The 57,671-nt window shown below is 71.8% G+C and carries 42 protein-coding genes and 2 pseudogenes (1 of these 44 cut by a window edge); 26 read left to right on the top strand and 18 right to left on the bottom strand.

Annotated elements, in window-relative coordinates; all coding sequences use genetic code 11:
* Both OG440_RS02955 and OG440_RS02950 read right to left on the bottom strand, forming a co-directional pair.
* On the bottom strand, positions 1 to 1,371 hold the 5' portion of the coding sequence (locus OG440_RS02955; RefSeq protein ID WP_406005237.1) for a SpoIIE family protein phosphatase. The gene continues 1,326 nt to the left of window position 1, outside the view; the window shows 1,371 of its 2,697 coding nt (coding positions 1-1,371); its start codon is at positions 1,369 to 1,371; its stop codon lies beyond the left edge, outside the window.
* Between the two features lie 51 nt (positions 1,372 to 1,422).
* On the bottom strand, positions 1,423 to 4,029 hold the full coding sequence (locus OG440_RS02950; RefSeq protein WP_406005236.1) for a SpoIIE family protein phosphatase: 2,607 nt from the start codon (positions 4,027 to 4,029) through the stop codon (positions 1,423 to 1,425).
* Positions 4,030 to 4,152: 123 nt separating this feature from the next.
* On the opposite strand from OG440_RS02950, the gene OG440_RS02945 reads away from it, so the two are divergent.
* On the top strand, positions 4,153 to 4,998 hold the full coding sequence (locus OG440_RS02945) for a DUF72 domain-containing protein (RefSeq protein WP_406005235.1): 846 nt from the start codon (positions 4,153 to 4,155) through the stop codon (positions 4,996 to 4,998).
* A gap of 14 nt (positions 4,999 to 5,012) precedes the next feature.
* On the opposite strand, the gene OG440_RS02940 is transcribed toward OG440_RS02945, so the two are convergent.
* Positions 5,013 to 5,672, bottom strand: a complete 660-nt coding sequence (locus OG440_RS02940; protein WP_406005234.1) for a lipoprotein — start codon at positions 5,670 to 5,672, stop codon at positions 5,013 to 5,015.
* A 245-nt stretch (positions 5,673 to 5,917) separates the two neighbouring features.
* Between OG440_RS02940 and rpmG the strand changes: the two genes are divergently transcribed.
* The 3 genes from rpmG to OG440_RS02925 all read left to right on the top strand — a co-directional run bounded on the left by rpmG (position 5,918) and on the right by OG440_RS02925 (position 8,333).
* On the top strand, positions 5,918 to 6,082 hold the full coding sequence (rpmG, locus tag OG440_RS02935; RefSeq protein WP_406005233.1) for a 50S ribosomal protein L33: 165 nt from the start codon (positions 5,918 to 5,920) through the stop codon (positions 6,080 to 6,082).
* A 155-nt stretch (positions 6,083 to 6,237) separates the two neighbouring features.
* The gene (locus OG440_RS02930) at positions 6,238 to 6,774 is read left to right on the top strand and encodes an isochorismatase family cysteine hydrolase (RefSeq protein ID WP_406005232.1); all 537 of its coding nucleotides are present in this window, start codon (positions 6,238 to 6,240) and stop codon (positions 6,772 to 6,774) included.
* Positions 6,775 to 6,905: 131 nt separating this feature from the next.
* Positions 6,906 to 8,333, top strand: a complete 1,428-nt coding sequence (locus OG440_RS02925; RefSeq protein ID WP_406005231.1) for an alkaline phosphatase family protein — start codon at positions 6,906 to 6,908, stop codon at positions 8,331 to 8,333.
* A 58-nt stretch (positions 8,334 to 8,391) separates the two neighbouring features.
* Here the strand turns inward: OG440_RS02925 and OG440_RS02920 are convergent, their stop codons facing one another.
* Positions 8,392 to 8,790 carry a cupin domain-containing protein gene (locus OG440_RS02920; RefSeq protein ID WP_406005230.1) on the bottom strand — a complete coding sequence of 133 codons (399 nt, stop codon included), beginning with the start codon at positions 8,788 to 8,790 and terminating at the stop codon, positions 8,392 to 8,394.
* Between the two features lie 447 nt (positions 8,791 to 9,237).
* Here OG440_RS02920 and OG440_RS02915 point away from each other — a divergent pair, with 447 nt between their 5' ends.
* The 5 genes from OG440_RS02915 to OG440_RS02895 all read left to right on the top strand — a co-directional run bounded on the left by OG440_RS02915 (position 9,238) and on the right by OG440_RS02895 (position 16,219).
* Positions 9,238 to 9,945, top strand: coding sequence for a hypothetical protein (locus OG440_RS02915; protein ID WP_406011238.1), 708 nt, complete (start codon positions 9,238 to 9,240; stop codon positions 9,943 to 9,945).
* 196 nt (positions 9,946 to 10,141) lie between these two features.
* The gene (locus OG440_RS02910; RefSeq protein ID WP_406011237.1) at positions 10,142 to 12,172 is read left to right on the top strand and encodes a DUF1996 domain-containing protein; all 2,031 of its coding nucleotides are present in this window, start codon (positions 10,142 to 10,144) and stop codon (positions 12,170 to 12,172) included.
* Positions 12,173 to 12,406: 234 nt separating this feature from the next.
* Positions 12,407 to 14,203 (top strand): hypothetical protein, encoded by a 1,797-nt coding sequence (locus OG440_RS02905; protein WP_406005229.1) that lies wholly within the window; start codon positions 12,407 to 12,409, stop codon positions 14,201 to 14,203.
* A 59-nt stretch (positions 14,204 to 14,262) separates the two neighbouring features.
* Positions 14,263 to 15,654 carry a diacylglycerol/lipid kinase family protein gene (locus OG440_RS02900; RefSeq protein ID WP_406005228.1) on the top strand — a complete coding sequence of 464 codons (1,392 nt, stop codon included), beginning with the start codon at positions 14,263 to 14,265 and terminating at the stop codon, positions 15,652 to 15,654.
* Entirely contained in the window at positions 15,647 to 16,219 is a 573-nt protein-coding gene (locus tag OG440_RS02895) for a phosphatase PAP2 family protein (RefSeq protein WP_406005227.1), read from the top strand. Before OG440_RS02900 ends, OG440_RS02895 begins: the two co-directional genes overlap by 8 nt.
* Positions 16,220 to 16,294: 75 nt before the next feature.
* Here the strand turns inward: OG440_RS02895 and OG440_RS02890 are convergent, their stop codons facing one another.
* Positions 16,295 to 16,972: a class I SAM-dependent methyltransferase gene (locus tag OG440_RS02890; protein WP_406005226.1), complete on the bottom strand. Its 678-nt coding sequence runs from the start codon at positions 16,970 to 16,972 to the stop codon at positions 16,295 to 16,297.
* Between the two features lie 150 nt (positions 16,973 to 17,122).
* On the opposite strand from OG440_RS02890, the gene OG440_RS02885 reads away from it, so the two are divergent.
* The gene (locus tag OG440_RS02885; protein ID WP_406005225.1) at positions 17,123 to 17,296 is read left to right on the top strand and encodes a hypothetical protein; all 174 of its coding nucleotides are present in this window, start codon (positions 17,123 to 17,125) and stop codon (positions 17,294 to 17,296) included.
* A gap of 12 nt (positions 17,297 to 17,308) precedes the next feature.
* Here the strand turns inward: OG440_RS02885 and OG440_RS02880 are convergent, their stop codons facing one another.
* The 3 genes from OG440_RS02880 to OG440_RS02870 form a co-directional block, all read right to left on the bottom strand.
* Complete coding sequence (locus tag OG440_RS02880; protein ID WP_406005224.1) at positions 17,309 to 18,511, bottom strand: cytochrome P450; 1,203 nt, start codon at positions 18,509 to 18,511, stop codon at positions 17,309 to 17,311.
* A gap of 131 nt (positions 18,512 to 18,642) precedes the next feature.
* Positions 18,643 to 20,412: an NlpC/P60 family protein gene (locus OG440_RS02875; RefSeq protein WP_406005223.1), complete on the bottom strand. Its 1,770-nt coding sequence runs from the start codon at positions 20,410 to 20,412 to the stop codon at positions 18,643 to 18,645.
* Positions 20,413 to 20,651: 239 nt separating this feature from the next.
* Positions 20,652 to 20,999: a helix-turn-helix transcriptional regulator gene (locus OG440_RS02870; protein WP_406005222.1), complete on the bottom strand. Its 348-nt coding sequence runs from the start codon at positions 20,997 to 20,999 to the stop codon at positions 20,652 to 20,654.
* A 125-nt stretch (positions 21,000 to 21,124) separates the two neighbouring features.
* Here OG440_RS02870 and OG440_RS02865 point away from each other — a divergent pair, with 125 nt between their 5' ends.
* The 3 genes from OG440_RS02865 to OG440_RS02855 all read left to right on the top strand — a co-directional run bounded on the left by OG440_RS02865 (position 21,125) and on the right by OG440_RS02855 (position 23,103).
* Positions 21,125 to 21,898 (top strand): ANTAR domain-containing protein, encoded by a 774-nt coding sequence (locus OG440_RS02865; protein ID WP_406005221.1) that lies wholly within the window; start codon positions 21,125 to 21,127, stop codon positions 21,896 to 21,898.
* Between the two features lie 170 nt (positions 21,899 to 22,068).
* Positions 22,069 to 22,677 (top strand): flavin reductase family protein, encoded by a 609-nt coding sequence (locus tag OG440_RS02860; RefSeq protein ID WP_406005220.1) that lies wholly within the window; start codon positions 22,069 to 22,071, stop codon positions 22,675 to 22,677.
* Between the two features lie 24 nt (positions 22,678 to 22,701).
* A complete protein-coding gene (locus OG440_RS02855) occupies positions 22,702 to 23,103 on the top strand; it encodes a hypothetical protein (RefSeq protein WP_406005219.1) in 402 nt (133 codons plus the stop codon).
* A gap of 38 nt (positions 23,104 to 23,141) precedes the next feature.
* On the opposite strand, the gene OG440_RS02850 is transcribed toward OG440_RS02855, so the two are convergent.
* Together OG440_RS02850 and OG440_RS02845 are read right to left on the bottom strand one after the other, a co-directional pair.
* Positions 23,142 to 24,116, bottom strand: coding sequence for a helix-turn-helix domain-containing protein (locus OG440_RS02850; protein ID WP_406005218.1), 975 nt, complete (start codon positions 24,114 to 24,116; stop codon positions 23,142 to 23,144).
* 311 nt (positions 24,117 to 24,427) lie between these two features.
* Positions 24,428 to 26,683 carry an ATP-binding protein gene (locus OG440_RS02845; protein ID WP_406005217.1) on the bottom strand — a complete coding sequence of 752 codons (2,256 nt, stop codon included), beginning with the start codon at positions 26,681 to 26,683 and terminating at the stop codon, positions 24,428 to 24,430.
* Positions 26,684 to 26,947: 264 nt separating this feature from the next.
* On the opposite strand from OG440_RS02845, the pseudogene OG440_RS02840 reads away from it, so the two are divergent.
* The 5 genes and pseudogenes from OG440_RS02840 to OG440_RS02820 form a co-directional block, all read left to right on the top strand.
* Positions 26,948 to 27,442 (top strand): annotated as a pseudogene (locus tag OG440_RS02840) (hypothetical protein); the annotation flags it as partial.
* Complete coding sequence (locus tag OG440_RS02835) at positions 27,443 to 28,861, top strand: hypothetical protein (RefSeq protein ID WP_406011236.1); 1,419 nt, start codon at positions 27,443 to 27,445, stop codon at positions 28,859 to 28,861.
* Positions 28,862 to 28,869: 8 nt separating this feature from the next.
* The gene (locus tag OG440_RS02830) at positions 28,870 to 30,306 is read left to right on the top strand and encodes a VWA domain-containing protein (protein ID WP_406005216.1); all 1,437 of its coding nucleotides are present in this window, start codon (positions 28,870 to 28,872) and stop codon (positions 30,304 to 30,306) included.
* A 41-nt stretch (positions 30,307 to 30,347) separates the two neighbouring features.
* Positions 30,348 to 31,472: an AAA family ATPase gene (locus OG440_RS02825; RefSeq protein ID WP_406005215.1), complete on the top strand. Its 1,125-nt coding sequence runs from the start codon at positions 30,348 to 30,350 to the stop codon at positions 31,470 to 31,472.
* Entirely contained in the window at positions 31,469 to 34,291 is a 2,823-nt protein-coding gene (locus OG440_RS02820; protein WP_406005214.1) for a hypothetical protein, read from the top strand. The genes OG440_RS02825 and OG440_RS02820 overlap by 4 nt, the downstream gene beginning before the upstream one ends.
* A 59-nt stretch (positions 34,292 to 34,350) precedes the next feature.
* Here the strand turns inward: OG440_RS02820 and OG440_RS02815 are convergent, their stop codons facing one another.
* The 4 genes from OG440_RS02815 to OG440_RS02800 form a co-directional block, all read right to left on the bottom strand.
* A complete protein-coding gene (locus OG440_RS02815; protein WP_406005213.1) occupies positions 34,351 to 39,540 on the bottom strand; it encodes a family 43 glycosylhydrolase in 5,190 nt (1,729 codons plus the stop codon).
* Between the two features lie 131 nt (positions 39,541 to 39,671).
* Positions 39,672 to 39,869 (bottom strand): helix-turn-helix domain-containing protein, encoded by a 198-nt coding sequence (locus OG440_RS02810; RefSeq protein ID WP_406011235.1) that lies wholly within the window; start codon positions 39,867 to 39,869, stop codon positions 39,672 to 39,674.
* Between the two features lie 277 nt (positions 39,870 to 40,146).
* Complete coding sequence (locus OG440_RS02805) at positions 40,147 to 42,534, bottom strand: Helicase associated domain protein (RefSeq protein WP_406005212.1); 2,388 nt, start codon at positions 42,532 to 42,534, stop codon at positions 40,147 to 40,149.
* Between the two features lie 748 nt (positions 42,535 to 43,282).
* Positions 43,283 to 43,924 (bottom strand): BlaI/MecI/CopY family transcriptional regulator, encoded by a 642-nt coding sequence (locus tag OG440_RS02800; RefSeq protein ID WP_406005211.1) that lies wholly within the window; start codon positions 43,922 to 43,924, stop codon positions 43,283 to 43,285.
* Positions 43,925 to 44,775: 851 nt separating this feature from the next.
* Between OG440_RS02800 and OG440_RS02795 the strand changes: the two genes are divergently transcribed.
* The 6 genes from OG440_RS02795 to OG440_RS02770 all read left to right on the top strand — a co-directional run bounded on the left by OG440_RS02795 (position 44,776) and on the right by OG440_RS02770 (position 52,343).
* On the top strand, positions 44,776 to 47,526 hold the full coding sequence (locus OG440_RS02795) for an AAA family ATPase (protein ID WP_406005210.1): 2,751 nt from the start codon (positions 44,776 to 44,778) through the stop codon (positions 47,524 to 47,526).
* Positions 47,527 to 47,655: 129 nt separating this feature from the next.
* Entirely contained in the window at positions 47,656 to 48,489 is an 834-nt protein-coding gene (locus tag OG440_RS02790; protein ID WP_406005209.1) for an alpha/beta fold hydrolase, read from the top strand.
* Positions 48,490 to 48,523: 34 nt separating this feature from the next.
* Complete coding sequence (locus OG440_RS02785) at positions 48,524 to 48,997, top strand: Dps family protein (protein WP_406005208.1); 474 nt, start codon at positions 48,524 to 48,526, stop codon at positions 48,995 to 48,997.
* Between the two features lie 46 nt (positions 48,998 to 49,043).
* Positions 49,044 to 50,189 carry a serine hydrolase domain-containing protein gene (locus OG440_RS02780; RefSeq protein ID WP_406005207.1) on the top strand — a complete coding sequence of 382 codons (1,146 nt, stop codon included), beginning with the start codon at positions 49,044 to 49,046 and terminating at the stop codon, positions 50,187 to 50,189.
* A 378-nt stretch (positions 50,190 to 50,567) separates the two neighbouring features.
* Positions 50,568 to 51,407: an alpha/beta fold hydrolase gene (locus OG440_RS02775; RefSeq protein WP_406005206.1), complete on the top strand. Its 840-nt coding sequence runs from the start codon at positions 50,568 to 50,570 to the stop codon at positions 51,405 to 51,407.
* 102 nt (positions 51,408 to 51,509) lie between these two features.
* On the top strand, positions 51,510 to 52,343 hold the full coding sequence (locus OG440_RS02770) for an alpha/beta fold hydrolase (protein ID WP_406005205.1): 834 nt from the start codon (positions 51,510 to 51,512) through the stop codon (positions 52,341 to 52,343).
* A gap of 141 nt (positions 52,344 to 52,484) precedes the next feature.
* Here the strand turns inward: OG440_RS02770 and OG440_RS02765 are convergent, their stop codons facing one another.
* The 3 genes and pseudogenes from OG440_RS02765 to OG440_RS02755 form a co-directional block, all read right to left on the bottom strand.
* Entirely contained in the window at positions 52,485 to 53,039 is a 555-nt protein-coding gene (locus tag OG440_RS02765) for a hypothetical protein (protein ID WP_406005204.1), read from the bottom strand.
* Positions 53,040 to 53,289: 250 nt separating this feature from the next.
* Positions 53,290 to 54,810, bottom strand: a complete 1,521-nt coding sequence (locus OG440_RS02760; protein ID WP_406005203.1) for an AAA family ATPase — start codon at positions 54,808 to 54,810, stop codon at positions 53,290 to 53,292.
* Positions 54,803 to 54,943 (bottom strand): annotated as a pseudogene (locus OG440_RS02755) (universal stress protein); the annotation flags it as partial. The pseudogene OG440_RS02755 and the gene OG440_RS02760, both read right to left, overlap by 8 nt.
* Positions 54,944 to 55,366: 423 nt before the next feature.
* Between OG440_RS02755 and OG440_RS02750 the strand changes: the two are divergent.
* Together OG440_RS02750 and OG440_RS02745 are read left to right on the top strand one after the other, a co-directional pair.
* The gene (locus tag OG440_RS02750) at positions 55,367 to 55,843 is read left to right on the top strand and encodes a hypothetical protein (RefSeq protein WP_406005202.1); all 477 of its coding nucleotides are present in this window, start codon (positions 55,367 to 55,369) and stop codon (positions 55,841 to 55,843) included.
* A 106-nt stretch (positions 55,844 to 55,949) separates the two neighbouring features.
* Positions 55,950 to 56,855, top strand: a complete 906-nt coding sequence (locus tag OG440_RS02745) for a DUF1918 domain-containing protein (protein ID WP_406005201.1) — start codon at positions 55,950 to 55,952, stop codon at positions 56,853 to 56,855.
* A 66-nt stretch (positions 56,856 to 56,921) separates the two neighbouring features.
* On the opposite strand, the gene OG440_RS02740 is transcribed toward OG440_RS02745, so the two are convergent.
* On the bottom strand, positions 56,922 to 57,623 hold the full coding sequence (locus OG440_RS02740) for a response regulator (RefSeq protein ID WP_406005200.1): 702 nt from the start codon (positions 57,621 to 57,623) through the stop codon (positions 56,922 to 56,924).
* Between the last annotated feature and the right edge of the window lie 48 nt (positions 57,624 to 57,671).

The raw sequence follows: 57,671 nt of genomic DNA, 5'->3' as shown, positions 1-57,671 counted from the left end.
GCCCGGCGCCTGGGCGAGGCGGGCCTCCAGCAGCGCCCGCCCCTCGCCGAGACTGCGGGCCTGCGGGGCCGAGTCCACGAACCGGATCCGCTCGCCCACCGCGTACAGCGGCGCGCCCTTGCGGATCGCGCTCACCGCCGTGCGCCGCAGCGTGCCCCGGGCCCCCGGCTCCTCGCCCTGCAGGACGGCGTCGAACAGGTCCACGGTCGCGTAGTCGGCGAACCTCGGCACGGCCAGCTCCGTCAGCTCCTCGGCGGTCCGGGCGACGTCCAGGCTGGTGCCGATGCCCACCCCGGCCGCGTACAGCATGTCGAGGCGCTCGCGGGTCGCCTCGGCCCGGCCCGACAGGGCGCGCAGCTCCGTGGAGTCGCGCAGGGTGGCGACGCTGCCGGCCGGTCCGCCCGCCAGGTCGGTGGGCCGCTGGTTGATCGCCAGCAGCCGCTCCCCGACCAGGTGCACCTCGTCGGTGACCATCCGTCCGGAGGCCAGCAGTTCGGCGGTGTCCCGGTCCAGTCCCAGATCGAGCACCTGGCGCCGCTCGGCGTCCGGGGGCAGGTCGAGCAGGCGCTTCGCCTCGTCGTTGGCGAGCAGCAGATCGCGCTCGCCGCCGACGATGATCACCCCTTCCCGTACGGAGTGCAGGACCGCGTCGTGGTGCTCGTACATCCGGGTCATCTCGCGCGGCCCCAGGCCGTGGGTCTGGCGCAGCAGGCGGCGGCTGACCAGCGCCGTGCTCGCGGTGGCCAGGGCGAGGGCGACCGCGGCGCTGCCGAGGACGAGCGGCAGCTGCCGGTCGGCGTTGCCGCCGACGTGCGCGGTGGTGATGCCGGACGACACCAGGCCCACCACCGTCCCGTCGGCCGTCTTCACCGGTACCACGGCCTGGACCAGGCGGCCGATGGTCCCGTCGACCTCCTCGACCACGATCCCGCCGTCCAGCGCCGGCTGGATGTTCCCGACGAACTTCTTGCCGATGCGGTCCGGTTTGGGATGCGTGTAGCGGATGCCGTCGGTGTTCATGACGACGAGGAAGTCCATGTCGGAGGCCTGGCGGGCGGCCTCGGCCTTGGGCTGGAGCACGGCCGTCGGGTCGGGGGTGTTCAGCGCCGCGACGATGCCCGGGGAGTTGGCGAAGGTCTGCGCGACCGCGACGGACCGGTTACGGGCCTCCTGGGTGGTGTCGTGACGCACCTGGAGCAGCAGCGCCACCACGGCGGCCACGACCAGCAGCAGCACGATGACCACCTGGAGGACGAACACCTGCGCGGCGAGACTGCGCCCGCCCAGTGCGGACTCGGGTGTACGCCGGACCCGCAGGCCCCGGGGACGTCGGGCCGGCCGGGCGTCCGAGCGCCCCAGGAGTCGGACCATAGGCCATGTCTACACTGCCGGGCCGCGTGAGGCGAGAGGCGTCACGCACCGTCACGTGCCGTGTCCCGCACGCTTGCCGTGGGTGACTTCCGCCGCCCGCCGGGTGGCCAGCAGCAGCGCGATGTCGTCCGCCCGGTCCGCGGCCTGCCGGGCCGAAGCGGTGAGCCGGTCGGCGACGTCCGCGAGCGAACGGCCGGGAGGAGCCTCGGCCGTGGGCCCGGCGGCGTCGGTCCCGGTCGGCACGCGACGGCCCCCGGCCCCGGCGAGGGCCCGGCGCAGCGAGGTGATGCCGTCGTCGATGTCGTGCCCGGGCCGCTCGACCAGCCCGTCCGTGTAGAGGGCGAGGATCGCGCCCGGCTCCAGGCGCAACTCCGTCACCGGGTAGTGGGCACGCGGGTCCACCCCGAGCACCACCCCGCCGGGCAGTTCCACGACGTCGGTGCGGCCGTCGGGGTGCCGCAGCAGCGGCGGCAGGTGCCCGGCACGGACCGCCCTGGCCACACCGGTGGCCGGGTCGAGCCGCACGTAGCAGCAGCTGGCGAACTGCCCGGGGTCCAGGTCGATGAGCAGGTGGTTCGTGCCGCCCATGACCTCCTCGGGCGGCCGGTCGCCCAGCGCGAACGCCCGCACCGCCGTGCGCAGCTGCCCCATGGTGGCCGCCGCCTGCACGCCGTGCCCCTGCACGTCCCCGATGACCAGGGCCAGCCCGTCCCCGGCCTCCACGACGTCGTACCAGTCGCCGCCCACGTCCATGCCCTCGGTGCCCGGCAGATAGCGCCCCGCCGTCTCCACCCGCGCGTGCTGCGACAGCCGCCGGGGAAGCAGGGCCTGCTGGAGGCCTCGGGCGAGGGCGGCCTCGGTGTCGTAGCGCTGCGCCTTCTCCATCGCGTGGGCGATCAGCCCGGCGAGCGCGGTCAGCAGCGTGCGCTCCTCGGAGCCGAAGCTGCGAGGGCGGTCGAAGCCGAGGATGCACGAGCCGACCGGGCGGCCCGAGGCGATCAGCGGGAGGAAGGCGCGGGCGCCCACCGACGCGTCGAGGTCGATGCCCGGGTAGGCGTCCGCCAGTTGCTGCATCGAGTCGAAGAAGAGGGGCCGGCCCGTGGTGAGGGTCTCCACGCCGGGCAACCGGGCGTCCAGCGCCACCCCTTCGAAGGGAGCCAGGAAGCCCTCGGGGAAACCGGACTCCCACGCCAGATACAGATGCCGCTCCTGGAGCAGGTAGATGGCGAGCCGACGGCCGCCGAACGCGGGCAGCAGCTCCTGCATCACCACCGCCGACACCTGGCGTGCGGTCACCGCCTCCGTCAGCGCTATGGCCAGGACGATGGGCCGGTAGAACAGGGTGGTCGGCGCGGCGGTGTCGGGGGCGGGCGTGTCGGTGTCCGAGGGCTCGGGCGCCGTGCCGTCCGGCACGCGGTTGGCCGGGACCGCCTTGCAGGTGACGAGATCCGCGCCCGGATACAGGGACACGCGCAGCCAGTCGCCCTCGTACGGCCGGGGGACGGCGGAGGGGTCGGTGGTGACGGGAAGCCTGACGTGGAAGTGGGCGGGCTCCGGCGACAGCAGGGCGCCGCGCATGTGCTCCTCCACCGTGGGCTGGTTCAGCCACGGCACGGCCTCCCACAGCGACCGTCCCACCAGCTGGTTGCGGGGCACGCCCAGGAGGTGCGCGGCCCGCGGATTGGCGTAGACGACGAGCCCCAGCCGGTCGAGACAGAACACCCCCTCGGGGAGCAGATCGGCGGCTCCGTCGGCGAGGGCACCCGGGCCGGGATCGAGGAGGACGCCGGCGATGGGGCGGGGCACGGCGCAGGACGCGGCGGGGGCGTCGTCCGCTCCGTTCGCCACGACCGTCGCGTCCCACAGCTCGAGCAGCCGAAGCCCGCCCTCGGTGGTGCGCACCTGGAGCGGCAGCGGCGGCGGCCGCCCCCGGGCCGTCCGGTGCAGCAGGCCCGGCAGCCGGTGGGCGTCGGTCGGGTCCACGGCCCGGGCCAGGGCGTCCAGCGTGCCCGGGGACTCGCCCGGGGGCAGTCCGAGCAGGGCGCGTGCCTGCTCGTCGAGCGTGACGACGTCGGTCGCCGGATCCCAGGAGAACCGCCCGACGCGCCCCGGGGCGGGCCCGGCGGCCGGCGGCCTCACGCACAGCGGCTCCGCGTCCCAGGTGACGTCCGCGCCGTCCGCCCCCAGCCGCAGCAGGGCGGCCGCCAGGTCGTCGGCCACCGCCGTCAGCCGCTCCCGCTCCGCCTGCACCTCCGCCGCGTCCGGCGCCGACGGGCGCAGCACGGCCAGCACCCCGAAGGACCGCTTCTCCGCCACGACCGGCACATAGAGCGAACCGAACGGGAAGGGCAGGCCCGCCGCGAGCTGCGCGTAGTGGCGCATCATCTCGGTGGCGTTGGCCAGCACCACCGGCACACCCGTCCGGTACACGTCGGCCACCGGGAACGGCCGGTCCATGTGCACCCGCCACCAGGGGCGGAACAGCGGACCGGGCAGCCCCGCGAGGACCGCGAGACGCAGCAGCCGGGACGTGGCCGAGCACAGGTAGACGCCACCGGTGTGGCCGCCCGTCACCCGCAGGGCGTCCGCCACGGCCCCGGTGAGCAGCGCGGGCGGTGGCCCGGACGGCTTCCGCTCGTTTCCGGCGCTCCCAGTCATTCGGCCCTACCTCGTCCGTGCGCCGCCAGTGGGGCGACACAGTAAGAATGCGCCACACCTGGTCGGATGTGCATCCGCGCGACCCCCGGGGAGAACGGGTCCGGGCGGGGTAACCGGCACGCCATGAGCGAGATTCTGGTGGGCGCCTGCTCCTGGACGGACCGCGCGCTGGTCGCGAGCGGCTGGTACCCGACGGGGCGGCGTGACGCGGAGGGACGGTTGCGCCACTATGCCGAACGCTTCCCGGTCGTCGAGGTCGACGCGACGTACTACGCCCTGCCCGGCGAACGCAACGCCCGGCTGTGGGCGGAGCGCACCCCCGAGGGCTTCGTGTTCGACGTCAAGGCCTTCTCCCTGCTGACCGGCCATCCCACCCGGCCGGCCGTGCTGCCGCCGGGGCTGCCCGCCGATGTCCGTGGCCCGAAGGCCCTGGACGAGGTGTGGCGGAGGTTCACGGACGGGATCCGGCCGTTACGGGACGCGCGACGGCTGGGCGCCGTCCTCTTCCAGTTCCCGCCCTGGTTCCGTCCCGGCGCGCGGGCCGACGCGTTCCTCGCCCAGTGCGCCGAACGCACCGCCGGGTGGCCGGTCTGCGTCGAGTTCCGGCACCCGGACTGGTGGCGGGGCGAGCGGGAGCACACCACGGCCGATCTGCTGCGGTCGTACGGCTTCGCCACCGTCGCCGTCGACATGACGCAGGCCCTGCCGACCGCCGTGCCACCCGTCACGCCTGTCACCTGCGGGCGGCTGGCGGTCGTCCGCCTGCACGGCCGCAGCCCGGCCTGGGGCAGCGGCAGCAAGGAGGACCGCTTCCGGCACGACTACACCGACGGCGAGCTCCGCGAGTGGCTGCCCAGGATTCACGCGCTCGCCCGGCGGGCCGAGCGGGTGCACGTCCTGTTCAACACCTGCTGCGGCGACTCCGCCGTACGCGCCGCCGAGCGCATGCGCGCCCTGCTCGACCCCTGACCGGCCCGGGCCGGTCAGCCGTCGGTGGTGCGCAGGGTGCTCTTGGCCAGTTCGTAGGCCGGGAGCATGGCCTCGTGTTCCGCGGTGTCCATGCCGCCGAGATGCAGGACGACGGGGCCCTCGGAGGTGGTGACGGCGAGCGCGTGTTCCTTCTTCGTCTCCTCGAGGAGCTCGCTCGTGGTGACGTACTCGACCTCGGTACCGGTGCCGTCCCCCAGCTTCACGGTGCTGTACCGCGCCCCGCTCGCCCCCTGCTCGGCGGCCACGAAGGCCTCCAGGACGGCACGCGCGTCGGTGGCGCCCGGCTCGCCGGTCCACACCCGCAGGAAGCCGATCTTCCCCGCGGGCTTGGCGTCGATCTCGCAGGCCATGGTGACCGGGCCCTGACGCAGGAGGGCGTCTGCGAGGTCGGCCAGGTCGCCGGTGCCGGCGGACTCCTCCTCGGCGTCGACGGCCTTGGCCTTCCAGAACTCGGCGATGTCGAAGGTGACGGGAAGTTCGCAGGCGGACCCGGAGGCCCCGAGGGACCCTCCCCGCTGCGCGACCTTCGCGGTCGCCGTCGACGACCCCGGCGCCTTCGAGGCGGCGTCCGCCTCGTCCTTGTCGGCCGCGCATCCTGTCATCAGCCCCGTCAACAGGGCCGCCAGCGTCAGCCCCTGCCCCACGTTCCCCACGGTCCCCGCCCCAAAGCGCACTGCTGTGTCTCCTCTCGGCGCCGGCGCGACACCGGCGGAGCACTGTAACCGAGGGGGGTACGGCCCCCGCCACCGAGATTCGTCGCCGGGGCGGGGGCGGGGGGCGAGGTTGGCGGGGGCGGAGAAGGGTGGAGCCGGGGAATGTCCCGGCCCCATCCCCTGTTGTACGGCGTGACTGACATGCACCGATCAGTAGGTGCGAGTCGGTGTGAGAGGAGGTCCCCATGGCCCGCAGCACGGCGCGCCCCGTCATCACCCTCAGGTCCACCGCCGGTACCGGTGTCACCTACGCGACGCGCAAGAACCGTCGCAACGACGCCGACCGGCTGGTCCTGCGCAAGTACGACCCCGTCGCCGGACGGCACGTCGCCTTCCGCGAGGCGCGATGAGGTCGGCGCCGGCCCGCCAGGGCTGAGCGGCGCCGACCCGAGAGGGCAGAGCGGCCGGAGTCCCGGAAGGGAACTCCGGTCGCTCTTACGTGCGGCCGTCGCGCGGACGAGTGACGTGCCGTCATATTCACGCCGCGCTGGGAATCCATAGCGGCATGAGCAAGACCGCGCTGATCGTCATCGACATGATCAACACCTACGACCATCCGGACGCCGACCTCCTTCTGCCGTCGGCCCGCAAGGTGGTCCCGGTGGCCGCCGGTCTCCTCGGCCGGGCCCGCCGCGCAGGCGAACCCGTCGTCTACGTCAACGACAACTTCGGCCAGTGGCGTTCCCACCACGGCGAACTCCTCGACAGGGCCCTCTCGGGGCCGTACGCCGGCCTCGTCGAACCGCTGGTGCCCGACGAGGAGTCGCTCTTCGTCGTCAAGGCACGGCACTCGATCTTCTTCGAGACCCCGCTGTCCTACCTGCTCCGCCAGGAGGGCATCGACCACCTCGTGCTGTGCGGCCAGGTCACCGAGCAGTGCGTCCTGTACTCCGCCCTCGACGCCCACATCCGCCACTACGACGTGACCGTCGCGCGGGACGCCGTCGCCCACATCCACGCCGATCTGGCGGACGCGGCGCTGGTGATGATGGAGCGCAACATGGGGGCGCGGGTGTGCGACAGCGGAGATCTGTGGACCTGAAAGCCCCGCTGCCGTACGCCGCCTGACGGGCCGTCGCACCCTCGGACCGCCGGCTCGCCGGGCCGTCCTCGTGACCGTCGTCTCCGAGTCCGCTTCCCCGCATCCTCCGCTCAGCAAGGGGCACATCGCACATGGCCGAGTTGACACGTCGCAGACTCCTGGGTTCGGCCGCGGGCGCCTTGGGCGCCGCCGCGGCTCTCTCCCTCCTCCCGCCGAGCGTGCAGAAGGCCGTGGCGGCCGGACCGTCCCCGAGCGGCTCGCTCGCCGACGTCGAACACGTCGTCCTGTTGATGCAGGAGAACCGCTCCTTCGACCACTACTTCGGCACCCTGTCCGGTGTGCGCGGTTTCGCCGATCCCGACGCGCTCACCCTCGACACCGGACGCTCCGTCTTCTACCAGCCGGACGCCGAGAACCCCGCGGGCTACCTGCTGCCCTTCCACCTCGACACCCGTACCTCCAGCGCCCAGGCCATCCCGTCCACGAGCCACGCCTGGTCGGTGCAGCACGAGGCGTGGAACGGCGGCCGGATGGACCGCTGGCTGTCGGCCCACCGCGCGGCCGACGGCGCCGACGCCCCCTACGTCATGGGCTACTACACCCGCGAGGACATCCCGTTCCAGTTCGCCCTCGCCGAGACCTTCACCGTCTGCGACCACTACTTCTGTTCGGTCCTCGGCCCGACCTGGCCCAACCGCCTGATGTGGATGACCGGCACCATCGATCCGGACGGCACCCGGGGCGGGCCCGTCGTCCGCAACTCCGCCCCGGCGCCGTTCAGCTGGACGACGTACGCCGAACGCCTCCAGGCGGCCGGGGTCGACTGGAAGGTGTACCAGCAGGAGGACGACTACGGCTGCAACCTGCTGGAGCAGTTCGACACGTTCCGCACCGCGCGACCGGGCTCCGAGCTGTACGAGCGGGGCGTCCGGCCGCAGCCCGAGGGCACCTTCGAGGAGGACGCCCGGGCCGACCGGCTGCCGACCGTGTCCTGGCTGGTGCCACCCGGGTACCAGTCGGAGCACCCGGACTATCTGCCGGCGGCCGGCGCGGACTTCGTCGCCTCGAAGCTCGAGGCCGTCGCGGCCAACCCCGAGGTCTGGCGCAAGACCGCGTTCATCCTCAACTACGACGAGAACGACGGTCTGTTCGACCACGTGCCGCCGCCGACCCCGCCCGCGGGCACGCCCGGGGAGTTCGTCGCAGGGCTGCCGATCGGCGGCGGTTTCCGGGTGCCCGCCATCGTCGTGTCGCCGTGGACCGTGGGCGGCTGGGTGGCCACGGAACCCTTCGACCACACGTCGACCCTGCGGTTCCTGGAAAGGCTCACGGGCGTCATGGAGCCCAACATCAGCGACTGGCGGCGCAGCGCGTTCGGCGACCTCACCTCCGCCTTCCGCTTCGCGTCCAGCGGTTCGCCGGCGCCGCCGCTGCCCGACGACACGGCGGAGCGGCTGCTGAGGGCGAAGGAGGAGGTCGCCACCCTGCCCAGGCCCACCCTGCCGGGTGCCGAACAGTCGTTTCCGGTCCAGGAGACGGGCCCCCGGCCGCAGCTCTGATCCGGACGGCACGCCGCGTCAGCGGTGTACGGCCGGGGTCGGCGGCATACGGCCCGGGTCAGCGGTACACGACAGGGGCGGGTGGTTCTGCGCGCGTAGACAACGGGCTGCCCTGCGGCAGGAAGAAGAGGGCGCAGATGCGCAGGGGTTCCGGCTCCCGATTCTCCGCCATGTGCACGCCCTGCGGTCCGACCGGTTCGACGATGGCGCCGCCGGTGGGCGTGACGCACTCGGATCCGTCCGCCAGGGTCCGGGTCAGGACGCCCGCCGTCACCACGGCGACGACCCGGCCCTCGTGGTAGTGCCAGGGCAACGAGTGGCCCGGCGGGATCTCGTAGTCGGCGACCACGACCCTGGAGTCCTCCGGCACGGCCAGGGCGAGCCGTTCGGTGAGCAGACCGTCGGCGAGCAGGGCCGGTACGGGCTCCGCGGTGGGGCGGGCCCCGACGGGCGACATCCGGTTCACCCGGCGGTCGTCCGGGGCGGGCGGGGGCCGGGGACGCGGGGGCCGGTGGGGCCCGCCGTGCCACGTAAGGCGGCCGGTGTCATGTTCCGCTGGTCCATGCGTTCCACGGCAGTGACATTAACCCACTTGAGTCACCCGCAGGTGACCGGGTGTCATCGGGCGTACCGGTGACCTGCCGCCTCACGGGCCACCCGCGGATCCCCGGCCCGGGCCCGTCCCGACGGGGTCGGGTCGGCATGTGAGGTGCGCGGCTTCCGCGGGAGTGATCCTGGCGGCCCTTCTTTGCGTCCTTCAGGGCGTGAATCGTATGAGACATCGTGCGACGAGGGCCGGGGGGAGACCTTGAGCATTCTGCGTCCGGACGTAGAGCGGCCTCGTCGGAGCCGTGCGGAGGCCGAGCCGCCCGCCGGCCGTACCGGGGACGGCCGGCGCGGTGGCGTGCCCGCCCGCACCGCCCGCTTCGTCGGCCGGACGCTGCGGGACGAGTGGTACGGCATCGTCGTCGATCCCGTGCGGCAGTTGCGCCGGCGCGGGCCCGCCGCCCTGTCGCTGGCGTTGGTGGCCTGCGCGGGCGTGATCTTCTTCCACGCCATCGCCCAGCACCGCACCGGTGCGGCGGTGGTGCGCCTCCTCGGCGGTGTCCAGGGGGACCTGCCGCTGTGGCTCGCCCTGCTGCGCACTCCGGTCTCCCTGTACGTCCCCGCCCTCGATCTGCCGGTCTGGGCCGGCATCACGCAGCTGTTCCTCGCCTTCGCCCTGGCCGAACTCGCCCTGGGCCGCCGCAGAACCCTGCTCATCGCCTACGCGTCGACCCTGGCCGGCACCCTCACCGTGCGGGTGATGATGGCGATGGGACCGGGGTGGTGGGGCCTCGGACTGCCGCCCGAGATCGGACAGGTGCTCGACACGGGCCCGTCGGCGGCCGTCGTCGGACTGTTCACCTATCTCTCGGTCGTCCGCCGGGCGCCCGTCGTCTTCACGCTCACCGGCGGTTCGATGGTGTTCGAGTCGATCGCCAAACCCAACCTCGCGGGCCGCGAACACCTCATAGCCGTGGCCGCCGCCATCGTCCTCGGCCTGCTGCACGAGCGGGCCCGCCGTCGACGCCAGGCCGCCACGAACGCGCAGGACACGACGTCCGCCTGAGATCTTGCTATGAATTCGTGGTGCGGTTGAACACTCCTGTGTCCGTCTGCGTATAGGGCCGGGGGATCTCATGCCCATGGCCGCCGACGACGAAGCGTAGGAGCACTCCTTGGTACAGAACAGGCGCAGACGCCAGACGGGCGGGCGACGCGCGACTTTCGCGGCGCTGGCGCTCATCATCGGCGGCGGTGGGCTGATGGGGGTGAACGTCTACGCATCGGCCACCGAAGACGGCTCGGACGGCAACTCCCAGGGCGGCAACAGCGCCGTCACCATCGACTGCCCGGACGTCGGCGACAAGCTGACCGCCGTGCCGGAGCAGGCCTCGGCCGAGGTCGACCGCGAACTCGCCCAGCTGGACGAGCAGATCGCGGCCGCCTACCGCCAACTCCAGGAGTCGGCGGAGTCGGTGCGGCAGGACGCGGACTTCGCCGACGGCGCGGTCATGGACCCGCTGAAGGAGAAGCGCGGCGCGACGATCCAGCGCATCGCGGAGGCCATCGACCGGGCCGGTGACCGCCCCGAGGGTCTGGAAGACCTCGCCGAGTGCACCCTGCGCGCCAACGACGACCAGGCCGACGAGGGCGCCGACGGCAACGGCGACGAGAACCAGAACGGCGATCAGCAGGGCGACGACCAGAACGGCGACGGCGACCAGCAGGGCGACGAGGGTCAGCAGGGCAACGGCGGTCAGGCCGGGAACGGCCCCGTCGCGGCGGACTACGCCGACATCAACGCCGTCCAGCCGACGCGGCAGACCCCGGATCCCAGCTCCGGCCCGTCCCGCGGCACCTTCACCACCAGCTGCGGAGTGAACGCGAACGGCGTGTTCAACTCGGACAACGTGATCGTCGCCCCGGGTGTCACCAACGGCGCCCACCACTTCCACGACTATGTCGGCAACCAGTCCAACGACGCCTTCGCGTCCGACGACGACCTGGCGAACGCCGACACGAGCTGCGCTGACCAGGGCGACAAGTCCACCTACTACTGGCCCGTGCTGCGCCTGCAGAACGGCAACCAGGAGCAGGACGCGCAGAAGCCGGGCGGTGGCATCGAGGGCAACGCCGGTGAGATCGTCACGCCCAAGGAGGTCACCCTGACCTTCGTCGGCAACCCGCGTGCCAAGGTCACCGCGATGCCCCGCCTGCTGCGTGTCATCACCGGCGACGCCAAGGCCTTCGTCAACGGCACGGCCAACGCCAACGCGTCCTGGAGCTGCACCGGCTTCGAGGACCGCCAGCTGAAGGACAAGTACCCGCTCTGCCCGTCCGGCAGCGACGTGGTGCGCACCTTCCGATTCCAGAGCTGCTGGGACGGCAACAACATCGACAGCGCCAACCACCGCACCCACGTGGCCTTCGCCGCCGCCGACGGCACCTGCCCGAACGGCTTCGAAGCCGTTCCGCAGCTGGTGCAGCGCATCGTGTACGACGTCGACGCGCCGAGCCTCCAGGACGGCGGCAAGACCACCCCGCTGTTCGCGGTGGACTCCTTCCCGGAGCAGCTGCACAAGCCGGTGACCGACCACGGCGACTTCATCAACGTCTTCGACGAGGACCTGATGGGCGAGATGGTCGACTGCATCAACGCCGGCCGCACCTGCGGCGCCGGCACCGACCCGGGCTCCGACGACGGCGCCGACAACGGAAACGGTGACGGCAACGGCGGCGACAACGGTTCCGGCAACGGCGGCGACAACGGTTCCGGCAACGGCGGCGACAACGGTTCCGGCGACGGCGGAAACGCCGGAAACGGCAACGGCGACGACGGGAACGCCGGAAACGGCAACGGTGACGACAACGGTTCCGGCGCGGGCACGCAGGAGCCGTCGCAGGCCCCCGAGGCGCCCGCGGCCACCGAACCCGCCGACACCGAGCCCGACACGGGCGACAACGGTTCCGGTGGCGCCTCCGCCACCGCCGACCCCCGCGTCTACACGAAGCCGTCGGCCAAGGCGGCCACCTCGGCGCCCGCCGCCGGATCGGGTGGCGAGATCGGCTCCCCGGCGACCGCGGCCCCCGCTGCCCCCGCGGCCACCCCCGAGCAGTCCCAGTCCCCGGCCGGCACGGGCGCCGACACGACCAACCCGGGCGGGACCGAACCCCAGGCGGTCCAGGGCGGTCTCGCCGAGACCGGCGCCAACCTCTGGCCCGCGGCCGCCGGAGGGCTGCTGGTGCTCGCCGGCTTCGCCGTCCTGTTCCGCAACGCACGCCGTAAGTACTGAGACCCGGTACCGAGACCCGGCACTGAAGTGCGGCACTGAAGTGCGGCACTGAGACGCGGCACTGAGGCACAGGACTCCACCGAGGGCCCGTCGGAACACCGGCGGGCCCTCGGTGCGCGGCCCCGGCGCCGGCCCCCGGGGCCCCCGTACGGGTGCTCCCGCCGACGAGTCACCGCCCCCGCACCACACCGCGCGGTATACGTCGTCCGGAGCGCGCGCGACGACGGGAGACCCATGGAGCACACGGCGTCCACAGAGCACGACCGGTCCACGCAGTACACGGCGTCGGGCGACTACTACGACCTCGGCACCCACGGCCGGTCCGTGACGACCTCGTCCGCCGAGGCCCAACGGTGGTTCGACCGCGGACTGGTCTGGTCGTACGCCTTTCACCACGAGGAGGCCGTCGCCTGTTTCGAGGCCGCGGTCCGCGCCGACCCCGACTGCGCCATGGCCCACTGGGGCATCGCCTACGCGCTCGGCCCCAACTACAACAAACCGTGGGAGTTCTTCGACGAGCGGGACCTGGCACGGACCGTCGCCCGCACGCACGACGCCGTCGAACTGGCCCATCGGAAGGCCGAGGCCGCCACCCCCGTCGAACGGGCCCTGATCGGCGCGCTGCGGGCCCGCTATCCGCAGACCCGCCCCGCCGAGGACTGCTCGGTGTGGAACGAGCCCTACGCCGACGCCATGCGGGCCGTCCACGAACTGGCCCCCGACGACCTCGACGTCGCCGCCCTGTACGCCGACGCCCTGATGAACCTCACGCCCTGGCAGCTGTGGGACCTGCGCACGGGCCGGCCCGCCGAGGGCGCCCGCACCACGGAGGCGAAGGCGGTGCTCGACCGGGCCCTGGCCGACGAGGCCGCGGCCGCGCATCCGGGCGTCCTGCACCTCTACATCCACCTCATGGAGATGTCGCCCACCCCCGAGGCCGCCCTCCGGGTCGCCGACCGGCTGCGCGGCCTGGTGCCCGACGCCGGGCACCTCCAGCACATGCCCTCGCACCTCGACGTGCTGTGCGGCGACTACCGGCGCGTCGTCACGGACAACACCGCCGCGATCACGGCCGACGAGAAGTACCGGACACGCTCCGGCGCGATGAACTTCTACACGCTCTACCGCTCGCACGACTATCACTTCAAGATCTACGGCGCGATGTTCCTGGGCAGGTACCGGACCGCGCTGGAGACCGCGGAACGCCTGGAGGCCTCCATCCCGGAGGAGCTGCTGCGCGTGCAGAGCCCGCCCATGGCCGACTGGCTGGAGGCGTTCCGTGCCATGCGGTTCCACGTGCTGATCCGCTTCGGCCGCTGGCAGGACGTCCTCGACGTGCCCCCGCCGCCCGACCCGGACCTGCACAGCGTGACCACGGCGATGCGCCACTACGCCCGGGGCGTCGCGCTCTCCGCCACCGGCCGGGTCGTCGAGGCCGAGGCCGAGCGCGTCCTGTTCCGCTCGGCGGCCGACCGGGTGCCCGGCACCCGGATGCTGTTCAACAACACCTGCCGGGACATCCTCGCCATCGCGTCCGCGATGCTCGACGGCGAACTGGAGTACCGCAAGGGCGACCACGCCCTCGCCTTCGCCGCCCTGGAACGGGCCGTCGAACTGGACGACGGCCTCCCCTACGACGAACCCTGGGGCTGGATGCAGCCCACCCGGCACGCGTACGGCGCCCTGCTGCTGGAGCAGGGGCGGATCGAGGAGGCCGAGGCGGTCTACCGCGCCGACCTCGGACTGGACGACACGCTGCCCCGCCCTTCCCAGCACCCCGGCAACGTGTGGTCCCTGCACGGCTACCACGAGTGTCTGGTCCGGCTGGGCAAGGAGGCCGAGGCACGGATCGTGGCCCAGCAGTTGAAGTTCGCCACCGCCCTGGCCGACGTGCCGGTCCGGGCGTCCTGCTACTGCCGTCTCGAGACCGCCACCGGCAAGGACACCCGCGCGGCCACCGGCAAGGACACCGACACGGGCACGGAGAACGGGACCTCGGTCACATCCGGGTGCTGCGCCGTGGACAATTGATCGAGATCGTCGACGCTGTCGGCGTACAAGAGGGGGCCTCGGAGCATGGCGGGCGCACGGTGAACGAGACACGCGGGAAGAAGTGGTCGCTGCCGCACATCGGCCCGGCGCAGCGGGACGCCGTCGCCCGCGCGCGGGGCCGGGCCCGGCTCGCCCTGGTGCTGGTCGCCGCCTGTGTCGCGGTGGTGATGGCGGGCGCGGGATCGGGCGGCTGGCTGGTGCTGTTCATCGGGTTCGTCCTCCTCGCGCTGGCAGGGGCGGGCGTGTGGTGGATGCTGGCGCACCGTGGCGGAGCCCGGCTGCTGGGCGCGCTGGTGGCCGTCACCGCGCCCGTGGGCGTGGTGGTGCTGTACGCCCTGTCCGGCCTGTGGCCGGTGGCGGTGGGCGCGCTGGGGCTGTGGGCGGGAGCCCTGGCCTCGGCCCGGGCCTCGCTGCGCAGCGTGCGCCGGCCCAAGGGCATGCACGGCCGGAAGACCCCGCCGCCGCGCCGGCCGGTCCTGATCATGAACGTGCGCTCGGGCGGCGGCAAGGTCGTCAAACACGACCTCGTGGCGCGTGCCGAGGCGCTCGGCGCCCGGGTGGTCGTGCTCGGCACGGACAACACCTACACCGACCCGGAGGCGGAGGCCCGCCAGGCCGTCGCCGAGGGCGCGGACCTGCTCGGCGTCGCGGGCGGCGACGGCACCCAGGCGCTGGTCGCGGCCGTCGCCGCCGAACACGACGTGCCCTTCCTGGTGATCGCCGCCGGCACCCGCAACCACTTCGCCATGGACCTCGGCCTCGACCGCACCGACCCCACCCGCAGCCTCGACGCCCTCACCCACGGCGTCGAACTCCGCGTGGACCTCGGGGACGTCGGAGGACGGGCCTTCGTCAACACCGTCTCCTTCGGGGCGTACGCGGAGATAGTGCAGAGCCCCGACTACCGCGACGCCAAGGCCGCCACCGCACTGGACCATCTGCCCGACCTGCTCCAGGGGGAGGCCGGCCCGACCCTGGACGTCCAGACGGACGACACCCGTGTGCACGCGCCGCAGGCCCTGCTGGTCAGCAACAACGCCTACGCCCGCGCCGACCCGCTCGGCGGCGGACGCCGGCCCCGGCTGGACGCCGGGCTGCTCGGGGTGATCGGTATCCGGGTGGAAGGCGCGGCCCAGGCCGCCGAACTCGCCCTGCTCGGCGAGCGCGCGGGCAGCATCACCTCGGTGACGTCCCGGCGCGTCGTCGTCGACGCGGACCGCGAGCGCATCGCCGTGGCCGTCGACGGCGAGGCACTCGAACTGGCCACCCCCGTCATCTGCACGGTACGGCCCGCCGCACTGCGGGTCCGGGTGCCCCGGCACCGCCCGGGCGCGGCCTACGCGCCCCCCACGGTCGACTGGCGGCGCATCGTCCGCCTCGCGCTCGGCCATCCCGACCCTCGCACGATCAAGGAGGCCTACGATGTCTGACCGTCTGCCGAAACTGCCCGCCTCGCCACTGGTCCGTGACCTCGCGACCATGGACCAGGCGCTGTACGAGACGGTCACGGTGACCAGAACGCCCACCCTGGACAGCGCGCTGCGCCGGCTGTCCGCGGCCGCCGACCACTCCAAGCTGTCCTTCGGCGTCGCCGCCGGGCTCGCCCTGTGCGGCCGTCGCCCGCGCCGGGCAGCCGTGCTCGGGGTCGCGGCGATCGGGGTCGCCTCGGCCACCGCCAATCTGCTCGGCAAGAAGCTCGTACGCCGACCGCGACCGCACCGGGCCGAGGACTCGCCGTTCCCCGGGCGGCACGTGCCGATGCCGCACTCGGCGTCCTTCCCGTCCGGGCACACCGCCTCGGCCGTCGCCTTCGCGGCCGCGGTCGGTCCGACGCTGCCGGTCACCGCCGTGCCGCTGGGCCTGCTCGCCTGCGCGGTGGGCTACTCGCGGGTCCATACCGGGGTGCACTACCCGGGCGACGTCGTGGCCGGAGCGCTGCTGGGCACGGGCTCGGCGGCGCTGGTCCTGGCGCTCAACGCCCGCAAGGGCGCCTGAGGGAGCCGAGGCGGCCCGAGCGGGGCGGCGGCCGGGGGGCCGGGCGGCCGGAGCGGCCCCGGCGGCCGGGCGGTCCTACTCCTTGCCGCAGTGGAGGAAGAGGTGGGGTTCCGGCCCTGCCTCGGGGTGGTCGGGGGTGAACAGCACGTTCTCCTCGGCCAGTACGGTCAGTCCGGCGCCGGTGACCACGTCGACGAGAGCGTCGGCGGCGAAGCTGGTCACCCGCACGGGCTGCCCCATGAACACGGCGTCGACACCCGCCACGTCCAGCGGCACGGTGGCGAACACGAGGCTGCCTCCCGGCCGGAGCGCCCGGGCCAGCCGCCCGACCAGCTCGGACTGCTGCTCGCGGTCCAGCTGAAGCAGCGAGAAATACACGCAGACGGCGTCGAACGAGCCTTCCTCCAGAGGAAGTTCACGGACGTCGAGGCACCGGAACTCGGCCTCGGGCACCTGCCGGGCGGCCAGCTCCACCATGACGGGGGAGACGTCGACCCCGAGCACATGGTGGCCCGCCCGGGCCAGGGTCTCGGCCGTCGGCCGCCCCGTCCCGCTGCCGACGTCCAGTACCCGACCGCCCGGGGCGAGCCGCCCCAGCAGCCACTCCAGGGATCTGCGGTGCGCCTCCGAGTGCGCGAACGCCTTCTCGTACACGGGCCCCAGCGCGTCGAACACCCGCGCCGCACGCTGCCCGCCGTCCTCGCCGACCAAGCCGGATCCCTTCGTGGTGGTGTGTGAGTCCCGCGCCGTCATGGTGCACCGGCCGGGACCCCGCCTTCTCGGAAACGGCCGGATTCGTGTTTTCCACTACCGTAAGTAACATGATCCAATCCTCTTGACGCGGGCCCTACTGGCGAGTAGCCGAGGCCCCCGGGTAACCGTCGCTTCGTTCGGAGGACCCCCATGCCCTCGCTTGAGGACGCCCTGCAAGACTCCCGTACCGCCTATGAGGAGCACGTACGCACCTGCCGTCAGTGCCATTTCGACATGTCGCCGTGCGCCGTCTCGAAGCACCTTCTGCGCGCCTACAACAACGCCAGGCGGGCCCAGGCGCGCACGAACCCCGTGATGCGCTGAGGGCCTGGCGGCTCATGTCCCCGATGTGGGCACGGTCACTGTCAGTTCTCTGATCTCGTAGCCGCCGATCTCGTCCTTGAACGACACGCGCGGCGTGCCGGTCATCCGGAGACCGTCCAGCGCGAAGAGCCGGCTGAGCAGGACGTCCGCCTCCAGGACGGCGACAGCGGCGCCCGGACAGCGGTGGGCGCCGTCGCCGAAGGCCAGCCCCGCAGGGCTCGGCGCCAGGTCCCGCGACCGGCCCGGCCGCAACAGGTCCGGGTCGCGCCCCACGGCGTCCGGGTCCGCGTTGGCCTCGTCGACGAAGACGGTGAGCAGCTCACCGGCGCCGATCGACGCCTCGCCGACCCGCATCGGCGCGGTGGCCCGGCGGGACAGGCGTCCTATGACGGGCTCCAGCCGAAGGATCTCCCGGAGCAGGCCGAGCCGCTCCGGCTCCTCGGCCGCGCGGTACCGGTCGAGCAGCTCCGGGTCGTCGAAGAGGTGCCAGGCGGCGACGCAGATGAACTCACGGGTGGTGACCATGCCCGCCGCCGCGTAGGTCAGACACTCGCCGAGGATCTCCGCGCCCGAGCATCCCTCGGCCAGCAGATGGGAGATCAGGTCTTCCCGCTCCCGCTCCCGTTCCTGCTTCAGGTGCGCACGGATCGCCGGGCGGACGTCGGCGAGATGGATGCGCAGCCAGTTCGTGTTCTGGCGCAGCAGCCAGTACAGGCCGTGGAGGCTGGCCAGCCCGGGCCGACCGAACTCCTCGGGGAAGAAGCGTTCCAGCCTCGACCTGAGGCCCGGGCGGCTGTGGGTGAGCCCGAGAATGTCGCTCACCACCTCGATGGCCATGGTGAAGCTCAGGTCGGACAACTGCGCCGTACCGGCGGCCCGGAGCGCCGCCGTCTGTTCCTCGGCCACCCGCGTCATCAGCTCGCGGTAGTGCTCGTCCACATGCCGCGGCGTGAAGAACCGAGCGGTCTGCCGGCGCTGTTCACGGTGCCCGGGACCGTCCTGGTAGAGCACGGGACGCCGGACACGCGAGGGCATCTTCTCCACGGTCTCGACGCCGAGCCCGGCCTGCACCGTCTCCGTGGCCCGCAGCACCTCACGGGCGGCCGCGTACCCACGGATCTCCCACGTGCCGTCCGCGCCACGGTGCACCGGGCAGCCCGGCCGGCCGCCCTGTACCCGCTCGACCTTCCGCACGCTCTCCCGCGCGTCCTCCACCGGCTCCCCCTTCGCCGCACCGGACGCCAGTGTCGCCGCGACGGCCGCTCCCGCGATGCCCCCTTACCGGCCACGCACGGAGCGGCCCCGCGGCTGCGCGGCCACGCATCCGCGGGCGAACTCGCCGGAACTCAGGCGGGTCGCACGGCGCCGCGCAGGGCGCCCTCGCCGAACGGCAGGATCGCCTCCTCGCGGATGTACGTGCCCGGACCCGGGGCGTGGATCATCATGCCGTTGCCCGTGCACAGGCCGGTGTGGCTGAGGTCGTCGAAGAAGAAGACGAGGTCGCCGGGGCGGAGTTCGGCCAGGCTGATCCGGGTGAAGGCCTTCGCCTGGTCGATGGCGGAGCGGGGCAGCGTCACCCCGGCGGACCGCCAGGCGGCCTGCGTGAGGCTGGAGCAGTCGTACGACTCCGGTCCCGTCGCGCCCCATACGCAGGGTCTGCCGATCTGTGCCCGGGCGAAGGCGAGGGCCTTGTCCGCCTTGCCCAGGTAGGCCGTACCGGTGGTGCTGACCGTGGCATCGGTCGGTGCGACGGCCGGGGGGACGGCCTCGGGGAGCGGGGCTGCGGGGGTCGCGACGCCGGGTGACGTCGGGTAACCGGAACCGGCGGTCAGCAGGTCCACCGCGGGGGCTTGGTGGCCCGGCACGGGCGCGGCGGGCGCGATCCCGGCGGTGGCGTATCCGGAGGCCGGAGCGGAGATCGGGAGTTCGGAGGTGGCGTAGCCCGAAGGCGTTGCGGCGAGGCCGAGTTCGGAGGCCGGGTAGCCGGGAATCGGGTAGCCGGAATCCAATACGGAAGGGCCGAGACCGAGTTCGGCCACCGGATAGCCGTACGGCGGTGTGGCGGGGCCGAGTTCCGATGTCAGGTAGTCCGGAACGGGCGCGGGCGCCTGCGTGGGCATCGGCGCCGGTGCGGGGAACGCGGCTTCGGGTGCCGGATATCCCGACACCTGCGCGGCATAGCCGGGTTCACCGGCCGGGAGAAGCCCGTCCGTGCCGATCGGTGACGCCGGGCCGGGAGCGGCGGTGAGCGGCCGCCCCGCCCAAGCGGCGGTGATCTCCGCACGGAATGCCTGCTGTTCCGCGGTGTCCCAGGGTTGCTGGACCGGTTGCGACGGGGCCGCCTGCGCCCCGGTGGTGGGCATCGCGGTCGTGGGCATGCCGGTCGTGGGCATCGCGTTCGTGAGCGGTGCGGACGCGGGCGCGGGAGGCAGGGCGGCGGCCGGCGCGGGGAGGGCGGGCAGGGCCTGGGAGGGCATGGGCTGGGCAAGCGCGCGGGCCAGCACCTCCCGGGCCGTGGCGAGTTTCCGCCCGATCTGCACCTTGGTGTTCTTGAGCGAGGCCTGCCGGTCCGTCGGAGCGGAGGCGGGGGAGGGAGAGGGGGAGTCGGCCCGGGTGGGGACGACGGCTGCCTGGGCCGGTACGGCGGGCAGCAGGGCCCTGGGCTCCTCCTGGCGCGGCTGCGGTGCGGCGGGGAGGGCGGCGACGGCGCGCGCGGTCAGCTCCGGGACGCGGCGGGTGGCGGCTTCCAACTCCCTTACGACCGCGCTGTCGGCGGGCCGCTCCGGGGCACTCGCCGGGCGGGCGGCCGGAGCCGGGCGGGCGGGTCGGCGGTCGGCCGGCAGGACGGCGGGCGTCACCGGCCCGACCTTGCCACGGGCCATGTCGAACCACTGCCTGGCCACCGCTTCGAGCGACGGATCGGCCGACCCGCGCCCGCTGTTGGCGACGGACGTGACCGTCCCGCGGGTGCGGCTCGACTGGGCGCGGGTGATGTTGTAGCTGCCGGTGTCGGACTCGGCCCGGTCGTAGAGGGAGTTGACCCGCTGCTGGATCTCCGCCCGACTCGGCTCGTCGGTGTTGCCGCCTGGGGAGCGCGGGCTGCGATCCGTCGCCATGGAAGACGTACTCCTTCCGTCCTCCGCCTGCCGGTCGGCGGCGGAATCCGGGCGACCTTGTTGCCAGGTGCCCCCAAGCCCCCTGCCCTGACGGGCAGTCGTACGGCTTGGGCGTCAACTTAACCAACTTGTGAGGCTGGCGTGAAGATTGCAGCGTCAAATGTCCGATACGTATTCGTGACCTTCGTCTCTCATGGCCTCGGACGGGTTTGTGCGCCGCACGGACCGTCGTGGAGCCGTCACGAACGGGGGCCGGCCGCATCGGTCTCCGGCTGCCGGGCGCGACCCGCGTCGTCCTGGGCGAGCAGGGAGAGCAGGGCCGCCACGCTCAGTCCCGCCTCGGCGGGGTGGCGCAGCACCTTGCCGGGCTCGACCCGGTAGGTGTTGCCGCGACCCTCCCTCGTGTGGGACAGGTAGCCGTCCTGCTCCAGGTCCGCGATGATCTTCTGCACCGCTCGTTCGGTGAGCCGGCAGTGCGCGGCGAGGTCCCGGATGCGGGCGCTGTGATTGTCGGCGATGGCAGCCAGCACGCGGGCGTGGTTGGTGAGAAACGTCCATCCGTTGTGTGACTCGGGCACTCCGTCCATGCGGCGATTGTACGGTCGGGTATTCACGTATACAAAGCCCGGAACTTTATTTCGTGTATTGGTTGACGTCTGACGGGCTGCGGGTGAATCTGGAGGGGACCAGTGGACTGACCGGGGAGGCGGTCATGTCGGAAGCAGCTCGTGACACGGACGCCGCAGGCTCGGACCCGCGAGTCGAGGCGGAGGGGAGCGACGCGCGTCCCGTTCGCCGGGGCCTCGCGCCCCTGATCTCCGTCCGCCCCGACGGTGACCGTGTCGTGGTGGCGGTGCGGGGCGAACTCGACCTCGACTCGGCCGAGCCGCTGGCGCAGACCTTGCGCGCGGCGCTCGGTGCCTCGGTGGCCGGCGTGGATCTGGAACTGGGCGGCGTCGCGTTCTGTGACTGCTCCGCTCTCAACGTGCTGCTCGGCCTGCACGAGCAGAGCCTGGAGCAGGGGAAGACGGTCGCCCTGCGCACGGTGGGTCCCGCCGTCGAACGGCTCCTGTCCCTCACCGGCACCCGGACGCTGTTCGACGCCCCGGGCCCCCACGCCCCCCGCCCCGACGGCGCGGGTGACGCTGCCGGCGAGGGTGAGACGGACCGGGGCGGCGTGCCGGCCGAAGCGCCGGACGACGGTGCCCTGGAGGATCTGCGGATAGAGGTCGTCCAGCTGCGGCGCGCCATGCAGACCCGGCCGGTGATCGACCTGGCCCGCGGCATCCTCATGGCGTCCTTCGGGCTGAGCGTCGAGGAGGCCTGGCGGGTCCTGGTCCTGTCCTCCCAGAACACCAACACCAAGCTGTACCACCTCGCCCGCGACCTGGTCACCGCCGTACTGGGCGAACCGCCCGCGGACGCCGTGCAGGAGCAGGTGGCGGCGGCCGTGACCAAGGTCAGGTCGGAGGCCCCCTCGACCTGACCTTTTTCGCAGGGCCGGTCCGAGGCGGGTCGAGCCAGGCCGATTCGAGCCGGTCCGAGCCGGTCCGAGCCGGGCCGATTCGGGCCGGTCCGGGCGGGGCCGGTCCGAGGCGGGCCGATCGGCGGCCCCGATTCCGCTTTCGGGGGCCAGGTCGGGTAGAACTGGCCGACATGCGCGTTGACTACGATCCCGGGTCCCTGGGCGCGGGAGCCTTCTACCGGCTGCTCACCGCCGTCGTCGTACCCCGGCCGATCGCCTGGGTGTCGACCCTGGCGGCGGACGGCACCACGGCCAACCTCGCCCCGCACTCCTTCTTCACCGTCGCCTGTACCGATCCGCCGATCGTCCAGTTCACCTCCGTCGGCCGCAAGGACTCGCTGCGCAACGTCGAGGCCACCGGCGAGTTCGTGGTCAACTTCGCGTCCGAGCCGCTCTTCGACCAGATCAACGCCACCGGCACCGACTTCCCCGCGCACGAGGGCGAGTTCGACGCGGTGGGCATCGAGCGGGAGCCCTCGCTGCGGGTCAGGCCGCCGCGCGTGGCAGCCTCCCCGGTGGCTCTGGAGTGCCGGCTGCACTCCACGCTCCGCATCGGCAACTCCACGCTCGTCCTCGGCGAGGTCGTGCACGCCGCCGTGCGCGAGGACGTCCTCGTCGACGGACACCCCGACATCCGGCTCCTGCGGCCGCTGGCCCGGCTGGGCCGTAACGAGTGGGGCACCGTCGGAGAGATCCACGACCGGGCCCGGATCGCCTACCGCGACTGGCCGCCCTCCTGACCCGTGCGCTCCTATGATCGAAGCATGACCACATCCAGCATGAGTTCCGGGGCGCGGGTCTTGACCCGGGCAGTGATCACGGGTGGCGACGACGACGGTTCCTGGCGCTCGCTGTGGTCGAGGAACTCGGCGCTGTCGATCGGCTCCGTCGGCTCGTTCCTCTCCATCGGCTCGGTGGGCAGCTCCCTGTCCATCGCCTCGGTCGGTGGTTTCCTGTCCGTGGGGTCGGTGGGCTCCGCCCTGTCCTTCGCCTCCGCGGGCTCCTGGCTGAGCGCGACCTCGGTGCTGTCCGCCCACTCGACCGGCTCGGTGCTGTCCTGGCGTTCGCGTGGCGGCCTGTGCTCCGTCGGCACCGCGGCGGCCACGGTCGCCGGGACGGCACTGCTGTGCGCGTGGGCGTCCGGCCGCGGCCGCTCCGGGAAGTGACCCCGGGTCGTCCCCGAGCGCGGGCCGACCCGGCCGGGTCAGCCGGTCGGGAGCAGCTCGTCCCGCGCCCCGCGCCACTCACGTGGGGAGTGCCCGTAGGCCGCGCGGAAGACCCGGCTGAAGTGCGCCGGGTTGGCGAATCCCCAGCGCTGGGCGACCGCCGACACCGTGGGCGCCGTCGCGGCGGGCCGGCGCAGCTCCTGGGCGCACCGCTCCAGCCGGCGCCGCTGGATCAGCCGGGCGACCGTGGTGCCCTCGCCCTCGAACAGCCGGTGCAGATAGCGCACGGAGATGTGGTGCGCGGCCGCGACGGACTGCGGGGAGAGGCCGGGATCGCCGAGGTTGCGGTCGATGTGGTCGCGGACGCGCAGGACGAGGTGGTCCTGCGGGTTCGTGACCGGGGTCGCGTGGGCCCGGGTCCGCTCCTCGACCAGGGTGGCGAAGAGGTCCACGACCCCTGTGGCCAGCCTGGTGGCGACGGCCGGGGCGCAGGGCGGGACCGAGGCGGTCAGTGAGGTCAGGAAGTTCACCAGCACGGCGCCGAAGCCCGCCGTGCCCGCGATCGCGGTCCCGGTCACCCGGCGCAGATCCTCCTCCGGCAGGCCGAGCGCCCGCCGCGGCAGGTGGACGACACGGGTGGCGAAGCGCCCGGGGAAGTCCAGGGAGTACGGCCGTCCCGTGTCGTAGACCATGAGGTCGCCCTCGCCGACGAAGGCCCGCCGGCCGTCCTGGACCAGGGTCGCCACACCCGCCGTCTGCACGCCGACCGCCACACAGGCGGCGCCCGGGACCGTGTCGGCCAGGTGCGCCGGCGTGCGGCTCAGGCGCTGCGCGTCGGCCTCGACCGTGACGATGCGCAGGTATCCCAGCCGCTCGGTGGAGACCCGTCCCTCGCAGGCGCCGTCATGCCGCGCGGTGACGGCCATCGGCACCAGCGCTGCGCCCAGCGCGTCCCGCCAGCGGTCGAGCCGCTCCCCGTCGGTAACCGAAGCGGTCGTCGACACCAGGGCCACCCGGCCCTCCTCTCCACCTGTGCGAAAGCGGCGGGGGCCGGACGGACGCCGGCCCGTTCTCCCCGCCGTCATCAGCCAATCAGCGGGCCTCGACGGGCTCCAGGCAGGAAGCAGGCAGAAACGCGCACCAGGCCGACACGGCAGTCCGCTCCGCTGTCCGCTGTGCGCTGACAGAACAGCGCGGTGCGCTCCGGGACAAGACAGGGGGAGTCCGCCGGAGCAGGATGGGTGGCACGGCGAGGGCCCGGCCCGTCGCCGGCGCGCGCCGCCCCCGTCCTCGTGTCGCGGCGGACCGGGGACGGGGCGCGGGGTCAGGGCGCGTCGAGACCGGCGAGGAGGCCGCGGGCCTCGTCGACCGGCCGCGGATCGGCATGGACGCCCAGCGAGACACAGCTCGTGAAGGCCGCGCGTGCCTCCGCCGGACGTCCGGCGGACAGCAACGCCTTGCCGAGGTTGACGAGCTGACGGCTCTCCAACGCGGTGTTGCCGCTGGCCCGGCAGATCGTCACGGCGGTGGTCAGGTGGTCGACCGCCTCCGTCCACCGCTCCAGCACGCCGAAACTGCTCCCCAGACCCGCGTTCAGCCCGATCCGGGTGACGTCGGCGATGTGCGGTTCCAGCCGGTCGCTGGCCTGTTCGAGGAGGGCGAGCGTGTCCTGGTAGAACGCGTGCGCCTCGTCGGTCAGGCCCTGCTTCGCCAGGACGATGGCACGCCCGTGCCGGGCCTGGAGGCCGCCGTGCAGATCGCCGACGGTCTCGAACAGATGGGCGGCGCGCTGCATGTGGTCGGCGGCGGAACCCAGATCGTCGATCTGCTGACGTGCCCAGCCCTGGTACATGTGGGCCCAGGCCTGCTGGCCGACGTCCCCCGCCCGCTCGGCCGCGGCGAGGGCCTCGCCGGAGCGCAGCAGACTGTCCTGGTGGCGGCGCTCGCACACGAGGAGCGCCCAGGCGTGGTAGTTGAGCTGGGTCGCCTCCAGCGCCGGATCGCCCAGCGCCCGCGCGCAGCGGGCGGCTGTGCCGAACACCTCCGGCCAGTGTCCCCAGAAGATCCACTGGTCGGAGAACCAGTGCAGGGCCTCGGCCACCTCCACCACGGTCGCGTGCTCCCCGGCGGCCTCGGCCGCGCGAAGCGCGGCCAGCCAGTTGTCGCCCTCCGCCTGAAGCCACGCACGGGCCAGCCCCGCCGTCGACAGATCCACCGTGCCCCGCCACGTGGACGCCGGAGCGCCATGGCCCGGCTCGAACCAGCGGCCCGCGACGACCGCGGTCTCCAGCAGCCAGCGGAAGAGCTCCGCGCGGACCCGGTCCACGTCCTGCGCGTCCTCCTCGGCCTCCAGGCGGGTGCGGGCGTACAGCCGCAGCAGGTCGTGCAGGCGGTAGCGGTCCCCGTCCGCCCCCAGCAGCCCGGTCTCGACCAGCTCCTCCAGGGTGTCCTCGGCGTCGAACACCGGCCGCCCCGTGAGCCGGGCGGCGCCGGGCGCCGCCGTGTCCTGGCCGGGAACCAGGGCGAGACGCCGGAACAGCCGGGCGGCCGAGGGAGTCAGCTGGCGGTAGGACAGGTCGAAGGCGGCGGCCACCCGTACGTCCCCGGCGGCCAGCGCGTCCAGCCGCCGCTCCTCGACGGCGAGGCGGTCCGCGAGCCGGCGAACACTCCAACCGGTGCGGGTGGCAAGCCAGTTGCCCGCCACCCGAAGGGCCAGCGGCAGATGTCCGCAGCGCTCGGCGACCGCACGCAGGGCGGCCGGATCGGTGCCGGCCCGATCGGCTCCGACGAGGGAGGTCAGGAGCTCGGCGGCCGCCGGAGGGGCCAGTTCACCGAGCGGCAGCCGGTGCACACTGTCCAGCCCGGTCAGCATGCGACGGCTCGTCACCACCACCATGCCCGCCCCCGAGGCCGGCAGCAGCGGACGCACCTGCCCCTCGTCACGCGCGTCGTCCAGGACCAGCAGACAGCGCCGCTCCGCCAGCAGCTGCCGGTACAGCGCGGGGTGCCCCTGCGGGCCGGCCTGGGCGAGGTCCCGGTCGGCCACCTGAAGGGCCTTCAGGACCCGCAGCATCAGTTCGGCAGGGCCGGGCGGATCGTCGTCCGTGCCGCGCAGGTCCAGCACCAACTGCCCGTCCGGGAAACGGTCGGCGAGATGACGTGCCGCGTGCAGCGCCAGCGTCGTCTTGCCGGTCCCCGGCGGTCCGGACACCGCCACCACCGCCGGCTGGACGACGGCTTCGCGCTCCGCGAGCGCCACCAGCCGCGCCAGTTCCCCTTCCCGGCCGACGAAGTCGTCGACGCCGCGCGGGAACGCCCGCACGCCCACCGGGCGGTAGCCGGCGTCACGCCCGGCGCGCGCCGCCGTGAGCAGCCGCTCCCGCGCCGTCTCGGCCAGGCCCAGACCGTCCGCGAGCGCGGCGACCGTCCGCCGCTGCGGAGCCGCCCGCCGCCCGCGCTCCAGGTCCCCGATCCCGCGCACGCTCACGCCCGACGCCTCCGCCAGGCCCTCGATCGTCTGCGACGCGGCCAGCCGAAACTCCCGCAGCAGCGCCCCGAACGCCGCCTGTTCCCCGCTCAACCCCGCCCCTTCACACCGACATGCCCCACCGTCGCCCCCGGGCATGATCATCGGAATTCTAGAAGAGCCGGCCCACCCGGGCCCGCGCCGACCGGCATACGGACGGGCCCCCGTCGTCGCGTACCGCGCCCTCCCGCCGACGCGGACGGCGTTGTCAGTGGTCGCCGGTAAGTTCGTCGTCGTCGCGCCGCTCCGGTGCGGCAGCCCCCCTGTGCCGCGCCGATCCCGGCGTGCAAAGCCCTGTGCCGCAAAGGAGTTGGTGCGTTGTCCGACTGGGAGAATTCGAGTACCGCCCGGGTGGTGCCGCCCGCACGGCCCCGCAAGCTCGCCAAGGTCCCCTTCGTCGAACTGGCCGACGGACGCCTCCAGGGTGTAGTCTCCAGCGGCTCGGACATCGAGCGGGTGTACGTCTCGTCGGTCGCCGCCGGCACCTACGCCTTCGCGTGCAGCACCAACAACAACCGTCCCTGCGGCGGCGCGCGGGGCTCGTTCTGCAACCACATCCGCGCGCTGATCACCGAGGCCGTGCTCCAGTACGGCGCCGACCGCGTCGCCCGCTACCTGCGGGTCGAGCCCACGGGCGCGGAACCCGACGCCGCGGCCCTCACCGCCGCGATGACCGGCACCCACCCGCCGCAGGCGGACGGCAAGGCGGTCGCCGCACCCGTCTTCAGCCGGTTCCTGCGGCACCTCGCCTACCTGGAGCTCCCGCCGGTCACCGCCCCGCTCCCGGAGCTCCAGTGGTTCCCGCCGACCCGCCTGACGGGCACCCCGCCGGCCCCCCGCGCCGAGCGCGTGAGCCCCCTCACCGCGCCCGTCGAGGGACTGGCCGAGGCCCTGACGGCGGTGGACGCCTTCGACCGGACCCTGGTCACCGGCCTGCTGCGCCCCCGGCCCGAACGCGTCGACGACCTCACCCTGCTCACCCGCGCCGTCTCCGGCAGCCCGCTGGCCGCCCGGGTCGCCGAGGCCGCCGGGAAGGCCGCGACCGGAGCCGCGAACGAGGACCATTTCGTCACCCTCGCCGCCGCCCGCACCGCCCTGCTCGGCGCCGTGCACGACGCGCTGACGGCCGGCGTCGACGAGGTGACCGGCCGCACACGCGAGGAGCGCACGGCCGGCGCTCCCTCCACGCGGCCGGAGGTGAACCTGCTCGCCGCCGCCCGCACCTGGCTGGCGGACCTCGCGCGCACCGGCTGGCAGGGCATCGACCACGAGCTGGCCGGCGGAGCGGCGCCCATCGTCTCGGCGATGCTGCCCGACCCCGCACTGCGCCGTCTGGCCACCCTGCTCGACGGATTCGCCGCCGAACTCGCCGCCTCCTGCCCCGGATCCGCCCTGGACAGGATCCCCGCGCGCCGCTGGGGCGACCTGTGGTCCCGCGCCCTGCTGCTGACCGTGCCCGGCGCCGCCGACCGGCCCGCCGTCACGACCGCCACCGGCCGCCTGCTGCCGCTCGGCCTCGACCTGCACGAACACGCCACCGCCGCGCAGGCCCAGGTGCACGCCGTCTTCGAACCCGCCGACGGCACCGCGCCCCGGCTGGTCCGCGCGAGCGTCTCGGTGCCCAAACCGGACACCGTCGTCGCGGCGGGCGTCTGGCAACTGCTGCGACCGCACCTGTCACTGCTCACCGCCCTCGGCGAAGGCCGGTCCATGGACCTCGACGCCATGCCCCTCACCGACGAGGGCGACCTCGTCTGGGACGACGCCCGGGCCCGCGCGGGCGAGCCGGTCGACGCCCTCGCCACGGCACGGGTCGTCCTGCCGACCGCCGCCGCCCTGCCCACCGCACCCCTGGACCGCCATCCCGCGCGCATCGCCGAGCCGGTGTTCCTGGAGGGCTACGACCGCGAACAGGACGGCGACACCCTCATTTTCACCGTCGCCGGACACGCGCTCCCCGTCGACACCGACCGCATCCCGACGGCGAGCCCGCTCACGCCCGAGGCAGTCGCGGCCTCCCGCGCCTGCGTGGGCCTGCTGCGCTGGGACGGCGGCGGCCTCCGTCTCCAGCCGCTCGCGGTCGAGACCACGGTCCGCAGGAAGGCGGTCGCCCTCCACGCGGGCGCCTGGGCCGGCGGCACCACCGACAAAACCGGTGCCCGGGCCGAGAAGGCCGCCACCGATGCCGTGACCGTCCTGCGCGAACGAGCGGGAAGGCTGCTGCGGAAATGAGCGACCCCATGCCGGAAGCCGTTCCCGACGACAACCGCCGCCAGGTCCTCTACTGGCGGCTGCTGGCCCGCCTCTTCGACCCCGAGGAGCAGGCCGGGCTGGAGTCGGCGAGTCTCGCCGTCGTCGAGGACATCGGCCTGCCGCCCGCCCTGCTGGACCCGCAGACCTCCGTCGACTCGATCGTGCAGCGCCACCCGGAACTGGCGTCGGAGTTCGACGGACTGATGGTTCCCGCCGCCCCCGCCCCCGCCCCCGCCACCACGGCCACGGACGCCGACACGGCCACGGGCACGGACACGAGCACGGACACGGCCACCGAGGCGGATCCCGCGGCCGACGGTGACACGCGTGACCGTGCGGCGGAGGTGCGGCGTGCGGCCCTCGTGTCCAAGGTGCTGCTGAACGTCTTCTCCACCGGCTCCGGAGCCGTCAGCGCCGGGCAGCTGTCCCGCTGGCAGAGCGATACCGGCTGGCTGGAGCGCGCCCTGGGCAGCCGGCCCGGGGAGTTGCGCGGCGGTCGTGGCACGGCGCCCGACGGCGGCGAGACCGTTCCCGGTCTCGGCCCGGAACTCGGCGCCATCGAGGCGGACCTCGTCCGGCGCATGCATCTGCGGGAAGTGCTCGCCGACCCCGAACTCGCCGCGCGGCTCACCCCGAGCATGTCGCTGATCGAGCAGTTGCTGCGCGACAAGAGCAACCTCTCCGGGGTCGCCCTCGCCAACGCCGAGTCGCTGATCCGCCGCTTCGTCGACGAGGTCGCCGAGGTGCTGCGCACCCAGGTGGAGAAGGCCACGGTCGGCGCGATCGACCGTTCGGTCCCGCCCAAGCGGGTGTTCCGCAACCTCGACCTCGACCGCACGATCTGGAAGAACCTCACCAACTACAGCCCGCAGGAGGAACGCCTCTACGTCGACCGGCTCTACTACCGGCAAACGGCCCGCAGGACGACGCCGCAGCGGCTCGTCGTGGTCGTCGACCAGTCGGGCTCGATGGTCGACTCGATGGTCAACTGCACCATCCTGGCGTCGATCTTCGCCGGGCTGCCCAAGGTGGACGTGCACCTCATCGCGTACGACACCCGCGCCATCGACCTCACGCCCTGGGTGAACGAGCCGTTCGAGGTCCTGCTGCGGACCAAGCTGGGCGGCGGCAACGACGGCCCAGTCGCCATGGCCATGGCCCGGCCGAAGATCGCCGAGCCCAAGAACACCGTGCTGGTGTGGATCTCGGACTTCTACGAGTTCGGCCGCTCCCAGCCGCTGTTCGAGGGCATCGAGGAAGTCCACCGCTCCGGCGTGAAGTTCATCCCTGTCGGCTCGGTGACCAGCTCCGGCCGACAGGAGGTCAACCCCTGGTTCCGGGAGCGGTTCAAGGCCCTCGGCACACCGGTGATCTCCGGTCACATCGACAAGCTCGTCCACGAACTCAAGACGTTCCTCACCTGACCCACCCGCTCGACCCACCCGCTTCCTGGAAAGGCCATCGGATGACCGACCTGCTGCGCGCACCCGCCGAGCTCAAGTACGCCGAGGAACTCGACTGGCTGGAGTCGATCGACGACAACCCCAAACCGTTCTCGTGGCGGCTGTCCCCGAAGATGGTCCGCCTGTTCGTCCTGGGCTCCGAGCGCGCCGACGGTCTCGACCGGGAGATCGCCCCGAAGTGGTTCGGCGACCGCAGCTTCGTCGAGCGCTCCATCGTCACCCTCGCCTCCGACCGGGGCCTGCTCCTCATCGGCGACCCCGGCACCGGGAAGAGCTGGCTGGCCGAACTGCTGTCCGCCGCGATCTCCCGCAACTCCACGCTGGTCGTGCAGGGCACGGCGGGCACCACCGAGGACCACATCAAGTACTCGTGGAACGTCTCGATGGTCATCGCCAAGGGCCAGTCGCGCGAGTCGATGATCCCGTCGCCGATCATGACCGCGATGGAGACCGGCTCGATCGGCCGCTTCGAGGAGCTCACCCGCTCCACCAGCGACGTCCAGGACGCGCTGATCTCGATCCTCTCCGAGAAGTACATCTCGGTCCCGGAGCTGGGCAGCGACCGGGACAGCGACAACATCGTGTTCGCCAAGCCGGGTTTCTCGGTCATCGCCACCGCCAACAGCCGGGACCGGGGCGTCAACGACCTCTCCTCGGCCCTCAAGCGCCGCTTCAACTTCGTGCGCATCCCGGTGGTGACGAACAAGAAGAGCGAGGCGGAGATCGTCCGGTTCCGCACCGAGGAACTGCTGCGCCGCCACCGCATCGAGCTGGACGTCCCGCCGACCCTGCTGGACGTGCTGCTGCGCAGCTTCGCCGACCTGCGGGCCTCCTCGGCCGCCGCCGGCAGCGACGACGAGAAGCTCGAGTCCGCCCTGTCCACGGCCGAGCAGATCGGCGTCCTCGAGGACGCCATCCTGCACGGCAACTTCTTCGGCGAACGTGCCCTCACCGCCCACACCCTCGCCTCGTCCCTCGTCGGTTCCCTGGCCCGGCGCGCACCGGAGGACCTCGCCATCCTCAACAAGTACCTGCACGGCGTCGTGGAACCGCGCAGCAAGGACGAAGGTGGCGCCTGGCCGGAGTTCCTCGAGGGCGGCCGCGACGCGATCGCGACCCTGTCGTGACGGGGGCCACGGAGGGCACGTTCACGGCGCTGCGCACCCAGCTCCAGGACGCCGCCGCCATGTTCGCCGACGGTCCCGCGGCCCTGGAAGGCATCCTGCGGGGCATCGTCGACGACGTCGAACGCGCGGTGGGCGAACCCCTGGAGATCTTCCCGGTCTGCCACCACTCACCGGCCTCGGCCATCGCCATGGCACGCCGCCTGCGCGAGAAGCAGCCCAGGGTGGTCTACCTCGAACTGTGCGAGGACATGGCCCCGATCCTCACCGAGCTGCGCAACTGCCGGCTGCCCGTGGCGGTCCAGTCCTTCGCGAGCGAGATCGAGGGCTTCCCCGCGGACTGGGCGCCGCTCTCGGTGGTCGCCCCGGTCACCGAGGCCTCCGCCGAGTACCAGGCCATCGCCTACGCGCTCGACACGCCGGGCGTCGAACTCGTCCTCGTCGACCGGTCCTCGGACCACGTCTTCCAGTGGGAGACCGGATCCGACGGGGGGAGCGCCCCCGACGGCGCGGGTGACGCCGACGCGCCCGAGGCGGCGGAGCAGACCGCCCTGCACGGTGACGCCGTCGGCGTGGAGATCGGCGACCTGCGTCCGCGCTTCGCCGAGCTGGAGGAGCACCTCCTGCGCCATGGCCGGGTACGGCACTGGTCGGAGTGGTGGCACCAGTACGTCGAACTGCCCCTAGGCGACAGTGACCACGACACCTACCGTCAGGTGATGCTGCTCATCGGCAGCCTCTTCCGGCGCCTCGCCCCCGGCGACCCCGGCAGGGTACGGGTCGACGAGGACCGCGAGCGCCACATGTGGACCCGGATGCGCGAGCACCTCGCCGCCACCGGCACCGACCCGGCCGACTGCCTGTACGTCTGCGGCGCCTTCCACGCGGCTTCCCGGGTCGAGGAGTTCGGTGTGCGCGGCGGCGACACCTTCACCATCGGCCCGCCGAGCGGCACCAAATGGCGGCACGGTCTGATCCCGTCCAGCCACGGCGCGATCGAGGCGCAGTTCGGACTGGCCGCGGGCTCGGTGTCCATCGCGGCCACGGAATGGGCGAAGAACCTCCGGCGCACCGGCGTGCGGCCGTACCGCCTGGAGGGCCAGGCGGGCACCGGGAAGAGCACGAAGCCGAGGAAGGCCCTCGCGCCGGCGGACCCCGAGCCGGCCACCCCGGCCGCCGACCGGCTCACCGGGTTCCTCCAGCGGCCGCCCGCCCTCGACGCCCTGGACGAGGCCGAACTGCTCGGCTGGTCCGTGGAGATCGTGCGCGCCGCGCGTCGTAACGGCTACCTGGCCTCGACCGCCGACGCCATCGCCGTCTTCGAGACGTCGATCCTGCTGGCCGGGATGCGCGACCGCGCCAAGCCGACGCCGTACGACTTCCAGGACGCGGCCGTCACCTGCATCGAGAAGGACGCCGTACCGGGCCGGCGCGACGTCGGCCGTCTGGTCGAGATCATGATGGGGGGCGACCGGGTCGGCCAGGTCGGCTACGACGCGCTGCCGCCGCTGGCCCGCGATGTGCACGACAGGCTCGCACCCCTGGACCTCAGGCTCCAGCAGCGCGGGGTGCAGCGCGCCCTGCTGGACATCGCCGCACGGCCGGAACTCGCGCGCTGCTCCGATCTGCTGTGGATGCTGCGACGGCTGCTGCCGCAGGGCGCGGCCCGGCCGATCATGGGCGAGCGCCGCCTCGGTGAACGCCCCATCCAGGAGTCCTGGGACCTGGCCCTGGGCACCCACCAGCGCGCCCTGATCGAGCTGGGCTACGAGGGTGTCAGCATCGAGCAGGTCCTCGAACAGCGGCTGCGGCGCGCCGCGTACGCTCCCCAGGCCACCGCTGCGCAAGTCCTGGAGGCCGTCGAGGACGCGACGCTCTACCTGCGCAGCCGCCGTCTCGCCGACGAGCTCGGCACCCGGGCCCTGGAGGTCCTGGCGAGCGAGCGCAGTGTGGACGGCGCGCCGGAGGTCCTGCGCCGGGTGCGCCGGCTGCTGGCCCACTACCGCACCGCCGAGCCGGTGCTCCCGCCGTGGATCGAGTCCTTCGTCAAGACCGGTTACGCGCACTACTGCACGCTGCTGCCGACGGCGTTCACCGACGACGACGCGACCGTCCGCCAGGTCGCGGCGATGCTCGGCTTCCTCTTCGGTATGGAGGGCCTGGCGCTGTCCCTGGGCTGCGACCGCACCCAGCTCGAACTCGCCCTCGCCCAGTCCCACCCGACCGAGCCGTCGCGCACCGCCCTGCTCTGGGCGGCGCAGACCCACCTGGGGACCCTGTCGAGGACGGCGCTGCGGGCGCGCTGTGCGGAACTGCTCGGCAACCCGCTGGTGGTGCCCGCCTATCCGCGCTACCTCAGCGGTTTCGTGCACGCCCTGGAACCGGTGCCGGGGCTGGCCGACTTCGTCGTCGAGGCGGTGTCGAACGCTTTCGCCCGGCTCCCCGACGCGGTGCTGCTGCCCTGGCTGCCGACGCTCATCGGCACCCTGCGGGCCGGCGGTGCCGAGCAGGCCCCGCTGCTGATCCGTGAGGCGGGCCGGCTCTTCCCCGCCCGGCTCACCGAGCTGGACACCTTTGTTCCGCCGTGGCTGCTCCCGGAGGAACCGTCGCGCGCCCCGGTGGGGTCGGCGGTGGTCGCCGGAGGCGGTCTGCCGCTTCTCGCCGCGCACCGCGACACCTGTGACGCGCTCGCGGATCTGCTGGGCTGCGACGGGTCGTGGGAGACGGGCGATGCCATGTCGCCCGCAGCGGCCCTGCTGGCCCGGTATCCCGAGACCGCGGCGGCTCTGGAGGCGCTGACGACGCACGGGCCCCCTGCCTGAGGCAGGAGGCCCGCGTCCTCAACCGATCGCCCGGTATTCAGGACCGGACGGCGGAGGTGTTACCGGCGGCCGGGAAGGCCGACCGTGATGACGCCGTTGACCTTGGCCGGGGTGGCGCTGTCGTAGACCACCTCCCCGCCGGCCTTCCTCCAGATCCTGATGAGGAAGGTGTCCGGGGTGTCCGTCGTCGTGACGCGGAACCCGTAGCCGCTCTTGCCGTCGAGGGTTCCCGATCCCTGGAGGACGGCCGTGGAACCGGTGACGACGAGCCAGTCGAGGCCGATGGAGCGGAACTTCAGGCGGGCCGGCCGGAAGTCGAAGGTGACCCCTCCGGCCGGGGCGGTGGCCCCCGGCAGATAGCCGGCCGTGAGCGAGAAGAACGCCCGGCCCGTCAGCTTCGGCGTGACCTTGGCGTCGACGGTGCCCGCACCCACGACCGGTCCGGCGGCACGGTCGTACACGATCAGCTCGGGGAGCGTCGTGGCGGCCGAGGCGCCGTCGTCGTCGGTGACGGTGATCACCGGGCGGCGGATGCCCGCGGAGGCGTAGGTGTGCTCGGCACGGCAACCGGACGTGGTGACCGTGCCGGTGGTGGGCTTGCCGCCGTCCTTCCAGTCGATGACACAGGCGTGGGTGTCACCGGCGCCCGGGTCGCCGAAGCGGGCGGTGACGGCCGTGGCGCGGCCGGCCGCCACGGGGGCCGACGGGCCGGTGGCCGAGGTGATGGCCGGGGCCGCGTTCGACACCGTCACCACGGCCGAGTCGGTGCTGCGGCCGCCGGTCAGCGTGGCGGTGTAGGTGCCGTTGTCGGTGCAGGTGAGCGTGGTGCGGGCGGCGGCGGGGTCCGTGACCGTGCAGGGCGCGCCCTTCTCGAGGGTCCACCGTGCGCCGCCCGCCCCGGAGACCGTGCCGTTCAGGGCGATCGCGGAACCCTCGGCGCCCTGGGCGTCGGGACCGGCGTGGACGATGGTGACCGGGTCGATGCTCGTGAGGGTGGGCACCACCTTCCTGATCAGGCCGTCGGCGTCGAACTCCAGCTTGTCGACGGTGGTTTCGCGGTGGGTGCCGTCACCGCCGGGGATGGCGAACCGGTGGTAGGCGATGTACCAGTCGTCGGTGCCCGGCACCTGGACGACCGAGTGGTGGCCGGTGCCCTTGATGCCGAGGGAGAGGTCCTTCTCGAGGATGACGCCGCGCTTGGTCCAGGGGCCGGTGGGCGAGGGACCGGTGGCGTAGGCGACGCGGTAGTTCTCGTCGCGGGTGTCGTTCTCCGACCACATGAAGTAGTAGGTGCCCTGGCGCTTCACGACGAAGCTGCCCTCGTTGTAGCCGCTCGGCGTGATGTCGGTGATCTTCGAGGCGTCGAAGGAGACCATGTCGTCGCCCAGCGGGACGACGTAGGCGTGGCCGTTGCCCCAGTAGAGGTACGACCGGCCGTCGTCGTCGGTGAAGACCGCTGGGTCGATCATCTGGCCGCTGTACTGGCCGGCCTTGAGCAGCGGCTTGCCCAGGGCGTCCGTGAACGGGCCGGTGGGCGAGTCGGAGACGGCGACGCCGATGTTGGCGTCGGCGCAGAAGTAGAAGTAGTACTTGCCGTTCTTCTCCTCCATGGTCGGCGCCCAGGCCCGGCTGTCCGCCCAGCTCACGTCCGGCCCCAGGTCGAGGATGACGCCGTGGTCGGTCCAGTGCACCAGGTCGGTCGACGAGTACGCCTTGAACTGCGTGCCGCTCCAGCCCTCGAAGCCGTCGGTCGTCGGGTACATGTAGAAGGTGTCACCGAAGCGCACGATGTCGGGGTCGGCGTTGAGGCCCGGCAGCACCGGGCTCTTCATGACGAGCGCCGACACGGTCCAGGTCCGCTTCGTGCCGTCCGAGCCGGTCACCTCGTACGTCACCGGCTTGCTGAAGTCCTGCACGCTGCCCGAGGCGGGGCTGATCGCCGCGCCGTGGGCGAGGGTGAACTCCGGTGCCAGCGCGGTGACATCGGTGCCCTCCTTCAGCGGCAGTGTGATCTTGCCGTTCGCGTTGTCCAGGAGGGCGTCGACCTTCAGGGCGGGGTGCGTGGCCTTGGCGATGCCCGCGGTGTTGCCGCTGAGTTCCATGACCTCCGCGGCCGACAGGGCCCGGCCGTAGACGCGGAAGTCGTCGACCTCGCCGCCGAAGTACGGGTCGGCCGAGTACAGGGAACGTCCGATGTAGCCGGTGTAGTCCTTGTCGGCGTCGTAGAGCTCGGACGGCTTCACGGTGGTCGTCGTGCGGGCCGCCTCGACGCCGTCGACATAGAGGACCATCGTGCCGGTGGAGCCGTCGAGGGTCACCGTGACGTGCCGCCACTCGCCGGGGGTGAGCTGCGAGCCGGCCGTCAGCTTCGACTCCGCCGACCACCTGGCCTTCGTGATGGCCGAGTAGAGACTGGAGCCGCCGTTGGATGGGGTGGCGAAGAGGTACTTGTCGCTGTCGGGGCCGAGCCCGAACAGCCACTGGAAGCTGGAGCCGCCCTTCCACTTGGCGTAAGTGGACACCGTGACGCTGTCGGCGCCCTTCAGCACGCCGTTCGGGATCTTCACGTACGGGGAGGTGGCGGAGTCGCCGGACATCTTGAACGAGCCGTCGTCCACGCCGGTCCCGAACTCGGGCGTGCGGACGTAGGTGCCGTGGTTGCCGTGGCCGCTGGAGTCGACGGCGATGTTGCCGGACGTCTCGTCGAAGCCGTAGTGCAGCAGTAGGTCGGCCGGCACGTCCGGACCCTCCGTCGAGACGGTGACCTCGGCGCGGACGGGGAGCGCTGCGCCGTCGGGGAGGCTGCCCGTCACGGTGAAGGTGCCGCTCTGGGCGTAGGCCGACGCCGGGACCTCGTCCCAGGTGACCGCCACCGGGCGGCGCACGCCGTCGGCGTAGGTGGCGAGCACGGTGGCCGGCAGGACCGGGGCGTCACCGACGCGGGTCTTCACCGCGATGTCCTCGACGCTCTCGACCAGCTGGTCCGGCTGGTAGGCGCGCAGCAGCCGGTCGTACTCGGCCTGGGTCACCGGCAGGACGGTGCCGTGCCGGGGCTTGGCCGGCAGGTCGTAGCCGGTGGACGGGGTCCAGACGCCGGAGGCGAGGTCCGTCGTCTCGAACGGGAGATAGCCGCGGCCGCCGAACTCGTCGAGGAACGCGTACCACTTCTCCTCGGTGTTCGACTTGAACACCAGGGGCCCCTCGGCCGCGTTCATCGCGCCCTTGCCGATGCCCTCGGCGACCGCGTCCCAGGAGAGGTTCAGCAGCGAGTCGCTCTTCTCCTCGAAGATGAACTTGCTGTTGGGGGTGGAGGAGGAGTTGTTGCGCTCGTCCTTCGACAGCCGGAAGTAGGTGCCGTCGTGCTGGATCACGGTGGAGTCGATGACCGAGTAGCCGCGGTCGACCCAGACCTTGGGCTCGCTGAACGTGTAGAAGTCGCGGGTCGTGGCGTACATCATCCGGTTGTACGTGTCGCCGGAGTGCGAGGCGTTGTCGTACAGCTTGGACGCCCAGAAGACCACGTACTCGCCGAGGTCGCTGTCGTAGTACGCCTCGGGTGCCCAGGTGTTGCCGGCGCTGTCGGGGGAGACCTTGACCAGGCGCTGGTCCGTCCAGTGGACGAGGTCGGTGGACTCCCAGACCATGATGGACTTGCTGCCGGTGCGCTGGGAGGCGTCCCAGTCACCGTTGCCGTAGATCCTGAGGTCGGTGGCGATCTGGTAGAACTTGTCGCCCTCGGGGGAGCGGATGATGAACGGGTCGCGCAGACCCTTCTCGCCCAGGGTGGAGGTCAGGACGGGCTTGGCGTCGTTCAGCTCCCGCCACTTCAGCGGGTCGTTGCCCTTGCTGAGCGCGGCGTACAGCTGCTCGCCGTCGGAGGTGCCCTCGCCGGTGAAGTAGCTGAACATGTAGCCCTTGAGGGCTTCCTTCGCGGGGAGTTCGGGGACCTTCGCGGTGAACACGCGGGTCGCCTTCGCCGCGCCCTTGGTGACGGTCGCGGTCAGGTCGACGGTGGTGGCGCCGTTGCCGTGCGCGGGGCGGTGCACCACGCCGTCGGCCGAGACGACGTCCGGGCGGGCGGAGGTCCAGGTGACGGCGGTGCCGTAGGTACCGGTCGCCGGGAGGCCGAGGTTGCCGCGCGCGTCGTCGAGGTTGTGGACCGCGAGGGCGTCGGCGGCCTGCCGGGCGGCGGTCGCGTCGTCGAACGCGGCGAGGACGGTGACGTCGAACGACTTGGTGGCCGTGACCGTCCCCTTCCTGAGGGTGGCCGTGAGCGTGGCGTGACCGTCCGGCTCGCCCGCGGCGGGACGGGTCACCTTGCCCGCGTCCGAGACCAGGGCGGTGTTGTCGCTGGCCCAGCTGATCGTGGCGCCGCCGGCCGTGCCGGTCTTCGGCAGGTCCAGGTCGGTGACGACGGCGTCGGTGTCACCGAGGTCCAGGGCGGCCTTGTCGTCGGCTACGCCCTGCGTGGCCACGGGGAGGGCCAGCTGCTCCACGTCGGAGGCGGGCAGCGCGTGGTCGTACACCCGGAAGTCGCGGATGTCGCCCTTGAAGAGCTTGTCGCCCGAGTACACCGACTTGCCGAGGTAGTTGGCCGCGGTGATGCCGGAGCCGATGGCGCCGGGGGTGATGGTGACCGCCGTGTTGCGGGCGACCTCGACGCCGTCCTCGTACAGCACACCGGTGGTGCCGGACTGCGTGTAGGTGAGGTGCTTCCACACCGAGCGGGTCAGGTTGTGGGAGTCGGCGGGCTTGGTGGTCTGCTCCGTCGACCAGTTGCCGGTGGCGATCGAGGTGCGCAGCGAGTTGCCCGTGGTGAACAGGTAGCCGTTGCCGTTGCTGCCGCTGGAGTTGCCGAAGCCGTACAGGAAGTACGGCGTGGACTGCGCGGCGTCGATGCGTACGTCCATGGCGACGCTGATCGCGTCCATGCCCTTCAGTACGTCGTTCGGCATCTTGACGTAGGTGTCGGTGCCGTTGAAGGCGAGGCCCTGGCCGGTGGACGACCAGCCGGCGGTGCCGGTCACCGTGCCGTCGCGGCCGTTGCCGGAGGCGTCGGTGACCGTGGTGCCGGACGTGGCGTCGAGCTTGTACCAGAGGGCCAGACCGTCGGTGACGTCGGCGGCCTCGTCGGCCTGGACGGGAGTCGCCGCCCCGACGAGGCCCACGAGCAGGGACGCGGCGGTCAGCGCGGCCAGTTGTCCCGCCCCCCGTCTCGCACGGTCGCCGTGTCGATGTCTGTGCGTCATGGGGGATCCGCCGTTTCAACCGTGTGACGTGATGTTGCGAGAGTGTCAAACGGTGTACATAGCCACGTCAAGAGTTCTCGAACAATGTCCGACCAGTCGAACACGATGAGGCGGCCCACAAGGTCTTCTGTTCAACGCCGTGTTGACGACTCGAGCCAGGTCGTGAGGGCCCACCACCAGTGCAGGGCGGCCGGCGTGCCGTCACCGTCCGTGAGGGACGTGGAGGTGATCTGCCGGAGCCGCCCGAGCCGGTAGCGGACCGTGTTCGGGTGGGTGAACAGGGCTGCCGCGCTCTGGTCGAGCATGCGGCTGTCGTCGAGGAACGCCAGTGCGTTGAGCGCGAGTTGGTGACGGAAGGTGTCCGCCGGATCGAGGGAGCCGAGCAGGCGGCGACTCGTCAGGGACCCCCGGCAGACCTGAACGCGGACGCACCCGCCCGAACTCGATCACCCACGCGCCGGCAAACAGGTCCAGCCGCTCGAAATGACCCTCCCGGTCACCTCGTCCGTGTACGGAGCCCACACGATGACCTGCGCGAATCTGCTCATGCCGAAGTATCGGCCTACCCCGTCGGCCGACGGCAGACGAATGGGAGGAGAGCTGAGGTCAGGCTGCCCAGTCGGCACCGAGCGCGGCGAGCGCCTGGAGCTTGTCGGCGGTCAGCTTTGCCCTGCGACCCTTGAGGTTCATGATCCATACCCCCAGCTTGATCGCGTGTTCCTCGCCGTCGATCACGATCCGTTCGATGTGGGAGCGGCTCACGGGTCCTACCGTGCCTGTGCGGTCCTTGTACTGAGCCAGGGCTGCCAGGCCCCGCTCGAAGGAGTCAGAACCGCCGCGAGAGGCTTTGGCGGGCGTCGCCGGCTCAGGGGTCAGCGGCACGACACCGAGGGCCTCGAGGCGCTCGCGCTGGCCGTCCGTGAGTCCTGCCCACACGCCCGGTTGGCGCTGCCGTAGGAGCCACCGTCCGACGTCGTGCCCTCCCACGGTCACGCCCGGCAGGAGCTCCGTTCCGGTCTCGTCGCGCAGCAGCTCGCGCACGGCCGCGTAGTGGCGTTGCCAGTCGGCCGGCCAGGCGGGGTTCCAGTCCGGGTCGATCGCCTCGAGCGCGGCTGCCCACTCCGGGTGCCCGTCCAGCGCACCCGGCCTTCGAAGATTCGCCAGCCACATCCCCAACGGCCGGTCCAGCACCGTGGCCGTCCGCGGAGCACAGAGCGAAAAGTGCTGCTCGAAGTACACCCTCGCGGCCGCCAGGTTCTCCTGGAAGCGTTCATCGGCCGGCGACCACACCATGCCCAACTGCTCGAGTCGCCTCGCGCGCCGGCCGGTCATCTGCCCGGCCCCGTATGCCCGCCGCTGTTCCGCGACCCACTGCCCGAGCGGGTAGGCGCCCTCCTTGTGCCCGTACGGGACACGGGCGTGGGCCTCACGGTCGGTGAACTTCTTGAGGGCCGCCCAGCCCCGCGCCCAGTCCTGCTTCTCGGTGTCGATCACGTTGAAAGAAACCCACTCCGCGACCATCACCGGATCCCTGGGGGCGGCGAACCGGAGCAGGAGACGGGATTCCTCCTCGTCTTCCTCAGGTGCCTGACCAATGCTCACAGACGGCTCCACGAAGCCCTTCTGCGGCTCCTGCGGGATCGCGAGCAATTCAACAGCCTCTTCATCATGAGCGCGCAGTCCAGCCAATACCTTCACCAAGGGCCGGTATGACCCGGAGGTGAACATGTCCTCCGGCTTTTCTCCGGGCTGGAGGAAGACGGGCACGATAAGGGAGGCCAGTTTCCCTTGTCCGGGCTTCTGCCGGAGTGCCCGGCCGATGGCCTGGACGATGTCGTGCGGCGCCCCCTTGGGGTCCAGCAGGGCGACGGAGTCCACGGCTCTGATGTCGACGCCCTCGCCCAGGACCCGGCAGTTGGAGAGCACGGCCCGCTGCGCCGTGGACCCGAACGAGCCAAGGACCTCCCGCCGGCGTTCGGGTGCGTGTTCGCCGCACAGCCAGTCCGCCCAGACCCGAGCCGGGTACATCTCCGGTTGATCCGCATGCAGCTTCGCGGCCACACGCTCCAGCCCCTCCGCGTATGCCTGCGCCTCCATCGTCCGGTGATGGAAGGTGATGCACGTCGACAGATCGTGCTGCGCCATCGTGTGCAGCAGCGCCGCCTGGAGCGCCCCGAGCCGCTGCCCCCGCACTTCCTCGCTGCGCCGCTCCTCACCCATCAGACGCTCCGGCGTGACGACCGGGTCCCTCAGCTCCAGCACGATGATCTGATACCGCGCCAACAACCCACGCGAGACCGCGGACGCGAGCGACAGCTTGTACAGGACGGGCCCGAACACGGCCTCGTCGTCCATGGAGGCTGCCATCTCCCGAGGCAGCGGATCACGCACCCCCTCAGCAACCTCCCTGCTGAGCCGCTCCTCCCAGATCCGCGGCGTGGCCGTCAGGTACAAGCGGCGGTACGCCGGGATGACGCTCTGGTCGTGGATGTCCGCCCAGGCCTTACCCATCGAGCCGGAAGTCCTGTGGGCCTCATCGACCACCGCGAGGTCCACCGGGTCCAACTTCTGGCCGTAGACACCCTCGAAAGCCTCAGCCAGGACACCGAGGCTGGCGTAGGTCGCGTAGATGGTGACCGGCCCCGTGCCGTGCCACAGCGCCAACTGCACCGGATTCGTGGTGCACCGCACCCGCAGATTCCACAGCTCCGGATCGTCCTGGAGCGAACACACCGCAACAGCAGGCCCCGTGTGCCCGACCTCATGCCACGCCTTCACGGTCTGGGACAGAAGGTCCAGCGTCGGCACCAGCACGAGCTTGCGCCCCGTCGGAACAAGCCGCTTCGCCGACGCCGCAGCAATGAAGGTCTTCCCCGTGCCACACGCCGCGTGCACCTGCCCGCGCAGACCATCGAAAGGAATCCCGCCCGCCGGGACATCGAAGCCGCGCACGATGGCATCGACGGCTTCGATCTGATGGGCACGCAGTTTCACTATTGTCCTTTCTTTGCATGTGATGTCAGGAACCGCGCTCCGACCACAGACGAGATCAGCCAGGCGGCTGCGCGGCATTCAGCGGGGACAACAGAGACTTCCGGGCGATTCGGTGATCGTGACGGTGGCGATTATGTCTTCCGCCACCGACAGTCTCGCTTCAGCAGCAGGCTCAGCCGGGCAGGGCGCGGGCCTGCCGCGACCAGTGCTTTGGAAGGCCTGACACGACGAGGTGGCTGACTGCATGCGATGCAGCGCGTGAGGTCTTCGCCGAGGAAGACGGTGAACCGCTGTCGTCGTCGGCCACCCGCGACCGGTCGAGCCTGGCCGCGGCGTTCAGTTCGGCCGGCGGCACTTCGTGGCGCCGCTGCCCGACCCCGGCCGCGTGCCAGTCCCACAACCGCCTCCAGCACGTCATACCTGAGCCGAAGCCCAGCTCCGGTCCGGGAGCGGCTTGCGGCCCGGTACCTGAACCGGTAGCAGCAGCTCGATCCGCTGCCACACGTCATCCGAGACGGTCCACGGCGAAGCCCCCATGATCGGACCGCTCCCACCGCACCGACCGGACACGGCCACCAGGACCGTTTCGCGGCATCACGTCAGGCCTCCTGAGCCGCCGACACGAGCAACGAGTCCCGGCCCTTGAAGCCGGGACACCCTCTACCGCCTACCGCACCAATTCGCCCAGCAGACTGCCCGGTGCCCGTGCCACTGATGCGGAGGCCGGCGCGGGCGTGCCGGAGCGGAATCACGCACCGGCCGCTACGGGCTGCTCCTCAGCCTGCTCCGGCACTGCGGTAGCCGTGTAGAAGACGGACGAGCCCTGCTTGTTGCGCTGCGCCTGGCTTTTGGCCACCAGCCCCTCAAGCGTGGTGCGTACCACCGTCGTCTTGACGCTGCGGTCGGGATGGGCCTCGCCGAGGGTTGCGGCGATCTCCGCCGCCGAGCGCGGCTCGCTCTGCTCGGCGAGATGGCCACGGATCAGGTCGCCCAGTGTCGGCCGCGCAGTTGTCGCCGGTTCAGCCTTGTCGGACTTGGTGGAGGCCTTCTCGGCGGCCGGCTTGACGGCAGCGCTCCGACGCGGCGCGGGAGCGGTCTTCTTCGGCCGCGCCTGCTTGCCCGCACTGGGCACAGCCTGCTTCTTTGCCGCTCGCGGGGCGGGTACAGCGGCGCTGTCCGGCAGGACCGAAGGCTTTGCCGCAGCCGGTGCCGCGGCGATCGCCTGCTGGATGCCGACCAGCACGGCGTGGTCACGCTGATGCGCTGCCAACTGCTCCTGCAGAGCGGCGATTTCCGCACCGATCCGCTCCTGCTCCTTGGCGTTGCGTTCGAGGTCGGCACTTACTTGAGCGGTGTACTGCGATGTCAGTTCGGTGGTGTTCTCGGACATGAGGCGAACAGCCTTTCCTCGACCTTGGGCCGGAGTCGCAGGGCCTGTCACATATGTGTGTCTGCCCGGTGGCTGATGCCTGCGGGCGGCAGCAACGTCCAGTGCGCAGTTCCCTGTCAAAGGGATAGTACGGATATCCGGAGCTGCTTGTTCCAATCGGGCATGTCTGTGAATGGTCTCAGAGTGTGGAACGTGAGCTCTTGTCCCGGCTCGTGACCGCTCACGCCCGCCGCACCCCCACGGACGACGATGCGCTCCTCGAGCGGCCGTTGCCGCGGCGCCTGTACACCGAGGTCGCCGACGTGGGATTCGGGCCCGACGGAGCCTTGGCGTCGCTGACACCGCGCCGCACTGAGGACCAGGCGGCGCCCCCTGGCCCTGTGCCACCGCCCTCCACGATCAGCGCACCAGTCGGCGCCACCCACGTCCTGGTTGGGGTCCGCCGCCAGCGGGCCAACCACCCACCCCACGTCTCGGCCGACCCCACGTGGCCATCGAGGCCGCCGCCCGCGCCGCCGGCGCACAGGCCGAGATCCTCGAAGCCGTGAACGTACAGACCCCAGGGGAGATGTTCATCCCCGATCCGGTCGTCGCCGACCAAGCCGTCACCACCGAAGACCCGGCCGTCATGGGCCCCGAGGGCGTACTCCTCGTCGTCGAGGTCGCCTCGTCAGGCAAGCGGATGCGCACAGCGGTCGTTCCCGCTCAGCAGCACGCATACCATTGCATGATCGGCATCCAGGCCAGGCTTCCAGGTCGCCCGCCAGTGGAGATGCCGCCCAGGTCGCCTGGTCCCGCGAGGACGCGGAGCGTCGGCTGCTGGGGAGGCACAGAGAAACGGGGGGTACGGCATGCACCGGCGGGCGCTACTGGGTCGCGATACGGAGCGTCGCACGCTGGCTGCCCTGGTCGAGCAGGGGGCCGCCGGTTCGGGCGGCGCGACGGTGATCACCGGCGCGCCGGGGATCGGCAAGTCGGCGCTGGTCGCGGAGGCCGCGGACGCGGCAGCGCGCGGCGGGACCCGTGTGATCACCGCTGTGGGGGTCCAGTCGGAGGAAGACCTGCCCTGTGCCGGCCTGCACCAGCTGGTTCACCAACTACGGGACGGAATCGACGACTTGCCGGGACGCCAGCGCACCGCGCTGCTCGCGGCCGTCGGGCTCGTCGACGAGGCCGTACCCGATCTGTACCTTGTCGGCTTGGCCGCGCTGACCCTGCTGACGGACGCGGCGGCGAAGGCGCCACTGCTGGTGATCGTCGAGGACGCCCACTGGATGGACCGTGCCAGCCTCGATGTGCTCGGGTTCGTGGCGCGGCGGATCGAGTCCGACCCTCTCGTTCTGGTCGCCGTCACCCGGCGCCTCGACGACCGCCTCAGCAGTGCCGGCCTGCCGGTGCTGCACCTGGGCCCGCTGACGGACGAGGTGTCGGGTGAGGTGCTGGACACGGTGGCCCCCGCACTGGGACAGCAGGTCAGACGGCGACTGTTGGAGGAGGCCGCCGGGAACCCGCTGGCGCTGACCGAGCTGCCGGTCGCGCTGCAGTCGGTCGGCGGGGCGTACGCGCTCAACCCGGGTCCGCTGCCGCTGACCGCGCGGCTGGAGCGGACGTTCACGGCACGGATCTCCCGCCTGCCGGCCGACACCCGTGCGGTCCTGCTCCTCTCGGCCCTCAACGGTGACGGGACGATAGACGAATGCCTCGCCGCGGCGACCCGGATGCTCGGGACGACGGTCGACGTCGGTGCTTTCGAGACAGCGATCGACGCGGGCCTGGTGGAGGCCCAGGGGACGGCCTTCAGGCACCCCCTCATCCGCTCGGCGATCCACCACGCCGCCACCGCCGCGGAACGCCGGGCCGCGCACGCCGCGCTCGCCGCCGCGCTCCAGGGGCAGCCCGATCGGCAGGCATGGCACCGTGCCGCCGCCACCGCCGGTCTCGACGAAGGAGTGGCACGGGATCTGGACTCCACTGCCGGCAGAGCCCTGCGGCGAGGCGGTGTCGCCGCGGCTCTGGCCGCGCTGAGGCGGGCGGCGGAGCTGACGAAGGACTCCTCCGCGCGGGCGGACCGGCTGCTCCGGGCGGCGGAGCTCGCACTGGAGTCGGGCCAAGGAGACGTCGCGACGCATCTGCTGACCCAGGCGCGCTCACTGGACCTTTCGGTCCGGGACCAAGGGCGCGCGGCCTGGGTCAGCATCGCTCTGGCCGAGGGGACGCGGGGCGAGGGTTCCGCGACCGCCGAGCTGGCCGAGCTGGCGGTCGAGATCGCCGCCGGCGGCGAGCCGACACTGGGGCTGCGCATGCTGTGGAGCGCGGTCCTGCAGTGCTTCTGGGGTGAGCCGGGTCCGGCCGCCCGCGAGCGGGTCGCCGCCGCTGCCGACCTGATGCCCGTGCCTGCCGACAACGCCGACCTGGTCGCTCTGCGGGCGTATTCGGCGCCGGTCGAGCGTGGGAAAGGGGTCATGGAGGGCCTGGCGGGTCAGCTGGAGCGCTCGTCGGCGAACGCGGAGGGGGACCAGCTCCTGGGGGCCGCCGCCGTGACGGTGGGCGCTCCCGCCCTGGCGAGCCGGTTGACGGCGAGGTCGCTGGACGCCCTGCGAGCGCAGGGCAGGCTGTCGATGCTGGCCCGCGCCCTCTGCGTCCAGGCGGGGAGCGCCGCACGGCTGGGTGACGTGCGCGCCGGTTCCCTGGCCGCGGAGGAGGCCGCGTCGCTTGCCCGCGAGACCGGTCAGCCTCTTGTGCACGCGATGGTGAATGCCATCCGCGCACAGCTGGCCGCCGTCAGCGGCGACCCGGCGGCAGAGGCATGGGCGGCGGAAGCCGAACGCGAGGCCCTTCCCAGCGGAGGGCGCCCGGTGCTGGCCATCATGCAGATGGCCCGAGGGCAGGCGGCACTCTGTCAGGGCCGCTACGGCGACGCGTTCGGCCACCTGCACCGCGTCTTCGACCCGGCCGACCCCGCCTTCCACTCCTGGCTGCGCTTCTACGCGGTCGCGGAGTTGGTGGAGGCGGCGGTGCGCAGCGAATCCGCGGGGGTGGCACGCGACATCGTGCGGGAGCTGACCCCGCTCGGGAAATCGACGTCTTCGCCCGCCCTGCTCTGTGGGTTGCGACTGGGCCGGGCTCTACTGAGCCCGCAGGATGCCGCTGAGCCGCTGTACAGGGCGGCCCTCGACGCCGTCCCCACGGACTGGCCGTTCGAGGGGGCGCGGGCGCGCCTCGCCCTGGGCGAGTGGCTGCGGCGTCACCGGCGGCCCGCGGAGTCCCGCGTCGTCCTGCAGGCCGCACGCGAGATCTTCGACGCCCTCGGCGCGTCGGCATGGGCGGAGCGGGCACGGCAGGAGCTGCGTGCCGCGGGCGCGTCCTCCCCGCGCCAGGATCCGGCCGCGGTCGACCGGCTGACCTCGACCGAGTTGCACGTCGCCCAGCTCGCCGCGCAGGGTCTGACGAACCGGGAGATCGGCGAGCGGTTGTACGTCTCGCCCCGGACGGTGAGCACCCATCTCCAGCGGATGTTCCCCAAACTGGGGGTCACGTCCCGCGGCGAACTCGCCGCGGTGCTCGGCGGCACGGCGACGTACCCCGAACGCCCAGCGTCATGACGTACACGGAAGACGCAGCACCATGACGTACGTCGAAGCCGTAGTCCGACGGACGCGGTCCGACCTGCTTGATTCCTAGGTTTGTGCCATGCCCGGTGCGCACACGGCGGACGGGCGGGAAGGCACACCATGGGAACCATCACCGTCGGCTCCGAGGGCTCGACCGCCATCGATCTGTACTACGAGGACCACGGTTCGGGGCAGCCGGTCGTCCTGATCCACGGTTACCCGTTGGACGGGCAGTCGTGGGAGAAGCAGACCGATGCGCTGGTCGAGGCCGGCTACCGCGTCATCACCTACGACCGCCGTGGCTTCGGCCGGTCGAGCAAGACCATGACGGGCTACGACTACGACACCTTCGCCGCCGACCTGGACACCGTACTGACGCAGCTGGACCTGCGTGACGTGGTTCTCGTCGGGTTCTCGATGGGTTCGGGCGAGGTCGCCCGCTACCTCGGCGTCCACGGCTCGGAGCGGGTGGCGAAGGCGGCGTTCCTCGGTTCGCTCCAGCCGTTCCTGTTGCAGACGCCGGACAACCCCACCGGTGTGCCGCAGAGCGTCTTCGACGGTATCGCGGAGCAGGCTGAGGCCGACCGCTACGCCTGGTACGAGAGCTTCTTCGTCGACTTCTTCAACACCGACGAGACGCTCGGGTCGCGGCTCAGCGAGGCCGCGCTGCGGGCGAACTGGGCCACCGCCATCGACTCGTCGCCCATGGCGGCGTACGCGTGTGTCCCGGCGTGGCTGACGGACTTCCGGGCCGACGTGGAGCTCATCGACGTGCCGTCGCTGATCCTGCACGGGACCGCCGACCGCATCCTGCCGATCGACGCCACAGCCCGCGAGTTCCGCCGCCGCCTGCCCGACGCGCGATACGTCGAGATCGACGGCGCTCCGCACGGGCTGCTGCTCACCCACGCGGCCGAGGTCAACGCCGCCCTGCTCGACTTCCTCGCCGCCTGAGAGCCGGCGCTTGTCACGAAAGGACCGCACTCCTGTGCCGGTTGTCAACCACCCTCTGCCCGAGCGCGACCGCGAGACCGCGGGTGCGGCGCTGCAGGCGACCCTGGCCGACCTGCTCGACCTGTCCCTGGTGGCCAAGCAGGCCCACTGGAATGTGTACGGCCCGCGCTTCCGCTCGGTTCACGTGCAGCTCGACGAGGCCGCCACCGTCGCCCGGAACCACGCGGACACGGTGGCCGAGCGCGCGGCCGCCCTGGGCATCAGTCCGGACGGACGGGCCGGAACCGTTGCGGGGGCCAGTGGCGTGCCCGCCTTTCCGCCGGGCTGGACCAAGGACAGTGACGCCGTCGAGGCCTTGGTGCACGCGCTCTCTGCCGTGACCGAAAGGCTGCGTGAGCGCGTCGCCGCGATGGGCCAGGTGGATGTCGTCACCGAGGATCTCCTCATCGGACTGACGGCCGATCTCGAGAAGCAGAGCTGGATGTTCCAGGCGGAGAACCAGGCCTGACCAGGGGTCCAGAGCCTCACAGTTGTCGTCCGAAGTGGAGAAGAGCATGCGTGTCGAGGGAACGAGCACAGACCGATTCGAACCGGTACGAGCGGCGCTGAGGGCGCACCTCGAAGCCGGCGAGGAGTTGGGGGCGTCGATCGCCGTCGATGTGGACGGGGTCATGGAAGTCGATCTGTGGGGTGGCCACGCGAATGAAGCACGGACCGTTCCGTGGCACCGGAACACGTTGGTGAGTCTGTGGTCGACCACGAAAACCCTCACCAATCTCGCGGCTCTCATCCTCGTCGACCGGGGCGCGCTGGATCTGCACCGCCCGGTCGCGCACTACTGGCCCGAGTTCGCCGCCCAGGGAAAGGAACACATCGAGGTGCGTCACGTCCTGGCTCACACCTCGGGACTCTCCGGCTGGGAGCAGCCCTTCCGCATGGAGGATCTCTACGATCGGCCTACCGCGAGTGCCCGGTTGGCCGCGCAGGCACCCTGGTGGGAGCCGGGCTCCGCTTCGGGCTACCACGTGCAGACCCAAGGGCAACTGGTCGGAGAGCTTGTCCGGCGGGCCAGTGGTCTTACCCTGACGGAGTTCGTCGCCACCGAGATCGCCGAACCGGCGCAAGCCGATGTCCAGATCGGCGCGCGACGGGCCGACTGGCCGCGTATCGCCGATCTGGTGGCCCCCTCGCAGCCAGGCGGTATACCCACGGGTCTTGATCCCGCGGGAATCTTCACCAGGACGCTGCTCGGAAGCCCCGCACGGGACGAGCACGTCGACACGCCGCAGTGGCGCTCCGCTGAACTCGGAGCCGTCAACGGACACGGCAACGCGCGTGGCCTGGCCCGAGCGCTCTCCGTCATCTCGCGGCGCGGCCAGGTCAACGGCCGCCGGCTTCTCTCCGAGGAGACGGTGGACAAGGTGTTCGACGTACAGGCCGACGGAGTCGACCTGTTCCTGGGCGTTCCCATTCGCTGGGGCATGGGCTACGCACTCGCCGATCCGAGGACGATGCCGCACATGCCCACCGGGAGGATCTGCTTCTGGGTCGGCCGGGGCGGTTCGATCGTCATGATGGACCTCGACCGGCGCGTCACGTTCTCGTACACGATGAACCGGGTGGGCGACGGGATCCTCGGCTCGGAGCGCACGCACAGCTACCTCAGGCATGTCTACGAAGCCCTGGAACGTACCGGCTGAGGTGAGCCGTAGGCTCCGCGCGCGGCGCTGTGGCACACCGCCGAACGTGCCGCCAACCGGCACCGGCACTTGCGCGCCGTCGCCACACGCTCCGAGAACGGCTCTCCATGTACCTCGACCTCGCCGCGCTCGCGGCCCTCGTAATCTGGCGCCGCACATGGGCCATGTTCCGGGAACCACCGTGGGTGCGGAAGCTGCTCCGGGCCGCTGTCGCCGCCGCCCACCAGCGCTCCGATCCGCGCTGCTCACGTGGCGCAGACGGACGCACGTCAACCAGGTACCGGAGGAGAAGCGCTCCGGGCCCCGTTTCTCGACGTACCGGCCGCATCGCCTTTCGGTCCGTCGAGCACCATCCATCAAACAAGAGGGATTTCACCCATGCGTAACACCCGCCTCGTCCGTCCGGGCGGCAGATCCGCGCTGCTCGGTGTCACCGCGGCCGTCGGACTGTCCGTCGCCGCCGTCACCCTGCCCGCTGCGGCCGACGCCACGCCCCACCACCCCGTACGTCCGACGATCGTGCTGGAACACGGAGCGTTCGCCGACGCCGCGAGCTGGGACGGTGTCGTCGCCCGGCTGCAGCGTGCGGGCTACCCGGTGGTGTCCGCCGCCAACCCGCTGCGTGGTCCGGCGACCGATGCCTCTTACCTGCGCAGCGTCCTCGCCCACATCGACGGGCCCGTGGTCCTGGTCGGTCACTCCTACGGCGGCACCGTCATCAGCCAGGCCGCCGCGGGTCTTGAGGGCAAGGTGAAGGCACTGGTCTACATCGCGGCGTTCCTGCCGGACGTGGGCGAGAGCTCGATCGGGCTGACGGACAAGTTCCCCGGCAGCACCCTCGGCCAGGCCGTCGAGTCCGTCAACTACACACTGCCCGACGGTGATCAGGGCGCGGACGTATACATCAAGCCGGAGAAGTTCCGCAGCCAGTTCGCCGCAGACGTGCCGAAGGACAAGGCCGGGCTCATGGCTGCGGGGCAGCGTCCGATCGCTGCCGCCGCTCTGGAGGAGAAGTCCACCCAGGCCGCCTGGAAGACGATCCCCTCCTGGTCGCTGGTGACCACGGAGGACCGCAACATCCCAGTGGCTGCCCAGCGCTTCATGTCAGCCCGCGCCGATGCCCGCACCACGACCATCGACGCGTCCCACGCGGTATCCGTATCCCACCCCGAGGCCGTGACCCGCATCGTCGAGCAGGCGGCCCGCACGGTCCGATGACCGAGGGCCCCGCCCTGTCGCTCATCGCTCATCACCGCACAGCCGTGCCCGATCGGGGCACTTCACCATCAGACACATGCACACCGGAAGGCAGCAACCACCATGGCGTTCATCACCGTCGACCAGGAAAACTCCACCAGTATCGAGCTGTACTACGAGGACCACGGCACAGGGCAGCCGGTCGTGCTGATCCACGGCTATCCGCTCGACGGCCACTCCTGGGAGAAGCAGTCCGCCGCGCTCCTGTCGGCCGGCTACCGCGTGATCACGTACGACCGGCGCGGTTTCGGCCGCTCCAGCCAGCCCACCACCGGCTATGACTACGACACCTTCGCCGCCGACCTCAACGTGGTCCTGGAGACCCTCGACCTCGACGACGTCGTCCTCGTGGGCTTCTCCATGGGCACCGGTGAGGTCGGCCGTTACCTCAGTACCTACGGCTCCGCCCGGATCGCCAAGGCCGCTTTCCTCGCCTCCCTCGAACCCTTCCTGCTCAAGACCGACGACAACCCCAGCGGTGTCGACGGCGCCATCTTCAAGAACATCGAAGGGGCCGTCACCGCCGACCGCTACGCCTACTTCACCGCGTTCTACGAGGACTTCTACAACCTCGACGAGAACCTCGGCACCCGCATCAGCGAGGAAGCCGTCCGCAACAGCTGGAACGTGGCTGCCGGCGCCTCCTGGTACGCCTCGCTGGCCTGCGTCTCCACGTGGACCACCGACTTCCGTGCCGACATCCGGAAGATCGACGTGCCGACTCTGATCCTGCACGGCACGGCCGACCGCATCCTGCCCATCGAGGCAACCGGGGAACTCTTCCACCAGGCACTCCCGCAGGCCGACTACGTCGTCATCGACGGCGCACCCCACGGCCTCCTGTGGACCCACGCGCAGGAAGTCTCTGAAGCCCTCCTGGCGTTCCTCGCCAAGTGACCGGCGGCCGTTGTCTCACCTGCCGCGTGGCGGCAGGTTGACGCAGCGGGCGAGAAGCTGAGCCGCGCTCCCGTTGCCGCGCGGGAGGACCGTGAACCGCGCGAGACATGCCGTCGAGCCGCCGACAGCGGCCGACGCGCATCATGGCGGCAGTACCACCGGTCGGTCCGGCACTCGGTGAGACCGCCCGCCCAAAAGGCGGGCCGGATGGGCGGTCTCACCGGGAAGAACCGATTCCCGCCAGAATCCCTGGCCGGTAACGCCGGCCTTCCGACCGAACCGTCCGTACTGTCGGGGCGAATGCGCTGCCGTCGCGGCGGAGGTCGCTTTACCCGGCATTGCCTTGATATAGGGCGGCCCCTCGTCGACTTGATGACCCGCGAGGGCATCGAGGGCGCCGAATGGGCCACCGACCGCTACGCCCGAGCCCTCCAGGACGTGATCGAGGCGAAGGCACCCGGCGGCAAGCCACCCGCCGCCGAGACCGACGAGGCGCCGGCCGGGCAGGTCGTCGACCTGATGGCCGCTCTGCAACCGTCCGTCGAGCGCGCCCACAAAGCCCGCAGCGACAACGGCCACGCCGACGTCCACGAGCCGGCACCCAAGCAGAAGAGCCCTGCCGAGAAGAACGTCCCCTCGAAGGCCACCGCAAATGAAGACGGCGAGCAAGACGTCCACCGCGAAGAAGACCACCACCCGGCGCAAGACCGCCTGAGCCCGACACCGCGACCGATCCGGCTGGCACCACAGCTGAACCTGGTCTTTGACTACCGGGCGGTAGTTGTGATGCCGGGCAATGACACCGCTCTGGCGTCCCGACAGTCCCGCCCGAAACCGAACCCGGCTTGTTCGCCCGCACCGAAGCCTGAGGGCCAGCCTCACTCCGTGCCAGAGCTGCTTCTCCAACCTCAACCACGAAACGGACAAGAGCTCACGTTCCGCACTCTCAGTCCGGCTCCATGTAAGGGCGCCGGAAGACCGGCGCCTGGCCGGTGCCCCAGGGGCGTATCGCTGCCAGTGCCCGAGTCACTGTGGCATCAAGGGGGCCGCTGGTGTCGATGGCGACTGCCTTGGGCCACGAGGGTTCTCCGGCCGCCATCGCGGTGGCGATGCCGAGGTCGGCGTCGGACGGGCCGACGGCGCGCGTGCTCAGACGGGCCGCCGAGATCTCGTCCGGAACGCGGCAGTGGAGGGCCACCAGGTCGGAACTGGTGGCTTCGGCCACGCGCTGTGCCGCCTCACGCTGTGCCGCGTCCGTCCAGGTGGCGTCGAGGACGACGGACTCGCCGGCGGACAGCAGCGCGGCCGCCCGGTCGAGGAGGGCGGCGTAGGTCCTGGATGTCCACTTTGGCGTGTACAGGCCCTCGCGGTAGCCGGCCGCCGCGGACTGTTCCGCTGGAAGGCCCGCCAGTTCTTTGCGGACGCGGTCGCTGCTGAGCAGCGTGACGCCCATCCTGTCAGCCAGCGCACCGGAGAGAGTCGACTTCCCGCTGCCCGGTAGTCCGCCGACGACAGTGAGACGGACGGTGGAGGCGTGCAGGTGGCGGAGGGTCGTCGAGACGAGCCTCTGTGACGCCGTCTCCGCGCCGCGGGCGCCTTGGCGGGCCTGGATCAGGGAGACCTTGGCGCGGACGAACGCGCGGTATGCGACGTAGTGGTGCCACAGCGACGCGGGGGCGGGGTCGCCCGAGTACTCGCTGTACTGGGCGAGGAAGCGGGCGGCGGCCCCCGGTGCGCCGAGTTGCTCCAGGTCCATCGCGAGGAAGGCGGCATCGTCCAGGCCGTCGACGTAGCGCAGCCGGTCGTCGAACTCGAGGCAGTCCAGGACACGGGGGCCGTCGTCGAGGCAGAAGACGTCCTCGGCGAGGAGGTCCCCGTGGCCGTCCACGACCCGTCCTTGCGCGATACGAGACGCGAACAAGCACTCGCGTCCGGCGAGGTATCTGCGTACCAAGCGTTCCGTCTCCGTGATTCCCTCGGGGACGGGGCCGTCGCCGGTCAGGGCATGGACCTGCGCGAAGCTCGCCTCCCACCGCGACGACAGGGCGTCCCGTGTGCCCTGTTCGTCGACGTCCGGGCCGCGGGGCGCGTCCGCGTGCCATGCGGCGAGGTGCCGGGCGACGGCCCGGAGAACCTCGTGCAGGTCGGCTCCCCGCCGTACGAGGTGGGAGAGACGCCGGTCTGCGGGCATGCGACGCATCACCACGACAGGTTCGGGCGCCTCGTCACCAGGACCACGGAACTCGCCCAGCCCCAGATAGACGTCAGGCGCGAATCGGCGGTTGAGGGCGACTTCCTGTTCGCAAGCGTGCCGACGCGCCGTCGGCGTCGTGTAGTCGAGGAATCCGAGGTTCACCGGCTTCTTGACCTTGTAGGCGCGCTCCCCGGCGAAGAAGATGACCGCGGTGTGGGTCTCGCACACCTCCGCCCGTGGTGGCCAGGTCTCCGGACCGTCCGGCTCAGGCATGGGGGACGACGGCTACGGGGCAGCGCCCGTGGTGGAGGGCGGCATGGGCGACCGGGCCCGGGTGGGGTGCCACGCCGGACCGGTGCGCACGCCGGCCGACGACCAGCAGCGCGGCGCCCTCGGCAGCCTCCACGGTGACGACTGGCTTCATGACGACGGCCTCCGTCTCGTACGAAGCTGGATGCGACGGTGAATGGCGGCCAACGAGTCCTGTGGCTGGGGCGCTCCGGATGGTGCCGAAGAGCCGAGCGCGGTGCTTGCTCTCCTACGAGGAGTACCGCATTCCTTACTCCGGCGCATGTGGAGCGGGGGATCCTGGGCCGCATACCGCTCCCATAGGGACCTTCGGCCCAAGGCGCGGAGCCTCTCGGCGTCGCACGGTGAGAACACGTTGTGCAGGCCCGGCCGGCAAGTCACGGGAGGCCGACTCATGAGCGCACAGGGATCGCCGTACGCATCCGGTCCGCAGCCCGGGTGCGGCGGCGACACGTTCAAGGGCGCGAACTCCCCGAGACGCCCGTCCGACAGGATCGAGTGCTGGTTCCGCCGTCTTCTGATGGTCGTGCTCGTTGTCGGGATGCCGGTGGCTGCGCTCGGCGCGGGACTGACGTCCTACGAGGCGTCGATGCGCACCGTGCGAACCCAGGCGGCACAACGGCATCAGGTCACTGCTCGTCTGACGTCGGACGTGAAGGGCGGAGACTGGGCGAAGCGGGCGGCACCGGTTCGCTGGACCGACGGCGATGGCACCGTGCGGACGGGCACCGCTCTTGTGAAACCGGGCATGGCGGAAGGCGCCACCGTGCGGATATGGGTCACGCGGCATGGAACCGTCACCATCGCACCGACGAGCACGCTCAACGCGACGACCAGCGGATGGCTCATGGGTGCAATGGCGGCGTTCGGCGTGGCCGTCGGGTCCCACGCGGCCCGTGCCGGCATGAGCCTGGTCCTGGACCGGAGAAGGTACGCCAGATGGGCGGCCGAGTGGGAACTCGTCGAACCCCGGTGGTCCGCACGATTCCGCCGCTGACGATCCGGAGCCGGGCCGGAGAACCGTGGTCTCCGACCGGCGCACAACCTGTGGCCCGCCGCGTGAGGCACGTTGAACACATCACATTCTGAGGAAGGGCGGCATCATGAGAGCTCACCTCGGCGACCAGCTCGTCATCGAAAGCACGAAGACCAGCGCCGCCAGGCGCGACGGTGAGATCGTCGGCCTCCACCACGCGGACGGAACACCCCCGTACGACGTGCGCTGGTCGGACACGGACGAAGTGACACTCGTGTTTCCCGGACCCGACGCACACGTCCACCACCTCGAACATGGACGGTCCGGGGCCGGCCACCGGCCTTCCGCGCCTGTCCCCGCCGAGACGGCGGCATCGTCACACGGACCCCACCCCGGAGATATCGGCCGACGTATAGCCGTAGAACGCCGGAATCGGAACCTCAGCCGTGAGGAGACGGCGCGACGCGCCCGCATGTCCGCGGGCTACCTGGAGTATCTGGAGGAATATCCCGGCGACCCGAGTGCGGCAACTCTCGTCAAGCTGGCCGACGTGCTGGGCACCACCGTCACCGCGCTGCGTGGCGGAGGAACGGATGTGCCGCCCGGCCACGCACAGGTGCTGCTCCATCCCGAGTTGCGCGACATCGGCCCGGAGGAATGCCGCACCCTGCTCTCCACCCACGTCGTGGGGCGCATCGCGGTGTCGGCTGCCGACGGCCGCCTGGCGGTGCTTCCGGTCAACTACGACGTCGTCGACGACGCGATCGTCTTCCGGACGGCGCCGCACGCCACACCGGCGTCGGCCGTCGGCAGCGAGGTCGCCTTCGAAGTCGACCACATGGACGAGTCCCTGCGCCGGGGCTGGAGCGTCCTCGCCATCGGACCCGCGACGGTTGTGACCAAGCCCGCGGACCTGCACAGGCTCACCGAACAGGCCCACACCACGCCATGGGCGGGGGGTGAGCGCGAGATGTGGGTGTCGATCCGGCCCGTACGGCTCACGGGCCGGCGCATCACCCCGGTCGATGGCTGAGCACAGCGCCCCGTCTGGAAGGCGCCTGACGGTCCACCGGCCCCGGCCCGCCCGTTCCGTCGTTGATCACTTGGATCGGTGATCTCCGGTGTCCGGTTGTTCGAGATGCGAGGCGAGGACCGCTGCCTGAACCCGGCGCTGCACGCCCAGCTTGGCGAGCAGACGGGAGATGTGGTTCTTGACGGTCTTCTCCGACAGATAGAGCTTCTTGCCGATCTCGCGGTTGGTGAGCCCGTCGCCGATCAAGGCCAGGATGTCTCGTTCGCGGGGGGAGAGACTCGCCAGCTCGGACGGCACGGCAGGGGTGGCTGCGGGATCGGCGCGCAACGAGCGCATCAGCCGGGCCGTGGTCGCCGGGTCGAGCATGGACTGGCCCGACGCCACCGTGCGGACGGCCGAGACCAGGTCGGAGCCCCTGATCTGTTTGAGGACGTAGCCGGAGGCGCCGGCCATGATCGCGTCGAGGAGCGCTTCCTCATCGTCGAACGAGGTCAGCATCAGACAGGCCAGCTCCGGCATCTGGCTGCGCAGTTCCCGGCAGACCGAGATGCCGTCGCCGTCCGGCAGACGTACATCCAGGACGGCGACGTCGGGGCGCAGAGCCGGGCCTCGTGCAAGGGCGTGGTCGACGGTTCCGGCGTCGCCGATCACCGATATGTCAGGCTCGGCGTTGAGCAGGTCGGCCAGACCACGGCGGACGACCTCGTGGTCGTCCAGCAGAAACACCCGGATCGGGCTCTGCTCGGTGAAGACGCGTGGCTCTGGCATGGCGACCCCTCGTTCCCCGGTGGAGGACAGACTTCGGGGCTGTCCCTG

Source organism: Streptomyces sp. NBC_00637, assembly GCF_045161545.1.
In the GTDB taxonomy this organism is placed as follows: Bacteria; Actinomycetota; Actinomycetes; order Streptomycetales; family Streptomycetaceae; genus Streptomyces.
The sequence above is the reverse complement of the archived record's forward strand: the minus strand, read 5'-3'. Positions and strand labels throughout refer to the sequence as shown.

What these genes read in the sequence shown, in the direction of transcription:
- OG440_RS02950 (WP_406005236.1), bottom strand. Translation starts at nt 4,029, where the DNA reads ATGACTGGGAGCGCCGGAAACGAGCGGAAGCCGTCCGGGCCACCGCCC.
- OG440_RS02945 (WP_406005235.1), top strand. Translation starts at nt 4,153, where the DNA reads ATGAGCGAGATTCTGGTGGGCGCCTGCTCCTGGACGGACCGCGCGCTG.
- rpmG (WP_406005233.1), top strand. Translation starts at nt 5,918, where the DNA reads ATGGCCCGCAGCACGGCGCGCCCCGTCATCACCCTCAGGTCCACCGCC.
- OG440_RS02930 (WP_406005232.1), top strand. Translation starts at nt 6,238, where the DNA reads ATGAGCAAGACCGCGCTGATCGTCATCGACATGATCAACACCTACGAC.
- OG440_RS02925 (WP_406005231.1), top strand. Translation starts at nt 6,906, where the DNA reads ATGGCCGAGTTGACACGTCGCAGACTCCTGGGTTCGGCCGCGGGCGCC.
- OG440_RS02920 (WP_406005230.1), bottom strand. Translation starts at nt 8,790, where the DNA reads ATGTCGCCCGTCGGGGCCCGCCCCACCGCGGAGCCCGTACCGGCCCTG.
- OG440_RS02910 (WP_406011237.1), top strand. Translation starts at nt 10,142, where the DNA reads ATGGGGGTGAACGTCTACGCATCGGCCACCGAAGACGGCTCGGACGGC.
- OG440_RS02905 (WP_406005229.1), top strand. Translation starts at nt 12,407, where the DNA reads ATGGAGCACACGGCGTCCACAGAGCACGACCGGTCCACGCAGTACACG.
- OG440_RS02895 (WP_406005227.1), top strand. Translation starts at nt 15,647, where the DNA reads ATGTCTGACCGTCTGCCGAAACTGCCCGCCTCGCCACTGGTCCGTGAC.
- OG440_RS02890 (WP_406005226.1), bottom strand. Translation starts at nt 16,972, where the DNA reads ATGACGGCGCGGGACTCACACACCACCACGAAGGGATCCGGCTTGGTC.
- OG440_RS02885 (WP_406005225.1), top strand. Translation starts at nt 17,123, where the DNA reads ATGCCCTCGCTTGAGGACGCCCTGCAAGACTCCCGTACCGCCTATGAG.
- OG440_RS02875 (WP_406005223.1), bottom strand. Translation starts at nt 20,412, where the DNA reads ATGGCGACGGATCGCAGCCCGCGCTCCCCAGGCGGCAACACCGACGAG.
- OG440_RS02870 (WP_406005222.1), bottom strand. Translation starts at nt 20,999, where the DNA reads ATGGACGGAGTGCCCGAGTCACACAACGGATGGACGTTTCTCACCAAC.
- OG440_RS02865 (WP_406005221.1), top strand. Translation starts at nt 21,125, where the DNA reads ATGTCGGAAGCAGCTCGTGACACGGACGCCGCAGGCTCGGACCCGCGA.
- OG440_RS02860 (WP_406005220.1), top strand. Translation starts at nt 22,069, where the DNA reads ATGCGCGTTGACTACGATCCCGGGTCCCTGGGCGCGGGAGCCTTCTAC.
- OG440_RS02855 (WP_406005219.1), top strand. Translation starts at nt 22,702, where the DNA reads ATGACCACATCCAGCATGAGTTCCGGGGCGCGGGTCTTGACCCGGGCA.
- OG440_RS02830 (WP_406005216.1), top strand. Translation starts at nt 28,870, where the DNA reads ATGCCGGAAGCCGTTCCCGACGACAACCGCCGCCAGGTCCTCTACTGG.
- OG440_RS02825 (WP_406005215.1), top strand. Translation starts at nt 30,348, where the DNA reads ATGACCGACCTGCTGCGCGCACCCGCCGAGCTCAAGTACGCCGAGGAA.
- OG440_RS02815 (WP_406005213.1), bottom strand. Translation starts at nt 39,540, where the DNA reads ATGACGCACAGACATCGACACGGCGACCGTGCGAGACGGGGGGCGGGA.
- OG440_RS02800 (WP_406005211.1), bottom strand. Translation starts at nt 43,924, where the DNA reads ATGTCCGAGAACACCACCGAACTGACATCGCAGTACACCGCTCAAGTA.
- OG440_RS02795 (WP_406005210.1), top strand. Translation starts at nt 44,776, where the DNA reads ATGCACCGGCGGGCGCTACTGGGTCGCGATACGGAGCGTCGCACGCTG.
- OG440_RS02790 (WP_406005209.1), top strand. Translation starts at nt 47,656, where the DNA reads ATGGGAACCATCACCGTCGGCTCCGAGGGCTCGACCGCCATCGATCTG.
- OG440_RS02780 (WP_406005207.1), top strand. Translation starts at nt 49,044, where the DNA reads ATGCGTGTCGAGGGAACGAGCACAGACCGATTCGAACCGGTACGAGCG.
- OG440_RS02775 (WP_406005206.1), top strand. Translation starts at nt 50,568, where the DNA reads ATGCGTAACACCCGCCTCGTCCGTCCGGGCGGCAGATCCGCGCTGCTC.
- OG440_RS02770 (WP_406005205.1), top strand. Translation starts at nt 51,510, where the DNA reads ATGGCGTTCATCACCGTCGACCAGGAAAACTCCACCAGTATCGAGCTG.
- OG440_RS02760 (WP_406005203.1), bottom strand. Translation starts at nt 54,810, where the DNA reads ATGCCTGAGCCGGACGGTCCGGAGACCTGGCCACCACGGGCGGAGGTG.
- OG440_RS02750 (WP_406005202.1), top strand. Translation starts at nt 55,367, where the DNA reads ATGGTCGTGCTCGTTGTCGGGATGCCGGTGGCTGCGCTCGGCGCGGGA.
- OG440_RS02745 (WP_406005201.1), top strand. Translation starts at nt 55,950, where the DNA reads ATGAGAGCTCACCTCGGCGACCAGCTCGTCATCGAAAGCACGAAGACC.
- OG440_RS02740 (WP_406005200.1), bottom strand. Translation starts at nt 57,623, where the DNA reads ATGCCAGAGCCACGCGTCTTCACCGAGCAGAGCCCGATCCGGGTGTTT.